Annotated in this window: 66 protein-coding genes, 3 riboswitches and 2 other annotated features (2 of these 71 only partly in view); of the genes, 50 read left to right on the forward strand and 16 right to left on the reverse strand. The window is 36.0% G+C overall.

Translation table 11 applies throughout. The annotated features are described in order from the left end of the window. Positions 1-448 carry the 5' portion of a D-alanine--poly(phosphoribitol) ligase subunit DltA gene (gene dltA, locus M1D73_RS06850; RefSeq protein ID WP_000770505.1) on the reverse strand. It extends 1,067 nt beyond the left edge of the window, so only the first 448 of its 1,515 coding nucleotides appear in the window; the start codon lies at positions 446-448; its stop codon lies beyond the left edge, outside the window. Positions 449-460: 12 nt separating this feature from the next. Then, positions 461-607, reverse strand: a complete 147-nt coding sequence (locus M1D73_RS06855; RefSeq protein WP_000440293.1) for a teichoic acid D-Ala incorporation-associated protein DltX — start codon at positions 605-607, stop codon at positions 461-463. A 337-nt stretch (positions 608-944) separates the two neighbouring features. Here M1D73_RS06855 and amaA point away from each other — a divergent pair, with 337 nt between their 5' ends. The 5 genes from amaA (at position 945) to M1D73_RS06880 (ending at position 4,099) form a co-directional block, all read left to right on the forward strand. Beyond that, positions 945-2,114, forward strand: a complete 1,170-nt coding sequence (gene amaA / locus M1D73_RS06860) for an N-acyl-aliphatic-L-amino acid amidohydrolase (protein ID WP_001082783.1) — start codon at positions 945-947, stop codon at positions 2,112-2,114. A 224-nt stretch (positions 2,115-2,338) separates the two neighbouring features. After that, positions 2,339-2,515 (forward strand): hypothetical protein, encoded by a 177-nt coding sequence (locus tag M1D73_RS06865; RefSeq protein ID WP_000929023.1) that lies wholly within the window; start codon positions 2,339-2,341, stop codon positions 2,513-2,515. Next, positions 2,508-2,954, forward strand: a complete 447-nt coding sequence (locus M1D73_RS06870; RefSeq protein WP_000041153.1) for a flavodoxin — start codon at positions 2,508-2,510, stop codon at positions 2,952-2,954. Before M1D73_RS06865 ends, M1D73_RS06870 begins: the two co-directional genes overlap by 8 nt. Before the next feature lie 24 nt (positions 2,955-2,978). Further along, positions 2,979-3,752, forward strand: a complete 774-nt coding sequence (locus M1D73_RS06875; RefSeq protein ID WP_000544574.1) for a hypothetical protein — start codon at positions 2,979-2,981, stop codon at positions 3,750-3,752. A 185-nt stretch (positions 3,753-3,937) separates the two neighbouring features. Beyond that, positions 3,938-4,099, forward strand: a complete 162-nt coding sequence (locus tag M1D73_RS06880) for a hypothetical protein (RefSeq protein WP_000651086.1) — start codon at positions 3,938-3,940, stop codon at positions 4,097-4,099. A 2-nt stretch (positions 4,100-4,101) separates the two neighbouring features. On the opposite strand, the gene M1D73_RS06885 is transcribed toward M1D73_RS06880, so the two are convergent. Then, on the reverse strand, positions 4,102-5,004 hold the full coding sequence (locus M1D73_RS06885) for an aminoglycoside phosphotransferase family protein (RefSeq protein ID WP_481158009.1): 903 nt from the start codon (positions 5,002-5,004) through the stop codon (positions 4,102-4,104). An 83-nt stretch (positions 5,005-5,087) separates the two neighbouring features. Between M1D73_RS06885 and M1D73_RS06890 the strand changes: the two genes are divergently transcribed. Continuing rightward, a complete protein-coding gene (locus M1D73_RS06890) occupies positions 5,088-5,606 on the forward strand; it encodes a biotin transporter BioY (RefSeq protein WP_121868153.1) in 519 nt (172 codons plus the stop codon). An 81-nt stretch (positions 5,607-5,687) separates the two neighbouring features. Here M1D73_RS06890 and M1D73_RS06895 read toward each other — a convergent pair whose 3' ends face one another. The 3 genes from M1D73_RS06895 to M1D73_RS06905 all read right to left on the reverse strand — a co-directional run bounded on the left by M1D73_RS06895 (position 5,688) and on the right by M1D73_RS06905 (position 7,464). Next, on the reverse strand, positions 5,688-5,837 hold the full coding sequence (locus M1D73_RS06895) for a hypothetical protein (RefSeq protein ID WP_000743742.1): 150 nt from the start codon (positions 5,835-5,837) through the stop codon (positions 5,688-5,690). 18 nt (positions 5,838-5,855) lie between these two features. Continuing rightward, entirely contained in the window at positions 5,856-6,029 is a 174-nt protein-coding gene (locus M1D73_RS06900) for a hypothetical protein (RefSeq protein WP_000341062.1), read from the reverse strand. A gap of 76 nt (positions 6,030-6,105) precedes the next feature. Then, positions 6,106-7,464, reverse strand: a complete 1,359-nt coding sequence (locus tag M1D73_RS06905; RefSeq protein WP_121868154.1) for an MATE family efflux transporter — start codon at positions 7,462-7,464, stop codon at positions 6,106-6,108. 186 nt (positions 7,465-7,650) lie between these two features. Between M1D73_RS06905 and uppP the strand changes: the two genes are divergently transcribed. Beyond that, complete coding sequence (gene uppP, locus M1D73_RS06910) at positions 7,651-8,442, forward strand: bacitracin resistance undecaprenyl-diphosphatase (protein ID WP_000796253.1); 792 nt, start codon at positions 7,651-7,653, stop codon at positions 8,440-8,442. 29 nt (positions 8,443-8,471) lie between these two features. Here the strand turns inward: uppP and M1D73_RS06915 are convergent, their stop codons facing one another. Together M1D73_RS06915 and M1D73_RS06920 are read right to left on the reverse strand one after the other, a co-directional pair. Then, positions 8,472-9,059: a thioredoxin family protein gene (locus M1D73_RS06915; protein ID WP_121868155.1), complete on the reverse strand. Its 588-nt coding sequence runs from the start codon at positions 9,057-9,059 to the stop codon at positions 8,472-8,474. A 33-nt stretch (positions 9,060-9,092) separates the two neighbouring features. Continuing rightward, positions 9,093-9,524 carry a YrvL family regulatory protein gene (locus tag M1D73_RS06920; RefSeq protein WP_121868156.1) on the reverse strand — a complete coding sequence of 144 codons (432 nt, stop codon included), beginning with the start codon at positions 9,522-9,524 and terminating at the stop codon, positions 9,093-9,095. A 161-nt stretch (positions 9,525-9,685) separates the two neighbouring features. Here M1D73_RS06920 and M1D73_RS06925 point away from each other — a divergent pair, with 161 nt between their 5' ends. Continuing rightward, positions 9,686-10,105 carry a MarR family winged helix-turn-helix transcriptional regulator gene (locus tag M1D73_RS06925; protein WP_000081432.1) on the forward strand — a complete coding sequence of 140 codons (420 nt, stop codon included), beginning with the start codon at positions 9,686-9,688 and terminating at the stop codon, positions 10,103-10,105. A gap of 155 nt (positions 10,106-10,260) precedes the next feature. Then, on the forward strand, positions 10,261-10,416 hold the full coding sequence (locus M1D73_RS06930; protein ID WP_000184928.1) for a hypothetical protein: 156 nt from the start codon (positions 10,261-10,263) through the stop codon (positions 10,414-10,416). A gap of 22 nt (positions 10,417-10,438) precedes the next feature. On the opposite strand, the gene M1D73_RS06935 is transcribed toward M1D73_RS06930, so the two are convergent. Continuing rightward, the gene (locus M1D73_RS06935) at positions 10,439-11,674 is read right to left on the reverse strand and encodes a dicarboxylate/amino acid:cation symporter (RefSeq protein ID WP_000814802.1); all 1,236 of its coding nucleotides are present in this window, start codon (positions 11,672-11,674) and stop codon (positions 10,439-10,441) included. Positions 11,675-12,859: 1,185 nt separating this feature from the next. Between M1D73_RS06935 and M1D73_RS06940 the strand changes: the two genes are divergently transcribed. Beyond that, entirely contained in the window at positions 12,860-14,203 is a 1,344-nt protein-coding gene (locus M1D73_RS06940; RefSeq protein ID WP_000383524.1) for a TrkH family potassium uptake protein, read from the forward strand. A 35-nt stretch (positions 14,204-14,238) separates the two neighbouring features. Here the strand turns inward: M1D73_RS06940 and M1D73_RS06945 are convergent, their stop codons facing one another. Beyond that, the gene (locus tag M1D73_RS06945; RefSeq protein ID WP_000136542.1) at positions 14,239-14,613 is read right to left on the reverse strand and encodes a hypothetical protein; all 375 of its coding nucleotides are present in this window, start codon (positions 14,611-14,613) and stop codon (positions 14,239-14,241) included. A 188-nt stretch (positions 14,614-14,801) separates the two neighbouring features. Here M1D73_RS06945 and ytfJ point away from each other — a divergent pair, with 188 nt between their 5' ends. Both ytfJ and M1D73_RS06955 read left to right on the forward strand, forming a co-directional pair. Further along, a complete protein-coding gene (ytfJ, locus tag M1D73_RS06950; protein WP_000204234.1) occupies positions 14,802-15,269 on the forward strand; it encodes a GerW family sporulation protein in 468 nt (155 codons plus the stop codon). Positions 15,270-15,377: 108 nt separating this feature from the next. After that, the gene (locus M1D73_RS06955) at positions 15,378-15,467 is read left to right on the forward strand and encodes a hypothetical protein (RefSeq protein WP_000608227.1); all 90 of its coding nucleotides are present in this window, start codon (positions 15,378-15,380) and stop codon (positions 15,465-15,467) included. A 352-nt stretch (positions 15,468-15,819) separates the two neighbouring features. Here the strand turns inward: M1D73_RS06955 and M1D73_RS06960 are convergent, their stop codons facing one another. Next, positions 15,820-16,059 carry a YkuS family protein gene (locus tag M1D73_RS06960; protein ID WP_000101022.1) on the reverse strand — a complete coding sequence of 80 codons (240 nt, stop codon included), beginning with the start codon at positions 16,057-16,059 and terminating at the stop codon, positions 15,820-15,822. A gap of 82 nt (positions 16,060-16,141) precedes the next feature. Then, positions 16,142-16,381: a DUF3911 family protein gene (locus M1D73_RS06965; protein WP_000752514.1), complete on the reverse strand. Its 240-nt coding sequence runs from the start codon at positions 16,379-16,381 to the stop codon at positions 16,142-16,144. Positions 16,382-16,795: 414 nt separating this feature from the next. On the opposite strand from M1D73_RS06965, the gene ilvE reads away from it, so the two are divergent. From ilvE to M1D73_RS07065, 20 genes are all read left to right on the forward strand, one after another. Next, positions 16,796-17,692, forward strand: a complete 897-nt coding sequence (gene ilvE / locus M1D73_RS06970; protein WP_001005486.1) for a branched-chain-amino-acid transaminase — start codon at positions 16,796-16,798, stop codon at positions 17,690-17,692. A gap of 15 nt (positions 17,693-17,707) precedes the next feature. Next, positions 17,708-17,935, forward strand: a binding site (T-box leader). 72 nt (positions 17,936-18,007) lie between these two features. After that, positions 18,008-19,708, forward strand: coding sequence for an acetolactate synthase large subunit (ilvB, locus tag M1D73_RS06975; RefSeq protein ID WP_000095878.1), 1,701 nt, complete (start codon positions 18,008-18,010; stop codon positions 19,706-19,708). Continuing rightward, positions 19,705-20,214, forward strand: coding sequence for an acetolactate synthase small subunit (gene ilvN, locus M1D73_RS06980; RefSeq protein ID WP_000822952.1), 510 nt, complete (start codon positions 19,705-19,707; stop codon positions 20,212-20,214). The genes ilvB and ilvN overlap by 4 nt, the downstream gene beginning before the upstream one ends. 26 nt (positions 20,215-20,240) lie before the next feature. Then, positions 20,241-21,251 carry a ketol-acid reductoisomerase gene (ilvC, locus tag M1D73_RS06985; RefSeq protein WP_001151740.1) on the forward strand — a complete coding sequence of 337 codons (1,011 nt, stop codon included), beginning with the start codon at positions 20,241-20,243 and terminating at the stop codon, positions 21,249-21,251. Position 21,252: 1 nt separating this feature from the next. Further along, a complete protein-coding gene (leuA, locus tag M1D73_RS06990; RefSeq protein WP_000809600.1) occupies positions 21,253-22,773 on the forward strand; it encodes a 2-isopropylmalate synthase in 1,521 nt (506 codons plus the stop codon). Positions 22,774-22,850: 77 nt separating this feature from the next. Next, positions 22,851-23,915 (forward strand): 3-isopropylmalate dehydrogenase, encoded by a 1,065-nt coding sequence (gene leuB / locus M1D73_RS06995; protein ID WP_000415363.1) that lies wholly within the window; start codon positions 22,851-22,853, stop codon positions 23,913-23,915. Further along, positions 23,915-25,309, forward strand: a complete 1,395-nt coding sequence (gene leuC, locus M1D73_RS07000; RefSeq protein WP_000518109.1) for a 3-isopropylmalate dehydratase large subunit — start codon at positions 23,915-23,917, stop codon at positions 25,307-25,309. Before leuB ends, leuC begins: the two co-directional genes overlap by 1 nt. Next, positions 25,287-25,868, forward strand: coding sequence for a 3-isopropylmalate dehydratase small subunit (gene leuD, locus M1D73_RS07005; protein ID WP_000433189.1), 582 nt, complete (start codon positions 25,287-25,289; stop codon positions 25,866-25,868). Before leuC ends, leuD begins: the two co-directional genes overlap by 23 nt. A 309-nt stretch (positions 25,869-26,177) precedes the next feature. Beyond that, a complete protein-coding gene (locus M1D73_RS07010; RefSeq protein WP_121868157.1) occupies positions 26,178-27,440 on the forward strand; it encodes an ATP phosphoribosyltransferase regulatory subunit in 1,263 nt (420 codons plus the stop codon). Further along, a complete protein-coding gene (gene hisG, locus M1D73_RS07015; protein WP_001244469.1) occupies positions 27,416-28,051 on the forward strand; it encodes an ATP phosphoribosyltransferase in 636 nt (211 codons plus the stop codon). Before M1D73_RS07010 ends, hisG begins: the two co-directional genes overlap by 25 nt. 11 nt (positions 28,052-28,062) lie before the next feature. After that, positions 28,063-29,352 (forward strand): histidinol dehydrogenase, encoded by a 1,290-nt coding sequence (gene hisD / locus M1D73_RS07020; protein WP_000402933.1) that lies wholly within the window; start codon positions 28,063-28,065, stop codon positions 29,350-29,352. Further along, positions 29,352-29,936, forward strand: a complete 585-nt coding sequence (gene hisB / locus M1D73_RS07025; RefSeq protein ID WP_001249949.1) for an imidazoleglycerol-phosphate dehydratase HisB — start codon at positions 29,352-29,354, stop codon at positions 29,934-29,936. Before hisD ends, hisB begins: the two co-directional genes overlap by 1 nt. Then, positions 29,937-30,566 (forward strand): imidazole glycerol phosphate synthase subunit HisH, encoded by a 630-nt coding sequence (gene hisH / locus M1D73_RS07030; protein WP_000560360.1) that lies wholly within the window; start codon positions 29,937-29,939, stop codon positions 30,564-30,566. It abuts the gene before it with no gap. Further along, the gene (hisA, locus tag M1D73_RS07035) at positions 30,539-31,258 is read left to right on the forward strand and encodes a 1-(5-phosphoribosyl)-5-[(5-phosphoribosylamino)methylideneamino]imidazole-4-carboxamide isomerase (RefSeq protein WP_000402298.1); all 720 of its coding nucleotides are present in this window, start codon (positions 30,539-30,541) and stop codon (positions 31,256-31,258) included. Before hisH ends, hisA begins: the two co-directional genes overlap by 28 nt. Next, entirely contained in the window at positions 31,252-32,010 is a 759-nt protein-coding gene (gene hisF, locus M1D73_RS07040) for an imidazole glycerol phosphate synthase subunit HisF (RefSeq protein ID WP_098212758.1), read from the forward strand. Before hisA ends, hisF begins: the two co-directional genes overlap by 7 nt. After that, positions 32,007-32,312 carry a phosphoribosyl-AMP cyclohydrolase gene (hisI, locus tag M1D73_RS07045; RefSeq protein WP_000803957.1) on the forward strand — a complete coding sequence of 102 codons (306 nt, stop codon included), beginning with the start codon at positions 32,007-32,009 and terminating at the stop codon, positions 32,310-32,312. Before hisF ends, hisI begins: the two co-directional genes overlap by 4 nt. A 10-nt stretch (positions 32,313-32,322) precedes the next feature. Continuing rightward, positions 32,323-32,646, forward strand: a complete 324-nt coding sequence (gene hisE, locus M1D73_RS07050) for a phosphoribosyl-ATP diphosphatase (RefSeq protein WP_000426358.1) — start codon at positions 32,323-32,325, stop codon at positions 32,644-32,646. Positions 32,647-32,658: 12 nt separating this feature from the next. After that, the gene (locus M1D73_RS07055; protein ID WP_000861836.1) at positions 32,659-33,675 is read left to right on the forward strand and encodes a histidinol phosphate phosphatase domain-containing protein; all 1,017 of its coding nucleotides are present in this window, start codon (positions 32,659-32,661) and stop codon (positions 33,673-33,675) included. A 68-nt stretch (positions 33,676-33,743) separates the two neighbouring features. Further along, the gene (locus tag M1D73_RS07060) at positions 33,744-33,911 is read left to right on the forward strand and encodes a YozQ family protein (RefSeq protein WP_001118878.1); all 168 of its coding nucleotides are present in this window, start codon (positions 33,744-33,746) and stop codon (positions 33,909-33,911) included. Between the two features lie 144 nt (positions 33,912-34,055). Beyond that, positions 34,056-35,027, forward strand: a complete 972-nt coding sequence (locus M1D73_RS07065; protein ID WP_001062858.1) for an NAD(P)-dependent oxidoreductase — start codon at positions 34,056-34,058, stop codon at positions 35,025-35,027. 30 nt (positions 35,028-35,057) lie between these two features. On the opposite strand, the gene pssA is transcribed toward M1D73_RS07065, so the two are convergent. Both pssA and M1D73_RS07075 read right to left on the reverse strand, forming a co-directional pair. Next, the gene (pssA, locus tag M1D73_RS07070; RefSeq protein WP_000285417.1) at positions 35,058-35,759 is read right to left on the reverse strand and encodes a CDP-diacylglycerol--serine O-phosphatidyltransferase; all 702 of its coding nucleotides are present in this window, start codon (positions 35,757-35,759) and stop codon (positions 35,058-35,060) included. Positions 35,760-35,947: 188 nt separating this feature from the next. Continuing rightward, on the reverse strand, positions 35,948-37,834 hold the full coding sequence (locus tag M1D73_RS07075) for an LTA synthase family protein (RefSeq protein ID WP_100655215.1): 1,887 nt from the start codon (positions 37,832-37,834) through the stop codon (positions 35,948-35,950). Positions 37,835-38,088: 254 nt separating this feature from the next. Here M1D73_RS07075 and M1D73_RS07080 point away from each other — a divergent pair, with 254 nt between their 5' ends. The 12 genes from M1D73_RS07080 (at position 38,089) to M1D73_RS07135 (ending at position 49,098) form a co-directional block, all read left to right on the forward strand. After that, complete coding sequence (locus M1D73_RS07080) at positions 38,089-38,484, forward strand: DUF3888 domain-containing protein (protein WP_001228822.1); 396 nt, start codon at positions 38,089-38,091, stop codon at positions 38,482-38,484. Between the two features lie 89 nt (positions 38,485-38,573). Further along, positions 38,574-38,755, forward strand: a riboswitch (Lysine riboswitch). A gap of 180 nt (positions 38,756-38,935) precedes the next feature. Then, positions 38,936-40,252, forward strand: coding sequence for a diaminopimelate decarboxylase (gene lysA / locus M1D73_RS07085; protein ID WP_000280648.1), 1,317 nt, complete (start codon positions 38,936-38,938; stop codon positions 40,250-40,252). A gap of 115 nt (positions 40,253-40,367) precedes the next feature. Then, a riboswitch (SAM riboswitch) is annotated at positions 40,368-40,476 on the forward strand. Positions 40,477-40,548: 72 nt separating this feature from the next. Continuing rightward, complete coding sequence (locus M1D73_RS07090; RefSeq protein ID WP_000116158.1) at positions 40,549-40,692, forward strand: YezD family protein; 144 nt, start codon at positions 40,549-40,551, stop codon at positions 40,690-40,692. 87 nt (positions 40,693-40,779) lie between these two features. After that, entirely contained in the window at positions 40,780-41,484 is a 705-nt protein-coding gene (locus M1D73_RS07095) for a phosphoadenylyl-sulfate reductase (RefSeq protein ID WP_000959020.1), read from the forward strand. A 39-nt stretch (positions 41,485-41,523) separates the two neighbouring features. Then, the gene (gene sat, locus M1D73_RS07100) at positions 41,524-42,660 is read left to right on the forward strand and encodes a sulfate adenylyltransferase (protein ID WP_000029491.1); all 1,137 of its coding nucleotides are present in this window, start codon (positions 41,524-41,526) and stop codon (positions 42,658-42,660) included. Between the two features lie 12 nt (positions 42,661-42,672). After that, positions 42,673-43,266: an adenylyl-sulfate kinase gene (gene cysC / locus M1D73_RS07105; RefSeq protein WP_000380499.1), complete on the forward strand. Its 594-nt coding sequence runs from the start codon at positions 42,673-42,675 to the stop codon at positions 43,264-43,266. An 11-nt stretch (positions 43,267-43,277) separates the two neighbouring features. Continuing rightward, positions 43,278-44,900: a nitrite/sulfite reductase gene (locus M1D73_RS07110; RefSeq protein WP_000119620.1), complete on the forward strand. Its 1,623-nt coding sequence runs from the start codon at positions 43,278-43,280 to the stop codon at positions 44,898-44,900. A 10-nt stretch (positions 44,901-44,910) separates the two neighbouring features. Beyond that, positions 44,911-45,111: a DUF3906 family protein gene (locus tag M1D73_RS07115; RefSeq protein ID WP_000366918.1), complete on the forward strand. Its 201-nt coding sequence runs from the start codon at positions 44,911-44,913 to the stop codon at positions 45,109-45,111. Between the two features lie 84 nt (positions 45,112-45,195). Beyond that, positions 45,196-45,972: a uroporphyrinogen-III C-methyltransferase gene (gene cobA / locus M1D73_RS07120; RefSeq protein ID WP_000521257.1), complete on the forward strand. Its 777-nt coding sequence runs from the start codon at positions 45,196-45,198 to the stop codon at positions 45,970-45,972. 1 nt (position 45,973) lies between these two features. Next, positions 45,974-46,729 (forward strand): sirohydrochlorin chelatase, encoded by a 756-nt coding sequence (locus M1D73_RS07125; RefSeq protein WP_000648892.1) that lies wholly within the window; start codon positions 45,974-45,976, stop codon positions 46,727-46,729. After that, positions 46,704-47,318: an NAD(P)-binding protein gene (locus M1D73_RS07130; protein ID WP_000283356.1), complete on the forward strand. Its 615-nt coding sequence runs from the start codon at positions 46,704-46,706 to the stop codon at positions 47,316-47,318. The genes M1D73_RS07125 and M1D73_RS07130 overlap by 26 nt, the downstream gene beginning before the upstream one ends. 64 nt (positions 47,319-47,382) lie before the next feature. Beyond that, positions 47,383-47,631, forward strand: a binding site (T-box leader). Positions 47,632-47,742: 111 nt separating this feature from the next. Beyond that, positions 47,743-49,098: a sodium-dependent transporter gene (locus M1D73_RS07135; RefSeq protein ID WP_121868158.1), complete on the forward strand. Its 1,356-nt coding sequence runs from the start codon at positions 47,743-47,745 to the stop codon at positions 49,096-49,098. Between the two features lie 27 nt (positions 49,099-49,125). On the opposite strand, the gene M1D73_RS07140 is transcribed toward M1D73_RS07135, so the two are convergent. Next, positions 49,126-49,284, reverse strand: coding sequence for a hypothetical protein (locus tag M1D73_RS07140; protein ID WP_001096001.1), 159 nt, complete (start codon positions 49,282-49,284; stop codon positions 49,126-49,128). Between the two features lie 101 nt (positions 49,285-49,385). Further along, positions 49,386-50,651 (reverse strand): murein hydrolase activator EnvC family protein, encoded by a 1,266-nt coding sequence (locus M1D73_RS07145; protein ID WP_121868159.1) that lies wholly within the window; start codon positions 50,649-50,651, stop codon positions 49,386-49,388. Between the two features lie 495 nt (positions 50,652-51,146). Between M1D73_RS07145 and gltP the strand changes: the two genes are divergently transcribed. From gltP to liaF, 6 genes are all read left to right on the forward strand, one after another. After that, entirely contained in the window at positions 51,147-52,421 is a 1,275-nt protein-coding gene (gene gltP / locus M1D73_RS07150; RefSeq protein ID WP_000821134.1) for a glutamate/aspartate:proton symporter GltP, read from the forward strand. A 68-nt stretch (positions 52,422-52,489) separates the two neighbouring features. Then, positions 52,490-53,008: a ribonuclease FAU-1 family protein gene (locus M1D73_RS07155; RefSeq protein WP_000824664.1), complete on the forward strand. Its 519-nt coding sequence runs from the start codon at positions 52,490-52,492 to the stop codon at positions 53,006-53,008. Positions 53,009-53,128: 120 nt separating this feature from the next. Then, a riboswitch (SAM riboswitch) is annotated at positions 53,129-53,234 on the forward strand. A gap of 94 nt (positions 53,235-53,328) precedes the next feature. Continuing rightward, the gene (locus M1D73_RS07160; RefSeq protein WP_100655218.1) at positions 53,329-54,645 is read left to right on the forward strand and encodes a Na+/H+ antiporter NhaC family protein; all 1,317 of its coding nucleotides are present in this window, start codon (positions 53,329-53,331) and stop codon (positions 54,643-54,645) included. A gap of 181 nt (positions 54,646-54,826) precedes the next feature. Continuing rightward, a complete protein-coding gene (locus M1D73_RS07165) occupies positions 54,827-55,183 on the forward strand; it encodes a lmo0954 family membrane protein (protein WP_000808640.1) in 357 nt (118 codons plus the stop codon). A 47-nt stretch (positions 55,184-55,230) separates the two neighbouring features. Further along, positions 55,231-55,893, forward strand: a complete 663-nt coding sequence (locus tag M1D73_RS07170) for a PspA/IM30 family protein (protein WP_000814124.1) — start codon at positions 55,231-55,233, stop codon at positions 55,891-55,893. Between the two features lie 106 nt (positions 55,894-55,999). Further along, a protein-coding gene (gene liaF, locus M1D73_RS07175; protein WP_000716095.1) for a cell wall-active antibiotics response protein LiaF crosses the window boundary here: on the forward strand, positions 56,000-56,354 show its beginning. Its footprint extends 386 nt past the window's final position; 355 of the gene's 741 nt are visible here — the first part of the coding sequence; its start codon is at positions 56,000-56,002; its stop codon lies beyond the right edge, outside the window.

Here is a 56,354-nt window from a genome sequence, read left to right on the forward strand (position 1 = left end):
TAATGTAGAAATTCTCATCACCTTTTACCGCATGTTCAGGATTTGGAGTGTTCCCTTTATGAGTAAAGAAAATATCTTTTAAGTTGTCTTCACTTACGATGCGAACTGGTAAATCAGTTACAGTTACTGCTGTTGCCGATAAAAGTAATTTCGCACCAGAATTTTCAGCAATACGTTGTACACGATCAGCTGGGATAGATAAATCTACAGGAATGTAAGCATGTCCAGCTTTTACACATCCTAAAAAGTTAATAATCATTTCAGGTTGCATATGGCCATACACCATAATTGGTGAACGATCGTCTGGATACTCAGAAGAAATCCAATGTGCTAACGCATCAGAATCTTCCTTTAATTGTTTGTACGTAATTTTCGCATCTCGCCAAACAAAAGCGGTTTGATCAGGCGTTTCTGCAGCCCACTTTTCAATTTGTTCTAATAACTTCATAACGTTCCCACCCTAGAATTCATTGTAAATAAATGTACTTGTGTTTGTATCATGGAATCCATACAACCAAAGTAATGCAAATAAAATTGCAAGATAATAAACCGTCTTTGCAACCCATTGTGTGAGTGGTCGAGACCATATCTCTTTTAATCTTTCCATGTCTTTCCCTCTCTTAATGAAATAATAGCTCTTTGTAGGTATCATGTCCTACATTATTGTGAAAAAAACAAAATCCCACATTTTAGGTAAAAATAAGTCAAAAGGCTCTTTTCTGATATTAGCACTAAATACTAAAAAAGAAAATCCCTAACTTAGCAATTATATTACATTCAGCATGAATTTGTAATGGGTTTGACATGTAAATAGAAAGTGGATTGTGTGAATACATAAAAGTGGACTATAAGAATACGTAAAAATACAGTGTTTGTTTTTATTAATCATTTAAGACGGAGTAAACTTTTAAATTTCTAGTTCTTTTGAAAAGGAGGAAATTATCATGAATAGAGTGTGGAAGAATCTAATTTCGGAAGAAAATATCGTGAAATGGAGAAGGCATTTCCATAAGTATCCGGAATTATCATTTCATGAAAAAGAAACTTCGCAATTTATATATGATACATTATGCTCATTTTCTTCTTTTGAAGTAACGAGACCGACGAAATATAGTGTACTAGCAATTAAAAGAGGTGTGAAGCAAGGGAAAGTAATTGCGATTCGAGCTGATATAGACGCTTTGCCAATTCAAGAGGAGACAAGTAAATCTTATACATCTGTGAATAAAGGAATGATGCATGCATGTGGGCACGATGCTCACGCAGCTATTTTATTAAGTACAGCAGAGGTGTTATCAAATATAAAGGAAGATTTTGCAGGTGAGATTCGTCTATTCTTTCAGCACGCAGAAGAGGTGTATCCAGGCGGGGGACAAGAAATGGTTGAGGCAGGTGTAATGGACGGTGTTGATTATGTAATAGGTTTACATGTTATGTCAGGACTTGAGAGTGGAAAGATAGGAATTGCATATGGACCGATGATGGCAGCTCCAGACGTATTTACAGTTGAGATTCAAGGCAAAGGAGGACATGCGGCGCGACCAGAAGAAACGATAGATCCTATTGCTATCGGAGCACAGATTATTACAAATCTACAACATATCGTATCAAGAAATACAAGTGCTTTTATGCAAAGGGTTGTTTCAGTTACACAATTTCATGGGGGAACGGCTGACAATATTATTCCTAGTACAGCAACTTTAATGGGAACTGTTCGTTCATTTAATCAAGCATTGAGGGTGGAAGCAGAAGGGAAAATCGAGAAAATTGTGAAAGGAATTACAGAAGCACATGGAGGATCGTATACATATACGTATCGATATGGATATGATCCGGTTATTAATGATGAATATATTACGAAAATAGTAGAAGAAAGTGCACTACATTTGTTTGGGAATGAGCGTGTTGTGAAGCTTGAACCTTCTATGGGTGGAGAAGATTTTTCAGCATATTTAAGAAAAGCACCTGGTTGTTTCATTAAATTAGGAACAGGTAATGAAAATATATATACTTGTTATCCACATCATCATCCGAAATTTGACTTGGATGAATCAGCATTAATTTGTGGAGTGGAGCTATTTTTAGAGACGACTATAAGATTACTAAAATCATAGAAAAACAAAAAAAGGCAACTGCACTCTATTGCAGTTGCTTTTATTTCTTTCCGTCAGAGAGGGCTGAGAAAGAACTATGCTCATTCATAGTATATGAATAGCTAACGGACAAGCTTGTACATTTTAATCATTTTTTTAAAAATAGTTATTGACATTGATAATCAATGTCAATTAATCTAAATATAGTTGGAATTGATAATTATTATCAATAGGATGGATGCGACATGTTAATGAGAAAGAATTTTCACCTTCTGCGGAGGGGATTAAAAGATAAAAATAAAGATGTTGATCAGCATATGGAATGGCAAAGAAATGTAATTCGGTCTGAATATGTAGATGAGAAGAAGAGCATTCAAACAGAAAAAGAGATACAAAGTAAAGGGAGAGGTTCAGTTGAGTAAGTTAGTAATGATTTTTGCAAGTATGAGTGGAAATACAGAGGAAATGGCTGACCATATTGCCGGCGTAATTCGTGAAACAGAAAATGAAATTGAAGTTATTGATATTATGGATTCACCAGAAGCTTCTATATTAGAACAGTATGATGGAATTATTTTAGGTGCATACACTTGGGGAGATGGCGATCTTCCTGATGATTTCTTAGATTTTTATGATGCAATGGATTCTATTGATTTAACTGGGAAAAAAGCGGCAGTATTCGGATCATGTGATTCGGCTTATCCGAAATACGGAGTGGCAGTTGACATTTTAATAGAAAAGCTACAAGAGCGCGGGGCAGCAGTTGTGTTAGAAGGACTAAAAGTAGAATTAACGCCAGAAGATGAAGATGTAGAAAAATGTTTACAGTTTGGAGCTGAATTTGTAAAACACCTTTCTTAATGGCAGAAGGGAGATGAAGAGCAAGTGCATGAGAAAATCTCAATCAAAACGATGACAGATTATCATTTGTATGATTTTATGCGTTGTCCGCATAAATTTTATTTTCGTCACATAAAAAGAAGAGAACCTTCTTCATTTGAATGGCAACAAATAGCACAAATGATTGTCAATCAAATTATTAACGAGTATTACACGCTACCTGCGGGTCAACAAACGAAAATTGTACTTTTAATATTAATAGAAAAGTATTGGAAAAAAGTAAGGATTAATATGTTTGCTTCGAAGACGGAGTACTATATTGTATTAGCGAAGCTAACGGATCACTTATTACAGTTCGTTGAAAAGGATGATAGTCAGACACCACCATTGTTTTTATACGAGAAGTTTCAAACATATATGGAAGAGTTAGGTGTCCACATGTCATTGACATTTGAAGTTGGTGAGTGGAGTGCTGAGTCGTTTGTAATTAAAAAGTATGTTGTCGATGCAGATGAGGAAATGCTTGCTCTTTGTCAGAAGCTAATGACAGTATTCAGTTATAAAGCTTTCGGAGTTCTTCCAGGAAAAATTGAAGTTATTAATTTAATAGAAGGAACTAAGTATGAGTACATTCCGAAACAGGAAGATATTATAACTGGAATGGCTGATTTATCTAGAATGAAAGAAATGTTAGAGCAACCTGAGCATTATACAGAGCGTCATTTTCGTTCTGAGTGTATAAGTTGCGCGTTTCGTAGTGAATGCCAAGGGGAAGAAGTAAAGACAGAAGCGAAACAGAAGAAAAATATAGTTCATTAAAGGATGCAACTTTGCATCCTTTTTTGTTATTGACATGAAAAGCTTTTCATCATTTACGGTATATTTGTAGCAGATTTTAATAAAGTGAAACTTTAATCAGTGGGGGTTTTGTCAATCACCCACTGATTATCAGCCCTCATTAATCGGGCTACCCACAAATAGCAGAATAAAGGGAGGAATAATCAATGAAAGATGAAACAAAAGTATTTCAATGGTTAAAAGAACAAAATGCTCCTTTTGAAATTCAACTGCAAATTTTACAGGCGTTTCAATTGTATAAAGTTATTGTTGAAATGGATAAAAAGTTAATGATGTATGAGGAGAGAGTATATAGGGAGAGAATGTAATCTCATCCCTGTAATATCGTTTTTAGCTGTTCTGTGCCTGTAATGAATTCGAGTTCATTCTCTGACTCAAAGTTATAAATAATATTATGTAGTAAAGGACTGTATTGATAAAAGGTAGTAATACGATGAATGAGTAATGGATCATGATGAGAAATAAGTGTACTGTACTGTTCATATACAGATGTAGTAAACTCATCTCCGAAATCATAATATAGTCCTGCAAAATCAAAAGCAGGATCGCCAATTTGCGCATCACCAAAATCGATAACACCTGAAATGCTTTTGTTATGCTTGTTAAATAAAATGTGATGATGAGTAAAATCAGCGTGAATGATTGTGTTTTGAAAAGTGGATGTAGCTAAACATGCAAAGAAATTTTCAAATAAGCGATTTAAGGCTAGTTTCTGTAATGAAGTAAGGCTAGTAGTGAGATATTGGTTTAATTTTGTTTGTAGCTCTTTCCAGTAGGTACATGTTTTTTCAATAGGGAAACATAGCGTTGTAACTTGGTGTAAAGGAATACTATGTAGTACCGCAAGGAAAGTAGCTAATTGTGTAATAATTGCTTTCAGCTCTGTATCCTCCAGCGTGGCAACTGTTTCTGTTTTTAATGGTTCACCATGAATGAGAGTATAGTAACTACAAAGAGGAACCTCATCAGATTCGTTTTTATAAATTAGGTGATATTGTGGAACTTCGATTTCTTGTAGTGATTGAGTGAGAATTGCGCATAGTTCTTTTTCTAACGGAATTCGCATCGCATATTCCTGTTTTCGCGGGAAACGAAACAGTAGCTCATCATTTACTATAACTGCTACATTATCCCATCCTTCTTCATTTTGTTTATATGAATGTATAGAAAGATTAGGCAAAGCTTCTTTTATATAATATTTGTAAGAGTCCATAATTGTTCCTCGTTTCTGAGTTAAGTTATTCTATTTTATTATATCAGAATTTTCTTTCTATATGTTAAAATATATCTATTATTATGAAGAAGGGCGGGAGTATTACGAAAAAAAGACTGTTAATCATTTCTCTATGTATCGCTTTTGTATTGTTTTGGTCATATAAAGAGGAGGTTTTTGCTACCTTTAAACCGATTGATCAGTACGAGTTAAATAAGGAGTTAAAGAACAAAAGTATAGAAAATTTAACTCATAATGAAATGAAAAAGGTAGGAGAGCATTTTGTGACTGAACAACTATCAGTGTTTGAGTTTAATAATAAAGAAGATGTGAAACGAAAAGGTGAAGAAATATTTTTAAATAGAGGGTATGAACCATTAATGGAAAATTATTATCCAAATCGTTTTCAAGATTTAGAGTATAAATTTACAAGCGAGGAGATACGTGAAGAGACCGATGAGAGTTTTCTTTATCAAGCTGTAGCGTACGTTGCGGGTACTGAAAATGGTAAGAGAAGCGAAATGAAATTGAATTATGAAGTGAAAATTGTAAAGGTTAATAATATATTTATGGTGCTAGAACAAAAGCAGCGCGTACAATAAAGGAAATTCATTGCTCAATAGAACATTTGAGGGTGTATTACTTAATGCGGAATAAAAAGGCCCTCAAGGAATAAAGGGCCTTTAAAGATTTTCATTTTGTTGACCAAGTTCTTTTTGAGCAATATATAAATTCCCTTGCTCGACTTGTTTAAGAGTATGAACAGAATCTCCTGCATATCCTTTTTGTGTTTTAACAGTTCTTTTTGAACGATTGGAATCTTGTTTCTTCATATAATAGGCCACCTTTCATCAAAAATAAACGAAAATGATAAGTATGAGTAATACAGCAGCGAAAATGGTAATGCCCATTAAAAACGAAGTGTTTTTATATTTAGGTGGCTTATGTACATCTTGCCGATATCCAGGTGAAATTTCAGGGGCAAATTCTTCATCGAATGATTGCTTTTTTTCTTTGTCGTCCATATGTACCCACCTTTCTTTTTCATTATATTATACGTTACAAGAAAAAATATGCATAAAGAAAACAGCCGCTTTATTATTAGCGGCTGTTTTGTGTTGTATATTTTCGTTGTACTTGAAAGAGACGGATAAGTAGGAAGGCAGCGCCAAATGCTAGACCGATAATAAGACCGATCCAATAGCCTTTCGCGGCCCATTCTGTATACGTCGCTAATATGTAACCTAGTGGTAGACCTATTATCCAATAAGCAATTAAAGTCATAATTAGAGCAACATTTACATCTTTATAACCACGCAAAGCTCCTTGTACAGGGGTTGCAATTGCATCTGAAATTTGAAATAAAATTGCAAAGATAAGAAATTCTTTTGCTAAATGATGAACTTTTGCATCTGTCGTATAAATAGAAGCAATTTGATCATCAAAGAAGTAGAGAAGAATCGAATATAATAAAGCAAAGGCAAGGGCTAATCCAATTCCAATCAATCCGTATTGTTTTGCATTATCGTAACGTTTTGCTCCAACTTCGAATCCGACCGCAATAGTCATTGCCATTGCTAAACTTAGCGGAGTCATATATAACAAGGAAGCAAAGTTCATAGCTGCTTGGTGAGCTGCAATAGTTGTCGTACTAAAATTACTCATCATGAGCGTTACCGCAGCGAAAATACTCGTTTCAAAAAAGATAGCAAATCCGATAGGGACGCCAAGTTTTAAGAATGCTTTCCAACTCGAAAGAGAAGGTCGGTATAATTGTTTGAAAATGTTGAAAGAGGCAAAAGGCTCTTTCGTCTGAATAATAATGACTGTAATAATTAAAATGCACCAATATGTTGCAGTGGAAGCAATTGCTGCTCCGACACCACCAAGCTTTGGGAAACCGAAGTTACCAAAAATTAATAGGTAATTTAATATTACGTTAATTGGTAATGATAATAATGTAATAATCATCGTTGTTCGAGTTTTTCCTAATGCATCAATAAATCCACGTAAAACAGTGTAAGTGAATAAAGGTATAATTCCTATTGCGATAATACTTAAAAATTGCTCTGCAATACGTTCCACAGGTTCTTCTAAGCGCATGCCATTTAAAATAGGTGAAACGACGAAAAAACCGATGAGGATAACAACGAAGCTAGCACAAATTGCTAAATAAACTGCTTGTATGACAACGTGGGGAACGTCCTCTTTTTTCTTGGATCCAACGAGCTGTGCAACAATGGGAGTAGTAGCCATTAAAATTCCTGTTAACCCCGTACTAACTGGAATCCATATACTTGTTCCAATTGCAACACCTGCTAAATCAGTTGGACTTGCATGTCCTGACATTGTTGTATCAAAAAAACTCATCGCAAATAATGACATTTGCGTTACGAAAATCGGAAAAAATAGTAATACAAATTGCTTTAACTTTTGTGAGAATGAAGTAGTTTCTTTCATAAAATCCCCTTTCCGTATAAAAAAACAAACTCTTACTATCATACAATTTAATCAAAGATTAGAAAAGAAATACGCGCCTATAACATATGAAGCCAATAAAAAAAGGATGCACTTTGAAAAGGGATAAGGTATTATGATAAGGTGTGAAAAAATTACATATTATTTGTTATTAAGGAGGCACTACTTGTGGCTGATTGGTTAATTGGTTTAATCATGGGTGCTGTTGAAGGGTTAACAGAGTTTCTACCAGTATCATCAACAGGACATATGATTTTAACAGGACATTTAATTGGATTTGACGATGAGAGAGCGAAAGTTTTTGAAGTTGTTATCCAATTGGGATCGATTTTAGCAGTTGTTGTTATATTTTGGAAGCGTCTATGGTCGTTAGTTGGAATAGGTAAAGTAACAGACGGACCATCGTTAAATTTATTACATATTATTATCGGGATGATTCCTGCTGGGATACTTGGCGTGTTATTCCATAGCACTATTAAAGAGGTTTTATTTGGTCCAGGACCAGTTGTTATTAGCTTAGTAGCCGGTGGTATTTTAATGATTGTTGCTGAGAAGTTTTCGAAACCAAGTACAGCAAGAACGTTAGATGAAATCACATATAAACAGGCATTTACAATTGGAATGTTTCAATGTTTGGCTCTTTGGCCAGGATTTTCTCGTTCTGGTTCTACAATCAGTGGTGGTTTATTAGCTCGCGTGTCGCATACAGCGGCAGCTGAATATACGTTCATTTTAGCGGTACCGATGATGGTAGCTGCAAGTGGATTAGATTTAATTAAAAGCTGGGATGTATTAAGCTCAGCAGATATAACGCTATTTGTAACAGGATTTGTAACTGCATTCGTTGTTGCGATGCTTGCAATTGTTTCATTCTTGAAATTATTATCTCGTGTGAAACTAACACCGTTCGCTTATTATCGTTTCATTTTAGCTGCGGTATTCTATTTCTTCATTATGTAATAAAAAAACCTGCCGAGCTCGGCAGGTTTTTATTTTACTATTTTTTCCACCATATTTTCCATTACATGCTCCCAAAGAGAAGTATCATCAGCTAATGTAGCACGGAAATTAGCATACATTTCTTTTTGTTTTTCTTGGAATCTTGGATCTTCTTTTTCGGGTAATGTAGCGCGCATTGAAGTTACTAATTCTTGTACTTTTGGAGCGCGTGGTCCAAAGACGGCTTGTTCATTTCCATCTTTATCAATGAAAATAAAGATTGGAATCGCACGTGCTGTTCCATTTGTTAAATATTGATCCATTAATTCTAAGTTTTCGTCGCGAATTAATAAACTCATTTCAATATTTGCAACTTCAGAAATTCGTTTCATAACAGGTACGCATAAAAGAGCATCGCCACACCAATCAGCAGTTAATACGATAACACGCCAGCCGTCATTTTGACGTTCTTCTAATACAGGAAGTAATTCATTTGGAATTAAAAAGTTATTGTAAATGTGTAGTAGCTCGTATTGGTTTACTTGCATTTCATTCACATATGTATCAAAGGACATACCTTTATCAGCCCATTGTTGTAAGTTCATAATTAACACCTCTTTAGTAAGATTTGCTTTCATTGTACCAATTTTTATATAGAAAAGCTTGTATTCTTACTCTTTCTCGTCACTTAATAATTTATTTAAGAGGAAAAAGAATAGTACGACACATAATTCAGCTATGTTGGACATTTGTACGCTTTCTATCCAATCATCAGCAGTATGAATGACGAACCAATCTAGTGTAATTTCAATGAATGAGAAAAGAGTAATAGAAATCCAATTTGGCATGTTTTGTGTCAGTGGATATAGCAGCGCTTTGAAGAAACTGAAGATGAAAAATGTAATACTGTCTAAGAAAGTGATTAATAAAAAAAAGAGAAGTAACGCAATACGTGAACTATACTCTATACCTGTAATTTGAAAGATTCCTACATATACAAAAAATATAAATGCAAAAATTATAATGAGAAAAAGAGCAATAATACTAATGATAATCGTTTTATCTTTTAGGCTGAGATTTGAGAATCTCTCCTCCTCATGCATTAAGATACCCCTTTTTTCTGGAAGTTAACTTCATTTTATCATGAAATACATATTAAAAAACTACGAATTATGGGAAAATAAGGTGACAAAAAGTAAGATTTCATGTAAAATTATTAATAAGGTTTTTATTTAACTAAATGAAATAAAAGGAGCTGTCAAAGTTGTCTCAAAATCGAGAGCAATTAATGGAAGAACTATCGACAAATGTGTTTGCTATGTTTCGCACATTGCGTAATGATATCGGAAAAATATTTGGTGGTTACATACCGTGGAATGAATTCATCGTCCTGAGAATATTAAATCGTACGAATAAAGAAATGGTATCGCGTGTAGCAAATGAATTAAATGTGTCGAATAGTCATATTACAGCTGTTACAGAAAAATTAATTAATAAAGGTTTTGTAACTCGTTCACGTTCTACATCAGATCGCCGAGTTGTGTATTTAGAGATTACAGAACAAGGGAAAGATTTAGTTGCGAAAATGGAAGATGCGAAAAAACAATATTTACAAGAAAGATTCTCTGCACTTTCAGAAGATGAAATGAATGTAATGATTTCAATTTCCAAAAAACTTATTTAAGTGATTATAAACAAGAAAACGCTTACGTGATGAAATAGAAGATCTTCCTTATATATGGGAGGTCTTCTTTCATGTGTAATAGATGTTAAAAAATAAAATGTGTATGAAAAAAGATAGAGCGCCATACTACTAATACAAGGAAGGGAGGGAGAAATATGACGAATCGTAACGGTAGTAAAGGGAGCGGTAATCAAGGATCACCAAAGTCTGGCCAGTTTAATCAGGAATTTAGCACTGAATTTGAAACTGGTAATGATAATAAAGGGAAAGAATATCGTTCTAAAAAAGGGAGTAAATCAAAAAAGGAGTGAAATTCATCACTCCTTTTTTGATTTAAGATGCTGCCGATTGATCCGTATTATATTTTTCTTCTGATTTTGCGACAATCATTGCGCAAATTGCATCACCAGAAATGTTTACAGCTGTTCTAGACATATCTAAAATACGGTCAATACCGATAATTAAAGCGATACCTTCTACTGGTAGATTTACTTGATTTAAAACCATTGTAAGCATTACAAGTCCAACACCAGGTACACCAGCAGTACCGATACTAGCTAGTACAGCAGTTAATACGACCATAGCTAATTGCGGTAATGTAAGTTCAACTCCGTATACTTGAGCGATAAATACAGTGGCTACCCCTTGCATAATGGCAGTACCATCCATATTAATAGTTGCCCCTAGTGGTTGTACAAATGAGCTTATCGCTTTTGGAACGCCAAGCTTATCTTGTGCTGTTTTCATTGCAAATGGAAGCGATGCATTAGAGCTAGATGTACTAAATCCAATTGCCATTACTGGTCCGAAATGTTTAAAGAAACGAACAATACTTTCTTTTGCTAATACCTTTAATAAGCCGCCATATACAAAGACCCCGTGAATAATGAGTACTAACATAACGACAATCATATACTTGAACATCGCAGCGACGCCTGCAAGCCCCATTTTACCAACGGATGAAGCGAGCAAACCGAATGTTCCAATTGGGGCTAATTTCATAACGAGATTAACAAGATACATCATTAATTCGTTGCCCTGTTCAAGTAATGAATGGATACCTTGAACTCGTTTTCCTAAAATAGCTATACCGAGTCCAATCAATACGGCAAAGGCAATGATTTGTAACATGTTTCCGTCAGCCATCGCTTTTGCTGGGTTATCTGGTACGATATTTAGCAATGTGTCGACGAAAGATGTTTCAGTTTTTGCACCTTCATACTTAAGACCTTCTGTTTTAAAATTACCGCCAGCTCCTGGTTTTATAATAAGTGCAAATGTAACCGCTATAGAGATGGCAACCGCAGTTGTTACGAGAAAGAATGAAATTGATTTTAAACCGATTCTTCCAAGTTGTTTCGGATCTCCAAGGCCGGCAGCACCAAGTACGATAGAAATGAACACAACAGGAACAACTAGCATTTTAATAAGTCGAATAAACAATTGACCAATTGGGTTGAACACAAATTGATTTAGTGGCTCAAAGATAGATGGAGCAGCTAAATTTAGAGTGAGTCCAACAACTAGACCTAGAAATAATGCGATTAAGATTGCTTTTGTTTGTTTCAATAAAATCCCCCCTTTTGTTTTTGCGAAATTTCTTTCTAAAGTAATTATACCGAAAAAATACCTGATTTGACAATATTTTCTGAATTTTTCGTTTTTGTTTAAGTGTAGATAGACTGATTTTGTGTTTGGAAAATAAAATAGACCATCACATAGGATGGTCTAGGGAAGGGGACATTTTATGTCAATTTAATTAGGGATGGAAGTTGCTTTAAGACACTGGGGAATGTCTTATAAATTAGGGAGGAACAACTTCTATACATATACTATAAAAGGTAGGTGTGACTCTCATGTGAACATAGGGTGAAAGAGAGGGGGAGTTTTAAATAAAAGATAGAAAGACAAAAAATAAGACCATCATATATAAGATGGTCAAGGAAGGGGACAATTTATGTCAATTTAATTAGGGATGGAAGTTGCTTTAAGACACTGGGGAATGTCTTATAAATTAGGGAGGAACAACTTCGATACATATACTATAAAAGGTAGATGTGACCTCTGTGTGAACATAGAGTGAAAGAGAGAGGGAGTTTTAAATAAAAGATAGAAAGACAAAAAAATAAGACCATCATATATAAGATGGTCAAGGAAGGGGACAATTTATGTCAATTTAATTAGGGATGGAAGCTGCTTTAAGACACTGGGGAATGTCTTATAAATTAGGGAGGAACAACTTCGATACATATACTATAAAAGGTAGATGTGACCTCTGTGTGAATATAGAGTGAAAGAGAGAGGGAGTTTTAAATAAAAGATAGAAAGACAAAAAAATAAGACCATCATATATAAGATGGTCAAGGAAGGGGACAATTTATGTCAATTTAATTAGGGATGGAAGCTATTCAAAGACACTGGGGAATGTCTTATAAATTAGGGAGGAACAGCTTCGATACATATACTATAAAAGGTGGATGTGACCTCTATGTGAACATAGAGTGAAAGATATGGGGATTTGAAAAATAGTACATATGAAATTGTTATTGCTAGCAATATTGAGTTAGGATATAGAGTTTTCCGGCATAAAACGAAAAGGAATCTGAATATAAATAAAAGTTGTAATCTATGAAAAAAAGGATTATGCTCAACTATATTATGAGAATATAAGGTTTGTCCCAATTATTTAAGGGCTTTTAAAAAGCTTTTTATTGTATGAGGGGAAAGTTTCACTTTAATAAGGGAGTTAGTGATATGGACGTAACAAAAAAACAAGGGCTGTATAATCGTCTTATACGATTAAACCCACCACAAATATTAGCATTAGGCTTTTTCTGCTTAATTGTGGTTGGCGGTTTGTTATTAAAATTACCATTCGCAACGAAAGTACATATTAGTTGGGTAGATGCTTTCTTTACAGCAACGTCAGCAGCGACCGTAACTGGTTTGGGAGTAGTGGATACAGCAAGTACATTTACGATGTTTGGCGAAATTGTTATTATGTTTTTAATTCAAACAGGTGGTCTAGGCCTTATGACAATTGCCATTTTAATTGTTTGGGTACTAGGTAAAAAAATCGGATTACGCCATCGTTTATTAATTGGAGAAGCATTTAATCAAACAAATATAGGGGGTCTTGTAAAATTAGTAAAGCGTGTCTTTATATTTTCGATTTGTATTGAACTTATTGGGGTCATCTTTTTATCGTTTCGCTTTATTCCAGAGTTTGGTTTTGGAAAAGGTTTATACTATAGTATTTTTCATGTAATTGCATCTTATAATAATGCAGGATTTGCTTTATGGCCAGATAATTTAACAAGATATGTAGGGGATCCCATTATTAATATTGGGATTTGCTCTTTAATTGTAATTGGGGGACTCGGTTTTACCGTATTAATTGATATATGGTATAGCCGCAGTTTTCGAAAATTATCACTTCACTCAAAAATAATGATTATTGGAACAGTAGTGCTAAATATTATAGCAATGATTGTGATTTTTGTATTGGAATATAATAATGTGAAGACGTTAGGGAATTTATCTTTAAATGAAAAACTATGGGCTTCCTTCTTTCAAGGTATTACTCCGCGGACAGCTGGATTTAATACGGTTGACTATGGAGGTATGGAAGAATCATCTATATTATTTACGATGATTTTGATGTTTATTGGTGCAGGAAGTGTATCGACAGGTGGAGGAATTAAATTAACGACGTTTGTTATCTTAATTACATCTGTCCTTTCTTTCTTTAGAAAAAAGGAGGAAATTGTTTTATTTCAGCGTACAATTAAAATGTCGACAGTAACGAGGGCCTTAGCGATTGCTGTTGCCAGTCAAATACTTATTTTAGCAGCGGTATTCATATTAATGCTTACAGAAAACTTCAGCTTTATTCAATTATTATTTGAGACAATATCAGCGTTTGGCACAGTCGGATTAACGATGGGAATTACTGCAAAGCTATCGGCATTCGGAAAATGTATTATTATGTTTGTTATGTTCTGCGGATTAATTGGACCATTAACACTTGTGTTCTCTTTAGCGCGACCAGCAAAACAAAAAATAAAATATCCATCGGAAGATGTGTTTACAGGGTAAGGTATCCCGCGTTAAGCGAGATACCTTTTTCTTTTTTAGAACAGGGAGAACAATAGACCAATAAGTGCTACTCGGAATAAAATTGCGATAAGTGCAGCAATTCCACCGACAACTGCAGCGATACCGCCAGTTACAGTAGCTCCGCGATTATAAGCGTAAATACCGAGTAAAACAGAAACAAGACCAAATAGTGTTGGAAATGTAAACAGCGATAAGATAGATAGCGCAAGAGCAATAAAACCAGCAGTTGATCCAGCAGCGGACGATTTTACAACATCTTTATCGTCTTTATCATTGTAATCATAATCAATGCGTTGTGGTGCAACCTCAGCGGCGTACTCTTCTTTATAGTCACTATAATCACTATCTATTCTATCTTTTCTTTTATAATCATCAAATTTCTCAGTCAAAGTCATGACTCCTTTCATAACAAGGTTCAATAGTAGTATGTATCTCTTTTTCTTTTTTATCCCGCTATTTGTGAGAGTCGAGCTACGTACACATCCCACTGATTAAAGTTTCACTATACCGGAGCATGTACAGGGAGTAGTATCTTTTAAAAGGAGGAAAATGTTTTCTTGAAATAGGAAAAGTTAGTATGACTTCCTCTATTTTGGAAAATATAAAAAGGAATAATGAGGAAAGGGTGCAATACATAATGGAACATCCAATTGAAAATTTAATGAAAACGGCAATGACAAATTTAAAAGAAATGGTAGATGTAAATACAATTGTTGGGAGCCCGGTTTCAACAGCTGACGGAAATGTAGTATTAACAGTATCTCAAGTGGCTTTTGGTTTTGGAGCTGGTGGAAGTGATTTTAAAGGGGATTTCATTACTGAAAAACATAACGGTGGGCAAAATCAGCATAAAGAGAACAAACAAGGGCATCCATTTGGAGGAGGAAGCGGGGCTGGGGTTTCCATTAGTCCAGTAGCTTTTTTAGTAGTTGGTTCTAATGGAGTGCAAGTATTACATCTCAACAGCAGTACACATTTAATTGAAAAGGCTTTAAATACTGTACCAAGCACTGTAGATAAATTTGTGAATGGTCGTCAAAAGTGAACTTGCATTTTTTAGGAATTATGATATATTAGAAAAAGTGCGCTTTAGGATGATCGGAATAATTGAAATGTAAATATATATGATGTGTGGAATAAGGGAGAGGAATTTATGATTAATATCAAAAACTTAGTAGTTGGCTTATTTATGTTAGTAAGCGGCTTTGTTGTATATGTAATAAAAGAAAAAGCTCCATTCTAAAACAGACAAACCGTTAATGTCTGTTTTTAATTTGCGGAAAAATATTGACAAGTTATTGTATTGGTGTTAGAATTTTAATTCGTGTCTCGGTTACAGCTAGTGTAAAGTAAATATCTCTTATGAATGCAATACGAAAAGTTTGCGAAAGATCGGGTAATTTTATCAACAACTTTTGTGAACAAACCCTATAAATTGTATTTGTAAGCTATATATGTATACTAGTGAATCAAGGAGCGGTCAGTGGAACCGTAATGATGAGAGAGAGGTAGGGCTTTCATCCAGTATATGTTACTTTCCCGTTAGGTGAATATAAAAAAGAGGACTCCTTTTAAAAGGAGTCCTCTTTCATTTTTTAAGTGCGACTTTCAACTTGTTGACAAATTTCATCCGTTGTTAAACCGTGAGCTGTAATGACTGATCCTTTAATTGATGTATCTGCAATGCCCATCACATTAGAATCTTGCCCAGTTACAACGCAACAATCACAACCTTGTGCATCCTGTTCTGAGTTAAGTGTAACAACTTCATGACCTTGTTGCTGAAGAGCTTGTTGAACGTCTGTTAATGAGTTTTCAACGCCAATTCTAGCCATAATTCTCACCTCCTACCATCTAATTGCTAGTATGCTCAAGTTCACTGCATTTATGAAAAGACGGTAGGAAGTAAATCTTTGTTTAGTCGTTATATACGCCAGTAAGCATTTGACTAACGAATTGATCGTTTAATGTATCTTGGGCAGAAGAAGTATTTGAATGGATGTCGATTGAAGCAATAAAATGATTATGTTCTTGCGTATTTGGTTCTACCTCTACGTAATTATCGAATTTACAAAAACCTTTCGTATCCATTAGATCAAATAATTGCAGCATTTCTACTACCTCTTGTCTCGTTCCTTTAATTTGTACACACGCCATATTTATTTCCTCCTTCATTTTGACAAATTGTTTTTTAAAAATAGGATTATGATTACGAAATGAAAAATATGAATGTTATTTTTAGACAGCGCTATTTTTGTTATTTTCCCCCTTTTTCAGCAAAAGTCGTTATATATTCCCGGATTTATAAAATCGGACGTCCGTTTATTGAATACAATAGATTCGCATCAATTGATGAAAATCCTTCTTTTAAACAAATATTTTTTTAGTGGAAATTGGCGAAAAAAATTTTTTGACTTTTTGTAAACGTTAACAATGTTGTTAAATCAATATAAGTAAAGAAGTACGTACGATTAAAAATTATAAATTTTCTAAAAATTCACTTGATTTATTTAGAAAGGAGAGTAAACTAGGAAACAATAAAAAATTCATAGAACATAGGAGGCGCTTCTAGTGAATGAGCAATGGATTTTCTTAAATGGAGAATTTGTTCCAAAAGATGAGGCAAAAGTTTCAGTATATGATCATGGCTATTTATATGGCGATGGAGTGTTTGAAGGAATTAGAGTTTATAGCGGTAATGTTTTCCGTTTGAGAGAGCACCTTGTCCGGTTGTATGAATCAGCAAAATCAATCCTTTTAGAAATTCCATATTCATTAGATGAAGTAACAAATATTGTTGTTGAGACGATTCGACAAAATAAATTATCTAATGGATACATTCGCCTTGTTGTATCAAGAGGAGCAGGAAATCTTGGATTGGATCCCGATTCATGTAAGAAGCCGAATGTAGTAGTAATTGCAGAACAATTATCTTTATTCCCACAAGAATATTATGAGAAAGGGATTCCAGTTGTAACAGTTGCAACGCGCCGAAATCGTCCCGATGTTTTATCCCCTCAAGTAAAATCTTTAAATTACTTAAACAATATTTTAGTTCGTATTGAAGCGAAATTAGCTGGAGTACAAGAAGCACTTATGTTAAATGATCAAGGATATGTAGCTGAAGGCTCAGGAGATAACGTGTTTATTGTTAAAGGAAATAAATTAATTACACCACCAAGTTCTGCTGGAGCGTTAGAAGGTATTACACGAAACGCCATTTTAGAAATCGGCGAAAAACTTGGATATGACGTAAGAGAAGAGTTATTTACAAGACATGATGTATATGTAGCTGATGAAGTGTTTTTAACAGGAACAGCTGCTGAAGTTATTGCTGTTACGACAGTAGATGGTAGAACGATTGGCTTAGGGCAAACAGGTCCACATACGAACCGTTTATTAGAAGAGTTTCGTAAGTTAGTTGTAGAAGATGGAGAGAAAATTTACGAAGAAAATAAAGTTGGATAACAACTTTTTTAACATAAGAAAGCGTTGATAGGGAGGAGTAGTTGATTGTGAAGCCTCACAGAGAGTCGGTGGTTGCTGAAAACCGATGGTTCACGTCGACGAACATCGCCCTTGAGTGCTAAGCTAAAGCATTTGTCTAGGCTTAGACGGTAGCTCCGTTATTAGCTAGATCCATTTATGGATCACTGAGGCAAGAGTATTCTTGCAAAGAAGGGTGGTACCGCGAAATCTTTCGTCCCTTCAGCACATAGCTGGAGTGTGGACGTAGGATTTTTTTATTGTATAAAAGTTTGAAAAAGGGGGCTTATAAGAACAATGTCTTCAAAAACGGAAGAGAAACTGGAAACTGGTGCACAGCTATTGTTAGAAGCGCTAGAAAAGGAAGGCGTAGAAGTGATTTTCGGTTATCCGGGTGGTGCCGTTTTACCTCTCTATGATGCATTGTATGATTGTGAAATTCCGCATATTTTAACAAGGCATGAGCAAGGGGCAATTCACGCTGCTGAAGGGTATGCCAGAATTACAGGGAATCCAGGGGTTGTAATTGCAACGAGTGGACCAGGTGCTACAAATGTAATTACGGGTCTAGCTGATGCGATGATTGATTCATTGCCACTTGTAGTATTTACAGGCCAAGTAGCAACAACGTTAATTGGGAGCGATGCTTTTCAAGAGGCAGATATTATGGGACTTACGATGCCAGTGACAAAACATAACTATCAAGTGCGAAAGGCCTCAGATTTACCTCGAATTATTAAAGAAGCATTTCATATTGCTAAAACAGGAAGACCAGGACCAGTCGTTATTGACCTTCCGAAAGATATGGTAGTCGAGAAAGGTGAGCGATGTAGCAATGTACAAATGGATTTACCAGGATATAACCCTAATTATGAACCGAATCTACTTCAAATAAACAAATTACTACAAGTAATTGAAACCGCAAAAAAACCGTTAATTTTAGCTGGAGCGGGTATATTGCATGCGAAAGCTTCGAAAGAATTGACAAGTTTTGCTCGTAAATATGAAATCCCTGTTGTGCATACATTACTTGGACTTGGTGGTTTTCCACCAGATGATGAACTATTTCTAGGGATGGGGGGAATGCACGGTTCTTATACAGCCAATATGGCGTTATATGAATGCGACTTACTCATTAATATAGGCGCGAGATTTGATGATCGTCTTACTGGAAATTTAGCTTTTTTTGCTAAAGGGGCGACTGTTGCACATATCGATATTGATCCAGCAGAAATCGGGAAAAATGTGCCAACAGAGATTCCTATTGTTGCAAGTGCTAAGCAGGCGTTAGAAGTATTGCTTCAATCAGAAGGAAAGAAAGAAAATCATCATGAATGGCTATTTTTATTAAAGAATAGAAAAGAAAAATATCCATTCTCTTATAAAAGAAATTCTGAAAGTATTAAACCTCAATATGCGATTGATATGCTATATGAAATTACGAAAGGAGAAGCGATTGTAACAACAGACGTTGGGCAACATCAAATGTGGGCAGCACAATACTATCCGTTGAAAAATCCAGATAAATGGGTAACTTCTGGCGGATTAGGAACGATGGGGTTCGGATTTCCAGCAGCAATCGGTGCGCAAATTGCAAAGAGAGATGAACTAGTTATTGCAATTGTTGGTGATGCTGGGTTTCAAATGACTCTGCAAGAATTAAGTGTATTAAAAGAACACGCTTTACCCGTTAAAGTATTTATTTTAAATAATGAAGCTTTAGGAATGGTAAGACAATGGCAAGATGAATTTTACAATCAAAGATATTCACATTCTTTATTGCCATGCCAACCAGATTTCGTCGCTCTTGCGAATGCGTATGGTATAAAAGGTGTTCGTATTGACGATCCACTTCTTGCAAAGAAGCAAATCCAGCATGCGATCGAATTACAAGAGCCAGTCGTAATCGATTGTCGTGTACTTCAATCAGAGAAGGTTATGCCGATGGTTGCACCAGGAAAAGGTGTTCACCAAATGGAGGGAGTGGAAAAAGGGTGAAGAGAATTGTTACAGCGACAGTTCGAAATCAAAGTGGTGTGTTAAACCGAATTACAGGGGTTATGACACGAAGACATTTTAATATTGAAAGTATTTCAGTAGGTCATACAGAATCATCAGATATATCGCGAATGACGATTGTTGTACACGTTGAAAGTGAACAGCAAGTTGAGCAGTTAATTAAACAACTTCATAAGCAAATCGATGTTCTGAAAGTATCAGATATTACAGAAGAAGCAATGATTGCTAGAGAGCTTGCTCTTATTAAAGTAGCAACTTCTGTAGCGAGGGCAGAATTATATAGTTTAATTGAACCATTTCGAGCCGCTGTAATAGATGTTGGGAAGGATTCCATAGTTGTGCAAGTAACAGGTACGCAAGATAAAGTAGAAGCGTTAATTGAATTACTTCGTCCATACGGTTTAAAAGAAATTGCTAGAACAGGTGTAACAGCATTTACACGTAGTATGAAAAAACAAGATAAGCAAGTTATGTTAATTCAATAATCATTTAAATATAGGGGGAAATGAAAATGGCAAAAGTTTATTATGAGAAAGATGTAACAGTAAATGTATTAAAGGAAAAGAAAGTAGCAATCATCGGATATGGCTCGCAAGGTCATGCGCATGCGCAAAATTTACGTGATAACGGATTTGATGTAGTAGTAGGTTTAAGAAAAGGTAAGTCTTGGGATAAAGCGAATGAAGATGGGTTTTCTGTATATACAGTAGCAGAAGCAGCGGAAAAAGCTGATGTAGTAATGATTCTATTACCTGATGAATTACAACCAGAAGTATATGAAGCTGAAATTGCACCAAATTTACAGGCTGGAAACTCTCTCGTGTTCGCACATGGATTTAATGTTCACTTTGATCAAGTAAAACCACCAGCGAATGTAGATGTATTTCTAGTAGCGCCAAAAGGACCGGGGCATCTCGTACGCCGTACGTTCGCCGAGGGAGGGGCTGTTCCTGCATTATTTGCAGTATATCAAGATGCAACAGGAGTTGCGACTGAAAAAGCACTTTCTTATGCTGACGGAATTGGAGCAACGAGAGCTGGTGTATTAGAAACGACGTTTAAAGAAGAAACAGAAACAGATTTATTTGGAGAGCAAGCTGTACTCTGCGGCGGAGTGACTGCACTTGTAAAAGCAGGATTTGAAACGTTAGTTGATGCGGGATACCAGCCTGAACTTGCATATTTTGAATGTTTACATGAACTGAAGCTAATCGTTGACCTTATGTATGAAGGTGGACTTGAAAATATGAGATATTCAGTTTCAGATACAGCGCAGTGGGGAGACTTCGTATCAGGACCACGCGTTGTTACTGAAGATACGAAGAAAGCGATGGGGGCAGTATTAGCAGAAATTCAAGATGGTACATTTGCAAGAGGCTGGATTGCAGAGCATAAAGCAGGAAGACCAAATTTCCACGCGACAAATGAGAAAGAGAATGAACATGAAATCGAAGTAGTAGGACGTAAATTACGTGAAATGATGCCTTTCGTACAGCCGCGAGTAAAGGTAGGGATTAAATAATATGAAGCAGATTTTGTTCATGGATACAACGCTTCGTGATGGCGAACAATCACCAGGAGTAAATTTAAATGAACAAGAGAAGTTACAAATTGCTAGGCAATTAGAGAGGCTTGGTATTCATGTAATGGAAGCTGGATTCGCGGCAGCTTCCGAAGGTGACTTCCAATCGGTAAAACGCATCGCGAATACAATTCAAAACGCTACGGTTATGAGTTTAGCTAGAGCGAAAGAAAGTGACATTCGAAGAGCATATGAAGCTGTGAGAGGCGCTGTATCTCCTCGTCTACACGTATTTCTAGCTACGAGTGATATTCATATGAAATATAAACTTTGTATGTCAAAAGAAGATGTGTTAAATAGTATTCATCGCTCGGTTACGCTCGGAAAATCATTATTTCCGACAGTACAATTTTCTGCAGAAGATGCGACAAGAACATCGAGAGCATTTTTAGCTGAAGCAGTAGAAATTGCGATTCGAGCAGGAGCGAATGTAATTAATATTCCGGATACAGTTGGATATACAAATCCGGAAGAGTATTATTCTCTTTTTAAATACTTACAAGAATCCGTTCCATCATATGAAAAAGCGATTTTTTCTTGTCATTGTCACGATGATCTTGGTATGGCAGTAGCAAATTCGTTAGCTGCGGTTGAAGGGGGAGCAGTGCAAGTAGAAGGAACGATTAATGGCATTGGAGAAAGAGCAGGGAATGCAGCGTTAGAAGAAGTTGCAGTAGCTCTTCATATTAGAAAAGATTTTTATAAAGCAGAACCTTCGATGACTTTAAAAGAAATTAAGGCGACGAGTACATTAGTAAGCAGGTTAACGGGTATGGTTGTACCGAAAAATAAAGCAATCGTTGGAGCGAATGCATTTGCTCATGAATCAGGCATCCACCAAGATGGGGTTTTAAAAGAAGTAACAACTTATGAAATTATCGAACCAGCGCTTATAGGAGAATCTCAAAATCTCTTTGTACTTGGGAAACATTCTGGCCGTCATGCGTTTACGGAAAAAATGAAAGAGCTTGGTTATGAATTTACAAATGAAGAGCGAGATGCGGCATTCGAAGCATTTAAAAAATTGGCGGATCGTAAAAAGGAAATTACTGAGGAAGATTTACGCGCAATTATGCTTGGTGAAGCAGCATTTGCAGCCCAGCAATATAACATTACGCAATTACAAGTGCATTTCGTATCAAATAGTACACAATGCGCAACAGTTGTGCTGAAGGATGAGGAAGGAAATGTATATGAAGATGCAGCCACTGGTTCTGGTAGTATTGAAGCGATATACAATGCGATTCAAAGAATTTTAGGATTAGAATGTGAATTGGCAGATTATCGCATACAATCTATTACACAAGGTCAAGATGCACTTGCTCACGTTCATGTTGAATTAAAAGAAGGTAGTCACCAAATATCAGGTTTCGGAGTTGCGCAAGACGTATTGGAAGCGTCGGCGAGGGCTTATGTCCATGCAGCAGGGAAATTAAAATCTCTTATAGCGCTTGTGAAATAAATAATTGATAGGTGAGAGAAGCTTTCCTCACCTATCAAATTAAAGTTCTGAAAATTCAGTTAAAAGGAGTGTTAAAAATGGAAAAACGTATCGTTTGTTTAGCTGGTGATGGTGTCGGTCCAGAAGTAATGGAGAGTGCGAAGGAAGTATTGCATATGGTAGAAAGGCTATATGGACATCATTTTCATTTGCAAGATGAGTACTTTGGTGGTATTGCTATCGATTTAACTGGGCAACCATTACCACAGCGAACACTTGCCGCCTGTTTAGCGAGTGATGCGGTTTTACTTGGCGCAGTAGGTGGACCAAGGTGGGATAGTGCGAAAGAAAGGCCTGAGAAAGGATTATTAGCATTAAGAAAAGGACTCGGTGTATTTGCGAATGTTCGCCCTGTAACGGTAGAAAGTGCAACTGCACATTTATCACCATTAAAAAACGCTGATGAAATTGATTTCGTTGTCGTTCGTGAATTAACAGGCGGAATTTATTTTTCTTATCCGAAAGAGCGAACGGAAGAAGTGGCGACAGATACACTTACGTATCATCGCCATGAAATTGAACGTATCGTTTCGTATGCTTTTCAATTAGCAAATAAGCGGAAGAAAAAAGTAACATCTATTGATAAAGCGAATGTTTTAGAGTCTAGTAAATTATGGAGAACTGTGACAGAAGAAGTAGCACTTCGCTACCCAAATGTGGAAGTAGAACACATTTTAGTAGATGCAGCAGCTATGGAATTAATTCGGAATCCAGGAAGATTTGACGTTATTGTAACGGAAAATTTATTTGGTGATATTTTAAGTGATGAGGCTTCAGTATTAGCTGGATCATTAGGAATGCTTCCATCAGCAAGTCACGCTGAAAAGGGACCTTCATTATATGAGCCTATTCACGGATCAGCACCGGATATTGCGGGGAAAAATAAGGCGAATCCAATTGCGATGATGCGTTCTGTTGCAATGATGCTTGGGCAATCGTTCGGATTAACGAGAGAAGGAGATGCAATTGAAGAAGCAGTTTCTGCAGTCCTTAAATCAGGGAAATGTACAGCAGATATCGGGGGGACTGAAACGACAACTTCATTTACAAAGGCAGTTATTCAAGAAATGGAAGAGCAAGCGTTAGTAGGGAGAGGAAGATAATGGGAAAAAGGTTGCTAGATAAGCTTTGGGAAAGACATGTAGTTGCGACTAATGAAAATGGATTGGATTTATTATATATCGATCTACATCTTGTTCATGAAGTAACGTCACCGCAAGCCTTTGAAGGCTTGCGGCTTACAAATCGAACAGTCCGCAGACCAGATTTAACATTTGCAACGATGGATCATAATATTCCAACGAAAGATGTTTGGAATATTACCGACCGCATTGCGAAGCAGCAACTAGATACACTTCGGCAAAACTGTAAACAATTTCAGGTGCCATTAGCGGATATCGGAGATGAAGAGCAAGGGATCGTTCATGTAATAGGACCAGAACTTGGACTCACACAACCAGGAAAAACGATTGTTTGTGGTGATAGTCATACAGCAACACACGGTGCTTTTGGCGCACTAGCGTTTGGTATTGGTACGAGTGAAGTGGAACATGTATTGGCAACGCAAACGTTATGGCAACGAAAGCCGAAAGCGATGGGCATTGAGTTAAAAGGAAAGTTACCGCAAGGTGTCTATGCGAAAGATATTATTTTACACCTTCTTTCAAAGTACGGAGTAGCAGTTGGAACAGGTTACGTAATGGAATTTTACGGAGAGGCCATTCATGCTATGGATATGGAAGAGAGGATGACGCTTTGCAATATGGCAATTGAAGGGGGAGCAAAGGCTGGCATTATTGCACCAGATGAAAAAACGTTTGCTTACGTAAAAGGGCGTAAATATGCACCGAAAGACTATGAATCTATTAAGGAAAAATGGTCAGAACTTTATACAGATTTAGATGCAGTTTATGATTTACATATTCTAGTAGATGTTACGGATTTAGCGCCGTACGTTACGTGGGGAACAAATCCTAGTATGGGTGTTCGGATCGATGAGAAATTGCCAGAAAAGCATGATGCAAATGATGAAAGAGCGTTTTCTTATATGGGATTGAGTCCCGGACAAAGTACGTATGACATTCCAGTTCAACATGTTTTCATTGGATCTTGTACAAATTCCAGGCTTTCTGACTTAGAAATTGCTGCATCTGTCGTGAAAGGTAAAAAAGTAAAAGAAGGTGTGCGAGCACTTGTTGTACCTGGATCTCAAAGGGTAAGAGAAGCAGCGATGCATAAAGGATTACATCGCATATTTGAAGAAGCTGGATTTGAATGGAGAGAGCCCGGATGCTCAATGTGTCTAGGTATGAATCCAGATCAAGTGCCTGAAGGAGAACATTGTGCCTCTACGTCCAATCGCAATTTTGAAGGAAGACAAGGAAAGGGAGCACGAACGCATTTAGTTAGCCCGGCAATGGCGGCAGCGGCTGCGTTATATGGTCATTTTGTTGATATTAGAAAGGAGAGTTATGATGGAGCCATTTCGTATTCATAAAGGTACTGCCGCAGTACTGATGAATGATAACATTGATACAGATCAAATTATTCCGAAGCAATATTTAAAGAGAATTGAAAGAACTGGGTTTGGGAAGTTTTTATTTGATGAGTGGCGATATGATAATAATCGCCAAGAAAACCCTAATTTCCCGCTTAATGCACAAGAAAGAAAAGGAGCCAGCATATTAATCACAGGTGATAATTTTGGATGTGGCTCGTCAAGAGAACATGCTCCATGGGCACTTGCTGATTATGGTTTCCGCGTTATTATCGCTGGAGGATTTGCCGATATCTTTTATATGAATTGTATGAAGAATGGCATGTTACCGATTGTAATGGATAAAGATATGCGTGAACAACTTGCTAAAACAGATGCGAGGGAACAAATTACAGTTGATTTAGAAAATGAAATAATGACAACGAATACGCATAGATTCCATTTTACGATCGAGAAAATGTGGAAAGAGAAGTTATTAAATGGTTTAGATGAAATTAGTATTACAATGCAATATGAACAAGAAATAAAAGAGTATGAAAGAAAAGTGGCTTTACATTAAAAAAATGACGGAATATTAAAAATGTATTTACATTCAAAATTAACTGTTATATACTATGTGAAAATCAGAGGAGAAAGGGAGTAAGTATTATGAATACAATAAAATCTATTACAATGCTTACACAACTACATCATCATACATGAAGCCCTTGAACCTAGCGTGAAAACGTGTAGGTACAAGGGTTATTCCCGTTGTACCTACACTCTACTGAAGAGCCTTGTAGGTATTTTGTCTACAAGGCTCTTTTTATTTTCGGCTTAGGGGAATGAAATAGGCATACATTAGAAGGGGAAAGGTGTGAAAATTTAGATGACAAAATGGAAACGAGCAAACCCGAATGGAACGAGAGATTATTTATTCGAAGAATGTACGTTAATTGAAGAAGTAGAACAAAAATTAAGGCTTACTTTTTTAGAGAGAGGTTATGAGGAAATAAGAACACCTACAATTGAATTTTATGATGTTTTTGCATTTCAAAATAGACCGATAGATGAAGAGAAGATGTATAAATTTTTTGATGAAAAGGGAAGGATTATCGTTTTACGTCCAGATATGACAATTCCTTTAGCGAGAGTTATTGGAACACAGAGATGGGATACGCCACTTAAAGTGACGTATAGCGGGAATGTATTTCGAGCGAATGAATCCCATTCTGGAAAATATAATGAAATCGTACAAAGTGGTATTGAAGTTATCGGGATTGATAATGTAAGAGCTGAAATTGAATGTGTAATAAGTGTCATTCAAGCACTTCAAAAGTTGAAGGTGCAATCTTTTACAATTGAGATTGGGCAAGTACAGTTATATAAATGTATTGTAAAAAAACTCTCCATCCAGGATGAAGAAGAAAGGGTACTTAGAACGTATATAGAAAGTAAAAATTATGCAGCCCTCTCAAATTTTATCGGAGAAAAGAAATTAGATCGATGCGATGAGACAGTAAGATTACTTGAGAAATTGCCAAGGCTATTTGGAAATTTAGAAGTTATTGAGGAAGCAGAAAAGCTTGCTTCAAGTAATGAAATGAAAATGGCAATTGCAAGAGTAAATGAAATGTATGAAACAATTGAAACGTTAGGATATGGTTCTTACATATCAATTGATTTGGGCATGATTCAACACTTAGATTACTATACAGGTGTTATTTTCAAAGGATATATATATGAAATTGGAGAAGAAATCGTTAGTGGCGGAAGATACGATGAGCTAATTGGGAATTTTGGAGAAATGCTGCCAGCTGTTGGACTCGCGGTACAAGTAAATCAAATTGTGAAGGCGCTGCAAGAGCAGCAAGAACCATATGAACGAAATCAAATTGATATTGTGATTCATTATGAGTTAAATAGATTAGCGGAAGCAGAAAGGTTACGAAATTTACTTCGAAAGGATGGGAAAAATGCTTGGTTATCTCTATTCTCTAATTTAAGCGATACCTTTCAATTTGCAAGAAAAAATAAAATAGGAACGGTCGTTGAGGCAAAGAATGAATACTTAGTGGAATATGTATGGAATGAGAAATGGGTAGTCCAGAAAGAAGGAGAGGCTTCATGCGTAACATTCAAATTGCGTTAACGAAAGGAAGATTAGAAAAACATGTCATTCCACTTTTTGAGCAGATTGGAATTGATTGTTCCGAGCTCAAAAATAAAGGTCGGAAGCTTGTATTTCAAAGTGAAAATACAAATGTTTCATTTATTTTAGTAAAAGCGGTTGATGTTGCTACTTATGTAGAACATGGGGTAGCTGATATTGGCATCGTTGGAAAAGATATTTTAATGGAAAACGAGAAAGATATTTATGAAATGCTGGATTTAGGAGTGGGGATTTGTAAGTTTTGTGTTGCTTCTATTCCTACGTATAATCCGAAGAGTTACCGGAAGAAAAGAATCGCTACGAAATACCCCCATATTACTTCTACTTATTTTCATGATAAGGGAGAGGATGTAGAAATTATTAAGATAGAAGGTTCTGTAGAAATCGCTCCTCTTCTTGGATTGGCAGATGCGATTGTAGATATTGTTGAAACAGGAAAAACATTACAAGAGAATGGACTCATTGTATTTGAGGAAATGTACTTTATATCGGCTCGGATGATTGTAAATAAGGCAGCCTTAAAAACTAAAAAAGACGAAATATTCAGCATTATAAATATGATGGAGCAAGAAATCTTATCAGGGAAATAGGAGGATTTAAAATGGAAATCATTTATGAAGAATTTAAGGAGGCATTATCTAAAATAAAAGTGCTGAGAGAAAACGCCAATATAATAGAAGAAACTGTTCAAAGAAGTGTAAGAGAAATCATTAGACATGTAAGGGAAGGGAAAGATGAGGCTTTATCTTTCTATACAAAAAAGTTTGATGGTGTAGAGATGAAAAATTTTCGTGTAAGTGAAGAAGAAATACAGCAAGCGAGTATGTTTGTAGAGAATTCATTTTTAGAAGCTTTAAAAGAGGCGAAGAAAAACGTTGTTTCGTATCACGAAAAGCAAAAGAAGCACTCAATATTCGATTGTGAAAGTAAAGGGATAATTAGAGGGCAACTCATTCGGCCGTTAGAAAATGTAGGTGTATATGTACCGGGTGGGACAGCCTCATATCCTTCTTCAGTATTAATGAATGTATTGCCGGCGAAACTCGCAGGTGTGAAAAAGATTGTAATGGTAACACCGCCGAGGAAAGGAGGAATTGATCCACATATATTAGCTGCTGCAGATCTTGCGGGAGTAGATGAAATTTATACGATAGGTGGCGCACAAGCAATTGCTGCTTTAGCATACGGGACGGAATCGATTCCGAAAGTGGATAAAATAGTTGGACCGGGAAATTTGTACGTCGCTCTAGCGAAACGAGAAGTATACGGAATAGTAAATATCGATATGATTGCTGGTCCATCAGAAATTGTAGTTGTCGCGGATGAAACAGGTAATGCAAAATATATCGCAGCGGATTTATTATCGCAAGCAGAGCATGATGAGAGAGCAACGGCGATTTGTATTACAACGAATATGGAACTAGCTAAAGAAGTAGAAAAAGAGGTAGAAAGACAGTTAGAAACGTTACCAAGAAGTGAAATTGCACGTGAATCAATAAATAGAAATGGAGCCATCTTTATCGTTCCTTCTTTAGAGGAGGCGCTAAAGTTATCAAATGAAATTGCTCCAGAACATTTAGAGTTACATATAAAAGAACCAATGAATGCTCTAGATTATGTGAAACATGCAGGCTCTATTTTCCTTGGGCCATATTCACCTGAACCGCTCGGGGATTATTTAGCGGGACCGAATCATGTATTACCAACGAGCGGAACGGCAAGATTCTTTTCTCCGTTATCAGTCGATGATTTCGTGAAAAAATCAAGTTTTATTTCTTATACGGAGGAAGCATTAAAAAATGTACAGCATCATATTGTAGAGCTTGCAAATAAAGAAGGGTTACATGCACATGCGAGAGCAATCCAAATAAGGTTTGAGGAGGAAAAATAATGCGTCAGTCCAGTCAAGCACGTGAGACGACAGAAACAAAAATTAAATTAAATTTGCAGCTTGATGAAAGTACAAATGTATCTATTCAAACAGGGGTTGGTTTTTTCGATCATATGCTTACTTTATTTGCTAGACATGGAAGATTTGGATTGCAGGTTGAAGCAGAAGGTGATGTATTTGTCGATGCACATCACACCGTTGAAGATGTTGGAATTGTACTCGGAAATTGCTTGAAAGAAGCATTGCAAAACAAAGAGGGAATTAATCGTTACGGTTCTGCGTATGTACCGATGGATGAATCTTTAGGATTTGTGGCAATTGATATAAGTGGACGCTCATATTGTGTATTTCAAGGGGAATTAACAAATCCGAAGCTCGGGGATTTTGATACAGAATTGACGGAAGAATTTTTTAGAGCAGTTGCACATGCTGCCAATATTACATTACATGCGCGCGTTCTATACGGAAGTAATACACATCACAAAATTGAAGCATTATTTAAAGCTTTTGGTAGAGCGCTTAGAGAAGCGGTCGAAAAAAATGCTAACATTACTGGTGTAAATTCAACGAAAGGAATGTTGTAATTGATTGCCATTATAGATTATGGAATGGGGAATATTCGCAGTGTAGAGCAAGCATTAAAATATATTGGCGCAGAGTACATTGTAACGAGTGATAAAAAAGAGATATTGAGAAGCGATGGCGTGATTTTACCGGGAGTAGGTGCATTTCCGAAAGCGATGGACGTATTAGAAGAAAGAGATTTAGTGTGTGTACTAAAAGAGGTTTGTGATATAGGAAAACCACTCCTCGGTATATGTTTGGGCATGCAGCTTTTATTTGAACGAAGTGAGGAACTAAAAGATTGTAGCGGGTTAGGTTTACTACCAGGGGAAATTCGTAAGTTAAAAGTTTCGTATAAAATTCCTCATATGGGATGGAATGAATTAAGGAAGGAAAGAGAATTTCCGCTTTGGAATGGATTAGTGGATGGTTCTTTCGTGTATTATGTTCACTCATATTACGCGGATTGTCCAGATGAAATTGTATGCGGAGTAAGTGATTATGGAATGCAAGTACCAGGGTTTGTCGCGAAAGGAAATGTATTTGGTGCACAGTTTCATCCAGAAAAAAGTGGCGAAATTGGCATGCAAATATTAAAAAATTTTCAAGGGGTGGTAGAAGCATGGAAATCTTCCCAGCTATCGATTTAAAAGAAGGACGATGCGTTAGACTTTATCAAGGAGAGTTTAGTAAAGAAACGGTGATGAATGAAGATCCAGTAGCGCAGGCGATCATATTTGAAAAGCTTGGAGCGGAAATACTACACATTGTTGATTTAGACGGTGCAATTGCTGGCGAGTCTTTAAATTTGCCCGTCATTGAAAAAATCTGCAAGGCGGTACGTATTCCTGTGCAAGTGGGAGGAGGAATTCGTTCACTTGTAACGGTGGAGAAGTTATTGTCAGCAGGTGTAGAAAAAGTGATTTTAGGAACAGCAGCTCTTTATGATAAGTCATTTTTAGAGGAAGCAGTTCGTCTATATAAAGAGAAAATCATTGTTGGAATTGATGCGAAAAATGGTTTCGTAGCAACGAGAGGTTGGCTTGATCTATCTGAAATTTCTTACGTTAGTTTAGCGAAACAAATGGAAAGTTTAGGTGTTCAAACGATTGTGTTTACAGACATTTCGAAAGACGGGACGCTTGCAGGTCCAAATTTTGAACAATTAGCGATACTTCAAAAAAGTGTGGGCATTCGTCTCATCGCCTCTGGAGGAGTGGCATCTATTCAAGATGTGAAAAAGTTAAATGATATGAATATATATGGTGTCATAATTGGAAAGGCGCTTTACGAGAAAACGATTGATTTAGAAGAAGTATTACAGGTAACGAAGTTATGTTAGCGAAACGAATTATTCCATGTCTAGATGTGAAAGAAGGGCGAGTCGTAAAGGGTGTAAATTTTATAGGATTACAAGATGTCGGTGATCCGGTTGAAATAGCTGAAGCATATAACGAGGCAGGGGCAGATGAAATCGTATTTTTAGATATTACGGCGACTCATGAAGGAAGAAAAACGATTATAGATGTTGTAGAAAAAACAGCAGCAAAAGTATTTATTCCTCTTACGGTTGGCGGGGGGATATCAAGTGTGAAAGATATGTACAATTTACTAAGAGTTGGGGCAGACAAAGTTTCACTAAACTCAGCGGCAGTGCGAAACCCGAAGTTAATAGAAGAAGGGGCAGAACACTTTGGATCACAATGTATTGTCGTGGCAATTGATGCTAGAAAAGTAGCAGAAGATAAATGGAACGTATATGTCAACGGTGGAAGAGTTGACACAGGAATGGATGCCATAGAATGGGCGAAGCGTGTTGTTAAACTTGGGGCAGGTGAAATTTTGTTAACGAGTATGGATGCAGATGGAACGAAAAGCGGATATGACCTTCGTTTAATAGAAGAAATTTCAAAAAGTGTTTCTATTCCAGTCATCGCATCAGGAGGCTGTGGTCATACGGATCATATTATAGAAGTTTTTCAAAAGACAACGGTTGATGCAGCGTTAGCGGCATCCATCTTTCATTATGGTGAGGCGACAGTGCAGAGTGTAAAGCGAAAATTAAGAGATGCAAATATTGAGGTGCGGTTATGAAACCTAATTTTTCAAAAGGATTAATACCGGCAATTGTCATCGAAGAAGGTACGAAAGACGTTTTAATGCTAGCTTATATGAATGAAGAAGCATATAAAAAAACGTTAGAGACGAAAAGAACATGGTTTTATTCTCGTTCGAGGCAGTCGTTATGGAATAAGGGGGAAACATCAGGGAATGTTCAATATGTGCAATCTTTATATTTAGATTGTGATCAAGATTCAATTGTTGTGAATGTGAAACAAGTAGGACCTGCTTGTCATACGGGAGAGAAGACATGTTTTTACTATCAAATTATATAGGGGGATACATATGGAAAATGCCTTTAAGTTGCTGTATAAAACAATTGAAGAACGAAAGGGAAGCCCACTTCCTGAATCGTATACAAATTATTTATTTTCAAAAGGAGAAGATAAAATTTTAAAGAAGATTGGTGAAGAGTGTGCTGAAGTAATTATCGCATGTAAAAATAATGATAAAGAAGAAGTAGTGAAAGAAATGGTTGATGTATTTTATCACTGTTTCGTTTTATTAGCTGAAAAAAATATTGCATTGGAAGATGTGATGCGAGAGGTGAAAGAACGAAATGGAAAGCTTTCGAGAGTTGGGGATAGAAGGGAAATAGATACATTATAAGGGGGAATGTATATGAAAGTAGATTATCATCTTCACTTAGAAGAAGGACCGTATTCAATAGGATGGCTTGCTAAAATAAATGAAGCGTTGGAATGTTATGAACCGCTTCAAGAAAGACATTCTATTGATTGGCTTATGAAAACACAAGAGCGTTTGCAAAAGCGTGTGAAGGAAGGGCCATTTACAACAGAATGGATAGATCTATATTTAGAAGAAGCTGTGCGAAAAGGAATAAAAGAAGTGGGAATTGTTGATCATCTATATCGTTTTCATGAAGCAAAAGGATATTATGAAAAATATGTAGATATTAGTGATTCTAAGCTCGGTCGTATACAGAAAGAATGGTTAGATCAAGTAAGGGTAGTTTCACTGTATGATTTTACAAAGGCAATTGAAGAGGCGAAAGAACGATGGGGGAAAAGAGGTGTCACACTTAAACTTGGAATTGAAGCGGATTATTTTATTGGTTGTGAAGGAGAGTTAAAAGAATTATTAGCGCTAGGAGACTTTGATTATGTAATTGGTTCCGTTCATTTTCTAAATGGCTGGGGATTTGATAATCCAGATACGAAAGAATATTTTGAGGTGCATGACCTACGCGCATTATATGATATGTTTTTTAAAACAGTTGAGAGTGCGATTCGTACCGAGTTATTTGATATTATCGCTCATCTTGATAATATAAAGGTATTTAATTATCGATTGGATGAGAATGAACAGCTTTCTTATTATGAGGAAATTGCCTGTGCATTAGTAGAAACGAATACGGCAACAGAAATAAATGCAGGATTATACTATCGTTATCCTGTTCGTGAAATGTGCCCAAGTCCACTATATTTACAAGTATTAGCTAAGTATGGTGTTCCAATTACGATTTCTTCGGATGCCCATTACCCAAATGATTTAGGGAATTATGTACAAGAAAATATACAAACATTACGAGCTCACGGTGTTACTCAGGTTGCAACATTTACGAAGCGAGCAAGAGTAATGAGGTCGCTTGAAGAAGAAGTAACAAATTCAAAATGAAACGCAATTTTTTGATGAAAACTGTCCTTTTTGTTCAAAATAAGAAAGAATGAAAAGGAGGGTAAGAAATGGCGAAACAACAAAACAAACAAAATGTACAAGGTGCACAGCAACAAGCTTATACTTCTGAAACGAATGCTGCATCTCAATCGGTTATTGAGGAGCAAATTAGCGATACGGTTGCAGAAGGAACTATTGATGTGAAGCTTGGAAAAGAATCGCAGGAAAAAGCGTAAGAAGAGGGGAGAGTTGCATCTCCTCTTTTTTCATGGAAAAGTGTCGATTTTCAAAACTATAATCAAATTCCTTGGTTTTTATATGTGGATTTCTTACAATGAAATATAAGAGATGTCTTATTTTCTATAGAAGAGGTGTTAGTAGTGGCAAAAATATTAGTAGCGGGAAAAATTCCGGAAATTGGATTAGAACTATTAAAAGATCATAATGTAGAAATGTACAATAAAGAGGAGTTAATTTCTATAGATGAATTAACAGAGCGTGTAAAAGATAAAGATGCATTGTTAAGTTTACTTTCGACAAAGGTGCCAAAAGAAGTTATTGATGCAGCGCCTCATTTAAAGATTGTTGCAAACTATGGTGCTGGTTACGACAATATTGATTACACGTATGCGGGCGAAAAAGGAATTGCAGTTACGAATACACCGAAAGTATCAACGGAAGCGACTGCAGAATTAACATTTGCACTTCTTTTAGCAGCGGCGCGTAGAATTCCTGAAGGGGATACGTTATGTCGTACGACTGGATTTAACGGATGGGCACCGTTATTTTTCTTAGGACGAGAAGTCCATGGTAAGACAATCGGAATTATAGGTCTTGGAGAAATCGGGAAGGCTGTTGCAAAACGTGCGAAAGCATTTGGAATGGATGTTTTATATACAGGGCCAAATCGTAAGCTTGAAGCTGAAAGTGAACTGGGAGCAACGTATGTGACGTTGGAAGAATTATTACAAACAGCAGACTTTATTACAATTAACTGTGCTTATAATCCGAAATTACATCATATGATTGATGAAGAGCAGTTTAAAATGATGAAGAAAACAGCGTATATTGTAAATGCTTCACGTGGACCAATTATGAATGAAGCAGCACTTGCTCATGCATTAAAAACGAATGAAATTGAAGGAGCAGCTCTTGACGTGTTTGAATTTGAACCGAAAATTACAGAAGAGCTAAAAGAATTAAAGAATGTAGTACTTGCTCCACACGTAGGGAATGCAACATTTGAAACTCGTGATGCGATGGCTGAAATGGCTGTCAGAAATATTTTAGCTGTATTAAACGGCGAAGAGCCAGTAACACCTGTAAATCAAAAGGTATTAGTTACAAAATAAAAAGAAACCTTCCGGACTCGGAAGGTTTTCTTATTTTTCTTTATTGGCTTTTTTAGACGGTCTTTGTCTAATGAATTGAGATAACATGTACAAAATATATAGTGGAATGGCAATGAATAAGAAAACAGAAAAATTTCCAAATCCTGTTTGATACATTGTAATAATGATTCCAACTAAAAATAGTGTAATAATGATGCTATATCGTGGAATTGGTACATCTTTTAAACTTGGGATACGAATGCGGCTCACCATTAAAAATGCGAACGTTACAAATACGGTAATAAGAACGATTTTTGGAATGGTATGTGAAAATAATGTTAAGAAAGCAACAAGCCCTCCCGCTGCTGTAATCGGTACTCCAGTGAAATATTTCATTGAAGTAGAAGATGGTGTTACATTAAATCGTGCTAAACGATATGCTCCGAAAAGAGGGAATAATCCCGCTATGTATAATCCGATGATTCCGTAGTTTGAGAAAGATGTGTAATACATTAAAACAGCTGGTGCTGCACCAAATGTTACGACATCTGCAAGCGAGTCGAGCTCTTTTCCCATTTGTGAATCAACACGTAATAAACGAGCAACACGACCATCAAGACTATCTAACATCATCCCGATAAGTACTAAAATAGCAGCTGATTTATAATATCCTAAAGATGCATAGCCGATTGATAAAAATCCGCTATATAAATTTCCGAGCGTAAATAAGTTTGGAATAGCTGCTCTATACAAAATCTGATCCCTTGCTTTCTGTAATAAATTCTTAATTAGTGTATGAAAGTTTACTTATTTTATCATACCATAAATTTATTCCTCATACGAAAGAAATTACCAATTTGTGAAAGATTTCATAGAAGGATGGTTCCAAAATTAAGTGAAAATAAAAAGAGGAAGCAACTTGTATGAAGTTGCTTCCTTTACTATTCAAATTTCGTTGTCATCGTTCCGGTTTTATATCGATTATTAGGATCGAAGCGTAATAAATCTCCATAAATTAATTTATCGGAGAGTTTTAATTCTGTTTTTGCTTTTTCAATATACGGCTGACATAACGTCATGTCAGCTTCTTCACCCGTACTTCTTTTGTAGCACATATTTTTTGTATAAACATACTCTTCAGAAACAAAGCTACCATCACGCATTACCATAAGCGGGTCTTTCTCTTTAATAAATAAGTCAGTTCCAAATTCAACGGATTTATTTGTTTTAATACCAAGTAAATGAAGGAGCGTTGGCTTAATATCAATTTGACCGGATACTTTAGAAACAACTTTTCCTTCTTGGCCAGGCACATGAATAATAAGAGGGACTCGTTGTAATTGCATAGAATCGAATGGTGTAATAGTATCTTTTCCTAGGAACTGTGCCATAGCTGCGTTATGGTTTTCGGAAATACCGTAATGATCACCATAAATGACAATAACGGAATTATCATATAATCCTTCTTCTTTTAATTGTTGAATAAATAATTTAAGAGCTTCATCTGTGTAACGAACAGTTGGGAAGTAGCGGTTTACAACACCACTTTCCGAGTTGAATTCATCAACATATTGATCTTCCGGATTTAGAAGAAACGGAAAATGATTTGTTAATGTAATAAATTTTGTATAGAACGGTTGCGGTAAAGATTTTAACTTTGGAATAGATTGTTCAAAGAACTCTTTATCTTTTAATCCCCAACCGACAGACATTTGCTCCGTTCCTGCGTAATCATTTAAATTAAAATAACGATCATATCCAAGCGCAGGATACATTACATCCCGATTCCAAAACGTTTTATCGTTTGAATGGAAGACGGCAGAAGAATATCCGTATTTCTTTAATTGTTCTGGTGTCGCTGTGTATTCATTTGTTGCATGAGTAAAGAATACAGAACCACGATCTAGCGGATAAAGTGAGTTTTCAACGATAAATTCAGCATCAGAAGTTTTGCCTTGTCCAGTTTGATGATAGAAGTTATCGAAATAGAAACTATCCTTAATAAATTCATTTAAAAATGGTGTAATTTCTTTTCCATTTATTTTTTTATTAATAACAAAGTTTTGTGTAGATTCCATTGAAATTAAAATTACATTTTTACCTTTTGCAGCTCCAAATAAGTTTTTATCAACTTGTTTGTCTTTTGAGTCTGTATAGTTTTTAATTTCAGAAAACCCATCCCCACTTGCAAATACACGCTCAGCTGAAGACTTGGATTGAAGCGTAATATCAAATAGATGGTATGTGTATAAACCTAAATTCTTCACGACAGTTTGACGGTCAAATGAGCGCGAGAACATTTGTGGTTTATAAATAACTGATACAACAATTTGTAGTGCTAATAAAGCTGTTACACCGCTAAAGAAAGTTCGCTTCTCTGAGCGGGAAAGTGGTGTTTTGTCGCCAAATGATGGGAATTTACGTGAAATAAACATTAAAATAATTGCATCTGCAAATAAAAGTAATGTTTTGTACGTAAAGAGTTCTTTTATACTTGTCCCTAAATCAGCCATATTGTTTGTTTGGAATAAAACCGGGAAAGTAACGAAATCGTTATAGAACCCATAAAACATTGCGTTTCCAAATAAAATAAATGACAGTATAAAACTGATTCCAATTGTAATTCGGTTTCGGTGCTTAGATGCAAGTAAAGCTAAGCCGAAAAATAAAAGTAACGCAGCTAGTGGATTGATAAAAAGCATGAATTCTTCAAAGAAATTATCAATTTTAATATCAAATGCTAGCTTGTACACAATATATGTTTTAATCCATAGTAAAACGACTGCAACGAGTGCAAATCGCAGTTTTGGAAACAGATGTTGTAGCATAATATACTCCTCTCCTAAAAAGCATGACAGTTCTTGTGAGTCAGTTTGCTTAACGACTCATTTTATATATACGAACAGTCCTTTGTTATTATGATTATTATACTATGAGTATCATTATACGAAAATAAAAGAAGGTTGTGGGCTTTTTTATAATAATCGAGTAGAAAAAGAGTGGTGGGAGACAATAAAACAGAATTTCTATGTATGATAATTATCGTACGCAGAAAGAATCGCGTGATAATACGGAGGTTATAATGCGAAAATTATTATATTTTATAGCATGCAGTAGTGTTATACTTTTTACTTCACCGAGTGTGTCGGTAGCCCAATATGATGCACCTCTTATGGAAGATGCACTTTATTCTGTTTTATTTCCAAAAATAAATAAAGCAATTGAAAAACAATATGGAAGTTTGAAACCTTATCAATGTCCTAAAATTATTAGTTTAAAAAAAGTGTATAGCGGTACATATTTATTTCAAGCAAGTATTGAAGTGACAAAGTATGAACGTGTTGCTGGGAAAATTGCTCCACCATTTGAGAAGGTAACGATTACATTTAATAACGAAGAAGGCGAATGGGAAGTGACAAAGATTTCAGTAAAGCGCTTACCAAATGATACGAAACTAAACTGTGAAAAAACAATATAAAAAATTGTTTGACAAATAAAATGGTCCTTTGGTATTGTTAATAGCAACAATTAGATGTTTGAAAATTAAATAGACTTACCTCATCTACTCTCAAAGGTAGAGGCCGCGATAGGAAAGAGTAAGCTATGGGAGATTTAATGGAATCTGTGATCATAGGTTGAAAGGGACTATTGCCGAAATATAAGAATAACCATCTTATTCATATATTGGGACTGCATTGAATAAATGTAGTACTGTCATAAGATTTATTTTATGGAGAGCTATTTGGAGATGTTGATGCGGTTTCTTATTTTGAGGAGATAACAACTCGTTTATTTTTTCAATATATATTTTTCCTAATAAGAAACGCGTGTGAACATTGTTCCGCGCGTTTTTTGTCTATCTAAAAGCGTGCTGCAATGAATAGAAGATTGGGGTTATGAGTTTTAGAGGAAATAAGGGAGGAATTTAAATGTATTTACACGGCACAAGCCGAATTAATGGGCAAGGACACTTAGAAATTGGAGGGTGCGATACGACGCAGCTAGCAAAGCAATACGGAACACCACTTTATGTATACGATGAAGAGTCTATTCGAGGAAAATGCCGAGCATTTCATCGTGCTTTTAAAGAAAGTGGTTTCTCTTATCAAGTAGCATATGCAAGCAAGGCGTTCTTGTGCATGGAGATGTGCCGAGTAGCTCGTGAAGAGAATATGTCATTAGACGTTGTTTCTGGGGGAGAATTATATACTGCGCTCCAAGCAGGATTTCCGGCATCACGTATTCATTTTCATGGAAATAATAAAACAGAAGAAGAAATAGTGATGGCTCTTCAGGCGAATATCGGTTGTTTTGTCGTAGATAATTTCTTTGAATTAGAAGTTTTACACGATTTAGCGATGCAACATGGGAAATTTGTGAACATATTAATTCGTGTAACGCCTGGAGTAGAGGCGCACACACATGAATATATTACAACAGGTCAGGATGATTCGAAATTTGGATTTGGTGTTTCAAATGGTCAAGCAATGCAGGCAATTGGATTGGCTTTACAAAAATCCAATTATAATGTGCTAGGGATCCATTCACATATTGGGTCGCAAATATTTGAAACAGCTGGTTTTGTTCGAGCAATTGAAGTTCTTCGCCAATTTTTAGAAGAAGTGAGAGAGCAAACAAACTATGTAGTAAAAGTGTTAAATGTAGGCGGGGGATTTGGAATACGTTACACAGAGTCAGATACACCATTAACTCTTGAGACATATGTGCGAGCTGTAACAAGTGCAGTGAGAGAACAATTTACTGTATGTGAATATCCATTGCCAGAAATATGGATTGAGCCAGGCCGTAGCATTGTAGGTGATGCTGGGACAACAATTTATACAGTTGGATCTGTGAAAGATATTCCTGGTATTCGGAAATATGTATCAGTCGATGGTGGAATGACAGATAATTTAAGACCTGCTTTATATAATGCGCGTTATGAAGCGATGTTAGCGAATCGAGCGAATGATGAGAATGAGGAACTCGTTTCGATTGCCGGGAAATGCTGTGAGAGTGGAGACATGTTGATTTGGGATATTCATTTACCGAAAGTCGCTGCTTCTGATTTACTAGCAGTTTCCTGTACAGGAGCATACGGGTACTCGATGGCGAATAATTACAATCGGATTCGAAGACCAGCCGTTGTCTTTGCAAAAGGCGGAACATCGCAAGTAGTTGTGGAACGCGAAACATATGAAAATATTATTGGGAACGATCGTATACGTATTAAAGAGCTTGTCTAAATAGGAAAAGGAGTTGTTCGAATGGGCAATTCCTTTTTTATAAAATAAAATAATTAAAATATATCGGAAAACTAGGATTGAAAAAAATCAGAATTGTGATAAAATACAAATACAAAGCTTATCAAGAGAAGCGGAGGGAACTGGCCCGAAGAAGCTCGGCAACCTGCTTATAGAAAGCAAGGTGCTAAATCCAGCAAAATGGGATCCATTTTGAAAGATAAGGTAAAATATATTACCGAACAGTCTTTTCGAAATGGGAAAGATTTTTTTTATGAATAAAAAGGGGGGCTGTTTGCGTGAGTGTACGGGAACATTTTGATGAAGTATCCGAGAAGATTGAAGCGATGCTTGCTGATATGAAATATGGTTCAATTACAATTGTTGTGCAAGATGGAAAAGTAATTCAGTTAGAGAAAAGTGAAAAAGTACGTTTAAAGTGAAAAGCGCTGACTAGAAAAACTAGAGGCGGTTTTAACCTATTTTTATTAGGTTAAAACCGTCTTTTTGCTTTTACAGGGGGAAAAAACATGTTGACGTATGAAACGTGGGAAGAAAATGTTGTTTCGTTTTCGGAAGAAGATGAAACAAAAGGTGCGTTATCAGTATTAAATTGGGCTTATAAAGAATATAAAGATGAGGTTGTCTACGCATGTAGCTTTGGGGTGGAAGGTATGGTATTGCTGCACATTATAAACCAAGTAAATCCATCTGCTAAAGTTGTATTTTTGGATACAAATGTTCATTTTCAAGAAACGTATGAATTAATTCAAAAAGTGCGGGAACGATTTCCTTCATTGAATATTATAGAAAAACAGCCAGAACTTACACTTGATGAACAGGCGAAGTTGCATGGTGAAAAACTGTGGGAGAGCAATCCGAATCTTTGTTGTAAGATTAGAAAAATTTTACCTTTAGAAAAATCATTAGTCGTGGAAAAAGCATGGATATCGGGCTTAAGAAGGGAACAATCAGAAACACGTAAGCATACAAAGTTTATAAATCAAGATCATCGTTTTCAATCTATTAAAGTTTGTCCACTCATTCATTGGACGTGGAAAGAAGTTTGGCGATATGTATACAAACATAGCTTGCCGTATAACCCGTTGCATGATGTTGGCTATCCAAGTATTGGGTGTGAGAAATGTACGTTACCTGTAGGGGATGGTGGCGATTCAAGAGATGGTAGATGGGCTGGAAAAGTGAAAACTGAATGTGGTCTTCATTACCAATAAGATGAATCTTGAAATAAAGCTAAGAGAGGATATAGAAAAATGAGCATAGTAAACGAATTAGTAAACCGTATAGATGAGACATATGACGTATCACAAATTGAAAAAGAAATTAAATTAGACAATATTGCGTTAAGTGATTTAGAACTATTGGCGACAGGTGGATATAGCCCCCTTACTGGTTTTTTAGGGAAGGAAGATTATGATTCTGTTGTAGAAACGCTTCGTTTAGCAAATGGTAGTGTGTGGAGTATACCAATTACATTACCGGTAACAGAAAAAGTCGCAGAAAGCCTGAAGGCTGGAGAGGAAGTAAAGCTTGTCAACAATGGAAATATATACGGTGTCATTCAAATAGAAGATATTTTTGTACCAGATAAAGAAAAAGAAGCGTTACTTGTATATAAAACAACGGATGAGGCTCATCCAGGAGTGAAAAAATTATATGAACGACCAAACGTTTACGTTGGAGGAACTATTATTCTAACAAAACGCTTTGAAAATAATCAATTTCCTTCTTATCATTTAGACCCAATTGAAACGAGGGAAGCATTTAAAAAACGTGGGTGGAAAACAGTGGTCGGATTTCAAACGAGAAACCCGGTACATCGTGCCCATGAGTATATTCAAAAATCTGCTCTTGAAATTGTAGATGGTCTCTTTTTAAATCCGCTCGTTGGAGAAACGAAATCGGATGATATTCCTGCTGATGTAAGAATGGAAAGCTATGAAGTACTTCTTCAAAACTATTATCCGAAAAATCGTGTCTTTTTAAGTGTATTTCCTGCTGCCATGCGTTACGCAGGACCAAGGGAAGCGATATTTCATGCGTTAGTAAGAAAGAATTTTGGATGTACCCACTTTATAGTAGGGCGTGATCATGCTGGGGTAGGAGATTATTACGGAACGTATGAAGCGCAAGAAATCTTCACAAATTTTACGATAGAAGAGTTAGGAATTACACCACTATTCTTTGAGCATAGTTTTTACTGCACGAAATGTGAAGCGATGGCTTCAACGAAAACATGTCCGCACGGAAAAGAAGATCATGTTATTTTATCGGGTACGAAAGTAAGAGAATTATTAAGAAACGGTGAGATTCCGCCAAGTACATTTAGTCGTAAAGAAGTAGTGGAAGTGCTAATTAAAGGCTTGAAAAAAGAAGTAGTAACAGAATAGGGAGAGAACGAGATGGATACGAATATTACTTGGCATACAGCTTCGGTTTCAAAAGATGAGAGAAGAGTGAAGAATGGACATCATAGTTTTGTAATTTGGTTTACTGGTTTATCAGCTTCGGGTAAATCTACAGTAGCGAATGCGGTCGCCCGTAAACTGTTTGAAAAGAATATTGGAAATTATGTGCTGGATGGGGATAACATTCGCCACGGTTTAAATAAAGACTTAGGATTTTCTGAAAGTGATCGCATGGAAAATATAAGACGTATTGGCGAAGTGGCAAAGTTATTTGTAGACCAAGGAGCAGTTGTCCTTACAGCATTTATTTCACCATTTCGAGTAGACCGCAAACAAGTAAGAGATTTATTAGCGGCAGATGAATTTATTGAAATTTTTGTGAAGTGTCCGATTGAAGAGTGTGAGAAACGTGATCCGAAAGGACTTTATAAAAAGGCAAGAAAAGGTGATATTAAGGATTTCACAGGTATTGATTCGCCTTATGAAGAGCCAGAGCAAGCGGAATTAATTGTAGAAACGCACAAATATTCTATTGAAGAATGTGCAGAACAAATCGTGAAGTATTTACAAGAGCGTAGTTTTATATAGGGGGATAAACAATGAGTTATGAAAAAGTATGGGCTAACAATGAAAAATTAAATCAGACCGAGAAAAATAAATTAGAAAAAGATGGCTTAGAAATTTTTAATGATATTCCTTACTATGCGGAAAATGGTTTCGAATCTATTCCGAAAGAAGAGTGGGATGCCTTTAAATGGGCAGGCTTGTATTTACAAAGACCGAAAGAAGCTGGTTATTTTATGATGCGGGTAAATATTCCGTCAGGGATTATTACAAATGCACAGGCAGAAGTACTTGCTTCTATCGCTGAAGATTATGGACGTAATGTAATAGATATTACGACGAGACAGGCGATTCAGTTTCACTGGTTAGAAATTCAGCAAATTCCAGATATTTTTAAAAGATTAGCAAGAGTTGGGTTATCTTCAGCGGGGGCTTGTGGTGATATAACGCGGAATATTACAGGTAATCCGCTTGCTGGCATTGATGCAAATGAACTATTCGATACAACGCATATTGTAAAAGAAGTATATGATTACTTCCAACATAATGAAGAGTTTTCTAACTTGCCACGTAAATTTAAAATGTCTATTAGTTCTAATATTTATAATTCAGCAAACGCAGAAATTAACTGTGTTGCATTTACGCCTGCAACGAAAGAAATAGATGGTGAGAAAAAAGTTGGTTTTCATATAAAAGTAGGTGGAGGATTATCAGCTCGACCGTATTTAGCTGATGAATTAGATGTATTCGTTTTACCAGAAGAAGTGAAGGCGGTGGCGATTGCGATTGCTACTATATTCCGTGATTTTGGATATCGTGAAAAACGTCATTTAGCTCGGTTGAAATTTCTTGTTGCGGACTGGGGAGCAGAGAAATTTAAAGAGAAACTAATAGAGTATACAGGGCCTTTACAAAGTAAAGGGGAAAGTGCACTCAAAGGATGGAATGCAGGCTATTTTTATGGTGTTCAAGACCAAAAACAAAAGGGATTAAAATATGTAGGTTTTAATGTACCGGTAGGTCGTTTACATGCAGAAGAAATGTTTGAGATTGCAAGAATCGCAAAGCAATATGGAAATGGACAAATTCGTACATGTAACTCGCAAAACTTCATTATTCCGAACGTTCCTCCAGAAAATGTAAAAGGATTACTTAGTGAACCGCTGTTTGAAGCGATATCTGCTAGCCCGAAATCATTTATTGGTCATGCGGTTTCATGTACCGGTATTGAATATTGTAATCTTGCACTAGTAGAAACGAAAGAAAGATTACGAAAAATTGCAGAATACTTAGATACACAAATTGCACTCGATGTTCCAGTTCGAATTCATATGGTAGGCTGCCCGAATTCATGTGGTCAACGTCAAATTGCTGACATTGGGCTACAAGGGGTGAAAATGAAAACGAAGGAAAAAGGTATTGTTGAAGCGTTTGAAATATACGTAGGTGGAACATTGTTAGATGGCGGTGCCTACAATCAAAAGTTAAAAGGAAAAATAGATGGCGAGGATCTACCTGATGTACTCGCATCATTTATAAGTTATTTCAAAGAGAATAAATTACCAGCCGAAACATTTTATGATTTTGTAGGTCGTGTTGGTGTAGACATATTACAAATAGCGTTAAATAACGTGTTAGAAGAAGTAATAGCGTCTTAGGAGGGACGATATGGATTTATATCGATTTGAAGCTGTATTAGTGAGTGATATTGTTCCGATTGTTGTTGTTGCTCAAAGTGAAGAACAGGCATTTAAGCTTGCGGAGATTGAGCTTGAAAAACATTTTTTACCGTTGCCAGAGGTAAAAGAGATTTCTTTGTTTGAAAAAAAGAAGATTCGAAAAGGTGCAGCATTTGTTATTCATGAGTAGAGATTAGTAATACGAAAAAATAAAAACTTCCATTCTTATATACGAATGGAAGTTTCATTTTAATAGTAGAAATGAGGAGAGATGATGGGGAAGGTTTATATTGTTGGAGCGGGTCCTGGCGATCCAGATTTAATTACTGTTAAAGGGTTGAAATGTATTGAGAAGGCAGATGTTATTTTATACGATCGCCTTGTGAATAAAGAGCTGCTTTCACACGCAAAGCCTGACGCGGATTTAATTTATTGCGGGAAACTCCCGAATTATCACACGATGAAGCAAGAAACAATTAATACATTTCTTATTAAGTATGCGAAAAAAGGGAAAGTTGTAACGAGGCTTAAGGGCGGCGATCCATTTGTATTTGGTAGAGGGGGAGAAGAAGCGGAAGCATTAGCAAAGCAAGGTGTACCATTTGAAATCGTCCCAGGTATTTCATCTGGAATAGCTGCACCTGCTTATGCTGGTATTCCAGTGACGCACCGTGATGCAAGTGCAAGTTTTGCTATTGTGACTGGGCATAGGAAAGAAGGTGCTGAAGAAGAAGTGAAATGGAAAAGTTTAGCGAAAGGTGTAGAGACTTTAGCGGTATATATGGGGGTTAGTAATTTGCCCTACATATGTGAGCAACTTATGAAGCATGGAAAAGATAAAAGTACGCCAGCTGCTATTATTGAGCAGGGGACGACGTCTATGCAACGCACAGTTGTTGGAACGTTAGGGACAATTGTAGATGTTGCGAAAAAAGAGCAAATTCAAAATCCGAGTATGATTGTAATTGGAGAGGTTGTCCGTTTTAGAGAAAAAATTCATTGGTTTGAGAAGCAGACAGAAAATGCTTATCAAGTAAGTGGAGTGTTGTAAAATGAAAGCCGTCTTATATATATGTCATGGAAGTCGTTTGAAGACAGCGAAAGAAGAGGCGATTCAATTTATTACATCGTGCATGAGCCGTATAGAAGCGACTATTCAAGAAGTTTGTTTTTTAGAGTTAGCGAATCCTTCTATTGAAGATAGTTTTCGTACATGTGTGAAGCGTGGGGCCACTGAGATTATTGCTATCCCTGTTTTTTTATTAGCGGCAGGTCATGTAAAAAAAGATATCCCTTTTGAATTGGAAAAGTTAACCAATCAATTTTCGGATGTTAAAGTGACCTATGGTAATCCGTTTGGTGTATCAGAAACACTTGTTAAATCGGTGTATAGCGGAAGTGGTATCGAACAGGAAGATAAAAATGAAGTGACGTTACTTCTTGTTGCAAGAGGGAGCAGTGATCCTGAAGTATTAAGAGATATAAACTGGATTGCTTCTTTATTTCAAACAAAAGAGAAGGTTAAAAAAGTAGAAGTTTGTTATTTAGCGGCTGCAGAGCCAAAATTTGAGGAGAAGTTAAAGGAAGTTGTAGAACGAAAAGAAAAGAACATCGTTGTACTGCCTTACTTGTTATTTACAGGTTTACTTATGAAACATATTGAGAAAGAAGTGCGCCAATATGAAGTGGAAGAGATAAAAATTAGTCCATATTTAGGGAAGAATGAAGCGTTTCAAGATATGTTAATTCAGAAAACGACGGAGTTATTGAAAGGAGATCAGTATGTATCCACTTACAGTGCGAGTTAATGAGAAACGCGTTGTTGTTATTGGCGGGGGAAAAGTTGCAGGATTTAAAATTATTCCTTTACTCAAACAGGGTGCGGATATAGTTGTGATAAGTCCAGAATTAGATGCGAATTTAGTAAAACTTGTGGAAGAAAAGAAAATTCGTTGGTATCAAAGAGAATATGAAAAAAGTGATATTAAAAGTGCTTTTTTAGTTGTTGCAGCGAGTAGTGATTCAATATTAAATGAACAAGTTGCTGAAGATGCCGCTGAGAATCAATTAGTAAATGTTATTACAAATCCGGAAAGTGGTAATGTTCATTTTCCGGCAGCGATTCATCGTGGTTTACTTAATATAGCAGTTTCTACTGGGGGAGCGAGCCCGAAGCTCGCAAAAAAAATTCGAGATGATATTGCAAATAAATATGATGAGACATATGAATCGTATTTAGATTTTTTATATGAAGTAAGGTTGAAGTTAAAAGATTTACAGTTAGAAAAGAGGGAACGAAATATATTGCTCCAAGAAGTGTTGAAATCAGTATATGTGCAAAATGAGGGGAAAAGAGAAAGTTTTTTACGTGAGTTAGAGGAAAAGGTTTTAAAATAATAAAAGATAAAGTGCGCTTTACAAATATAAAAATATAATTTATAATCACAAGTAACTTCAATAGATGAAATCGATGAGCAAGAAGAGTACGTATATTTGATGCGTTCAGAGAGCTGGGGTTAGGTGGGAGCCCGGTACGATAAAATATACAGAATGGGCTTGCGAGAGGTATGTTGAACATTGTAGTAGGCAACCCGGGTTCCGCCGTTAAAAGGATAGAGTATCGGAATTATTCCTGTACTTGAACAAGTGGGATTTATCAATCCAATTGAGGTGGTACCACGGTATTTACATTACATATATCGTCCTCTACATGCATATTTGCGTGTAGGGGACTTTTTTATTTTCTAAAGGAGGTGTGCGAGTATGAAATGAAAGTGTATAATTAACAAAAGTTTAAATATTCAGAAAAGGAGAAATTATGATGAAAGAAACACAGCAATGGACGTCGAAAATAGGCTTTGTACTCGCAGCAGCCGGAGCCGCAGTAGGTCTTGGTGCGATATGGAAATTTCCATATGTTGCAGGTAATGGCGGGGGAGGCGCATTCTTCCTTGTATTTTTACTATTAACTTTATTTATAGGTATGCCTCTTCTAATAGCGGAGTTTGTTATTGGACGTAGCACGCAAAAAGAGGCGGTTACAGCTTATAAAGTACTAGTGCCAAATCGCAAATTATATCCTTGGATTGGTCGTATGGGAGTTGTTACTTGTTTTAGTGTACTATCTTTTTATAGTGTTGTAGGTGGATGGATTTTACTTTATTTATATTATAGTGTGACAGGAAGTTTCTGGAATGGTGCAGCTGATTATGGACAATTGTTCGGTGAAACGATTTCAAATCCATTAAGTGCGATTGGAGCACAATTTATCTTTATGCTTTGTACGATTTTTGTTGTAAGTAAAGGTGTAGAGAAAGGTATAGAAAAGGCAAGTAAGTACATGATGCCGCTATTATTTATTTTATTTATTGCGATTATTGTTCGTGCGTTAACACTCGATGGTGCTTTTGCTGGAGTAGAGTTCTTCTTAAAACCAGATTTTTCAAAGCTTACAGCAGATACAATTTTATATGCGATGGGACAATCTTTCTTCTCGCTAACTGTAGGTGCCTCGGTAATGGTAACGTATAGTTCGTATTTAAAGAAAGAGGAACATTTAGCGAAATCGGCAACATCTATTGTAAGTTTAACTGTTTTTGTTACAGTACTTGCAGGATTAGCAATTTTCCCAGCGATTTTCGCATTAGGAGTTAAACCGACTGAAGGACCGGGATTACTGTTTATCGTCCTTCCAGCAGTATTTGCAAAAATACCATTTGGTCAATTTTTCTTTATTATGTTTTTAATTTTATTCTTCTTTGCGACTTTAACATCAGCAATTTCAATGCTTGAAATTGTAGTAGCATCTGTTGCGAAAGGTAATGAGAAGAAGCGTCCGTCAGCATCATTATTAATTGGTATTCTTATTTTTGCAGTCGGTATTCCATCAGCGTTATCATTTGGGATTATGAGTGACGTGAAAATATTTGGGAAAACATTCTTTGATTTAGTCGACTTTTCGGTAAGTAACGTATTGCTGCCGTTAGGAGTACTAGCTATTTCATTATTTGTACCAAATAAAATGAGTAAAGAGTTGTTGATGAAAGAATTAGAAGTGACGGAAACGAAAGGGAAAACGTTATTTAACATTTGGTTCTTCTTACTTCGTTATGTTATTCCGGTAACTGTAATAATTGTATTTTTAAATGCGATAGGTGTATTTAAAATGTTTGCATAAAAAAAGGCGGGGATCTCCCGTCTTTTTTTATGTTGATGAATGTAATAGACGATTATACGCTTTATAGGCTGTGGTGACTGCGAGGAATGAACCGATTAAAAATAAAACTGAGCCGCCAAATGTAAATATCCGGCCAATATACGTTTCTCTAGCTTCTTCTATTTTTTGTTGTAATTGCGTATTCATATGGATCACCTCGTAAACTATAGGCATTTAGTTATAGTCTATGTAGAATGCCTATATTGTGTGAAGTGTAAATGAAAAACCTCGGTAGGCACCGAGGTTTTTTATAATCCGATATAAGGAGATGGGTCAACTGCGTTTGTCTTGCCGACATTCCATTCTCCAAGATGAAGTTCGAAGTGTAAATGTTGTCCGTATGATTGGCCCGTATTCCCCATAAATCCAAGCTGATCGCCTTGTTTTACAGTTTGTCCATTCGATACAGAACGACTATTCATATGAGCATATACTGTCGTATATGTTTTTCCGTTTATACGGTGAGATAAATACACTACGTTTCCGTAACTAGATGATAATTCTGAGCGAATAACAACGCCATCTGCAGCAGCGATAATTGGAACCGTTCCCGAAGCAGCGATGTCAATTCCTTTATGGTTATCTAAAGAACGTACACCAAATCCGGAAGTTTTTGATCCAGCTGCTGGTTTGATAAAACCACCGATATTTGTATCATGTGGTGTTGGGGCCGCTTGAGCAGATTTAGTAGCTTGTTGTTTGCGAGCCTCTTCTGCCTGTCGGGCTTCTTCCGCTTTACGAGCTTCTTCCGCCCGTTTTTCTTCTTCAATTGCTTTTTGAACAGCTTGACGTTGATTTTCTAAAATGCCCTTGGATTCTTCTAATCCTTCAATCTCTGAATCTACTTTTGCTACTTTCGTATGTAGATCGTTAATAAGAGTTTGTTGCTGCTGTTGGTTATTTTGTAATTCTTGTTGTTTTTGTTCTAGTTTTTGTTCAGAGTCTTTCAGTTGTTGTTCTTTTTTCTCAACAGCCTCTTTTTCTGTCGTTACAGCATTTTGATCAGATGTTTGTTTTTTTACAATATCTGTATCGTTGTTTAATATTAAACTTACGGAGTACATATTATCAACAAGATCAGCAATGTTTGTAGAGTTTGTTAATACTTCTGTAATGATATTTGTACGCGGTTTTTCTTGCATAGATTGTAATCGTTGTTTAATAACTTCCTGACGTGTATCTATGTTTGTTTGTAATTGTTCTATATGTTTCTTTTTGTCAGTAATTACTTGTTGTGTTTTGCTAATTTCTTTTTTTGTATCGTTTAATTCAGTCTCATTTTTATTAATGGAAGTAGTTAATTCATCAATTTTCTTCTGTAATTCTTGAATTTCTTTTTCTATTTGTTCTTTCTCGACTGTTTTATTTTGTAAGTCACTTTGTTTGCCTTCTAATTCAGATTGAATGTTAGATAATTTATCTTGATTCGTTTCAGCGTATACGGGTGAAAGTAACGGGGAAGCAAAAATCGTTCCTGCTGCTAAAACACTAAACGCTGCAAATTTCTTTTTCATTGTTGTCTGACTCCTTTCCCTATGAATGTTATATATCATAAGAAGAAGGGTGTCTATCGTTGTAATCATAATGTAAAGAAAATTTTATAAAATTGCTAAGTTTTGTCGGAATTTATCATTTTTCAACTGTAATTGTCATAGTGCTTACATTTTATTCATATGTGTAACAAAGGTATATTTTGGAATTTTCCTGTAAAATGAAGGAGGAAAGTAATCGTTTTTATGAGGTGAAATATTACTTGGAAAGCTAATAAAACACTAGTGAGGAATCGTTCTCATGTGAGGTTTTCTGACATGGGTCTACTTTTTGTCAAGAAAATTATTTGCGTTCGGGCAAAGTTATTTTGTTGTCAGATTTAAATTTTTGATTTATGATTTTTAACAGGGACAAAATGTAGTGAATTGTCGAATAATATGTAATACTCTTAATTTCTTAGTTTTATAGAGATAGAATGAGAGATAGAGTGACACATCGAAGAGGGGGTTACAACAAATATGAAAAGAATAGGACTAGCATGGCAAATATTAATAGGACTTGCGCTTGGTATTGCGGTTGGGGCGATTTTCTTTGGCAATCCAGCAGTGGTGAGTTATTTACAACCAATTGGTGATATTTTCATCCGATTAATTAAAATGATCGTTGTGCCAATTGTTGTAGCAAGTATTGTTGTTGGGGTTGCTGGTGTTGGCGATGTTAAAAAACTAGGTCGACTAGGCGGAAAAACAATTATTTACTTTGAAATCATTACAACAATTGCAATTATTGTCGGTCTATTAATAGCGAATATTTTCCAACCAGGAAAAGGCGTAAATATGGAGCAGTTAACAAAGACAGATATTTCGAAATATACACATACGACAGAGCAAGTACAAAGTCATTCATTTGCAGATACATTTGTAAATATTGTTCCAACGAACATTATGAAGTCGTTAGCTGACGGAGATATGCTAGCTATTATCTTCTTCTCTGTACTATTTGGTTTAGGTGTAGCAGCAATTGGTGAAAGAGGAAGACCAGTTCTTCAATTTTTCCAAGGTGTGGCTGACGCAATGTTTTACGTAACAAACCAAGTTATGAAATTTGCACCATTTGGTGTATTTGCACTAATTGGTGTTACAGTTTCTACATTTGGTCTTGCTTCATTAATTCCATTAGGGAAATTACTAATTGTCGTATATGGAGCAATGATCTTCTTCGTCGTAGTTGTCTTAGGACTTACAGCGAAAATATTTGGAATTAACATTTTCCAATTCTTTAAGATTTTAAAAGACGAGCTGATTTTAGCGTATTCTACAGCAAGCTCAGAAACAGTTTTACCAAAAATCATGGAGAAAATGGAGAAATTCGGTTGTCCGAAAGCAATTACATCTTTCGTTATTCCGACAGGTTATTCATTTAACTTAGATGGATCAACTTTATATCAAGCAATTGCGGCTATTTTCTTAGCGCAAATGTACGGTATTGATTTATCTATTACACAACAAATTACATTGTTGCTTGTATTAATGGTTACATCAAAAGGGATCGCAGGTGTACCGGGCGTATCATTCGTTGTATTATTAGCGACACTTGGTACAGTAGGTATTCCACCTGAAGGCTTAGCGTTCATTGCTGGTATTGACCGTATTTTAGATATGGCTCGTACAGCAGTTAACGTTGTAGGAAACTCTTTAGCAGCTGTAGTTATGTCTAAGTGGGAAGGTCAATATGACGCTGAAAAAGGACAAGCTTATTTAAAAGAGATTTCTGAAAAGGGTCAAGCGGCTTAATTATAATATGAACAAGCTCTCACATAATATGTGGGAGCTTTTCTGTATATAGAAGAGGAGCAGACATAATGAAACGAAAATATGGTGACGGTTCTTCGTGGAAGAGACTAATAGAAAAGAGTTATACGGTTAAGCAAGTGGAAGAGGGAATGCTCGGAATACTGGATATAAAAAAGGTGAGAGAGCCTAGTTGTAAAGAATATGATGGTGAAGAACTTTGTATTGCAGCAGATCAGTATACGTGGATTCAATATTTCATAGACGGGAAAAACTTTGCGATTACCGCTATGTTAGATGATCAGAAAAAATTAGTGCAATATTATATCGATGTGGCGAAAGAATATAAAATAGACGATCGTGGTTTACCGTATTTTGATGATTTATATTTAGATGTAGTATTATTATCTAGCGGTAAGGTGTATGTATTAGATGAAGAGGAGCTAGAGGATGCTTATAAAAGTGGTGATGTCACGAAGGAAGAGTATGAGCTAGCTTGGCACACTACGAAATGGATATTAGCAACAATAAAAAATAGTGAATTTTATTGGATTTCAATATTGGAAGAAGAAATCGAAAAGTTAAAATGATTGTTGTATTCAAATTTTTGTATAATTACCAAAAAAATCTATACAAAAAATAATTGACTTTTGTTTTGTAAGCGAGTAAAGTTAGGGAAGAAATTATTATTAAAAAATAAATATGAAACCTTCTTATAAAGAGAGGCGGAGGGACTGGCCCTACGATGCCTCGGCAGCGGACTCGATTTCAGAGTGCTGTGCCAAATCCAGCAAGCGTGTGCTTGAAAGATGAGAAGAGTGTTTCTTATAGATGTATAAGACCTCTTCTCATCGGAAGAGGTCTTTTGTTATTTATTAGAAAAAGGTTGAAACTAGGGAGAGATGGTACTTTGAAAGAAACGAGAGGAAATGGTTTAGCTTTATTACCACTTGGGATATTTTTGGCGCTATTTATTGGTTCTGGAATTATTACAGGTGATTTCTATAAATTGCCGATACTTGTAGCGATTTCAATTGCTGTAGGGGTCGCTTTAGTGATGAATCGTAAAGAAAGTTTTAATGTGAAAGTAGAGCGGTTCGCTAAAGGTGCAGGAAATCCGGATATTATGATTATGGTATTAATTTTTGTGCTTGCAGGTGCGTTTTCTGAAACTGCTAAAGGAATGGGCGGAGTAGACTCAACTGTTAATTTAGCGTTAACTATTTTACCGCCAGGATTTATCGTAGCTGGAATCTTTGTTATTGGTGCATTTATTTCATTAGCGATGGGAACTTCAATGGGAACAATTGCAGCATTAGCGCCGATTGCTGTAGGTATTAGTGGTCAAACTGATATCTCAATTGCGCTTGCAATGGCTACTGTTGTTGGCGGAGCGATGTTTGGTGATAATTTATCATTTATTTCAGATACAACAATCGCAGCTGTTCGTTCACAAGGAACAGAAATGAAAGATAAGTTTAAAACGAACTTTTTAATTGTGTTACCAGCGGCTATTATTACAATTGTACTATTAGTAATAGTTACTTCAGGAAGTGACACGCAGATTAAAGCACATAGCTTTGATTGGATAAAGATTTTACCGTACGCAGGAGTACTTATTACAGCGCTACTTGGCTGGAATGTACTTATTGTATTAACTGGTGGAACTTTACTATCTGGTGTTATCGGCCTTATAGATGGAAGTTACACGTTAGAAAGTTTCTTTAAAAGTGTAACGACTGGAATGGGCGGTATGATGGAGTTAGTATTACTTGCTATATTAATTGGCGGTATGGTTGAATTAATCCAATATAATGGTGGTATTCAATATTTAATGAATGTATTAACACGTAATATTCGTTCGAAAAAAGGAGCGGAATTTGGTATTGCTGGTTTAGTGAGTATGACGAATATGTGTACAGCGAATAATACGATTTCAATTATCTTTACAGGCCCGCTTGCAAAAAATATTGCAGATCAATATGAAATAGACCCTCGTAAATCAGCGAGTGTATTAGATCTTTTCTCATGTTGTGTGCAAGGATTAATTCCGTACGGTGCCCAAATGTTAACGGCAGCAGGATTTGCAGCGTTATCTCCGGTTGAATTGTTGCCATATGCATTTTATCCAATCTTAGTTGGAGTATGTGGTATTGTTTCTATTTTAATTGGGTTTCCAAGGTTTTCGAAAGTAGCTGAGAAAAAAGAGTATCATAAAACAGCTTAATTTAATATGAATGTTAGTAATTAAAAAACGTGCAGAGAATAGACTCTGCACGTTTTTTTGCGTAAAGGGCTGAATATGACTCGGTCTTAAGTCTGAGTTAAAAACGGTTCTTAAGCTCGTTATGGAAAGATGAAAAAATAGTTAAGATAAGAGTATCAAATCGAAGGGAGGCAAGCACAAGATGAAACAATTTCTAGCGTTTATCGCAGCCGGTATTTTGGCTTTAATTGCTCTTGGTAGTCTTGCTGGTATTGTAGGATTCGCAATCGGAGCAGGAGTTGTATATTGGAGCTATAAATCATTTGTGCGAGCTAAATCATTTTTTGGAAAGTTAGCTTGGGGTATTGTTGGTTTAATCGGTTTATCCATTGCGCTTTCTCATTCGCCAGCATTAATCGGTATCGCTGCTTTAGTGGTTTTATACTACGGATACCGTGAGTGGAAAAAAGAAAAAGATGTAGTTGTTGAATCTGCTCCAGAAAGTTCTAAACCATATAGTAACTTTGAAGATGAGTGGAACAAATTAATGAAAAACTAAAACAATAAATCAAATTATAAATAAAGTAGAAGAGAGGAAGATTTATAATGAAACAATCTTTATTCGGACGTGTACGCGATGCAATTTTAGCTGATTTTCATAACGTGTTAGATGAGAAGGAAAGAAAAAATCCAATTGCGATGTTAAACCAATATTTACGTGATAGTGAGCGTGAAATAACAAAAATTGAGAAGTTAATTGAGCGTCATAAAACATTAAAATCTAATTTTGCTCGTGAGCTTGAGCAAGCACGTTATTTCGTTAATAAAAGATCAAAGCAAGCTATCATTGCTCAAGAAGCAGACGAATTACAATTGCACGAACGTGCGTTAGAAGAGGTAGCTTATTATGAAGGGCAAGTAACTCGATTAGAAGAAATGTATGCAGGTGTTGTAGAGCAAATTGATGAGTTAGAGCGTCGTCTTTCTGAAATGAAAAATAAATTAAAAGAAATGCACGCAAAGCGCATGGAACTAATGGCACGTGAAAATATGGCACATGCAAATCGTCGTATGAATACTGCGATGCATAAAATGGATGAAAATAATCCGTTCTTACGATTTGAAGAGATTGAAGATCATATTCGTGACTTAGAAACTCGTATGAATGAAGAGCATGAGCGTGACACGTTTGATATGAAAATTGCAAAACTTGAGCGTGAAATGAAAGAAAAGAATGATGTATCGTTAACGAAAGAGTTAACAAAATAATAGTAGTATATTATAAAACAGGCTTATGATATAGTGATAGGAGAAAAGGTGTTGGAAAGCAATGCCTTTTCTTCTATGTATATGTGACAAGAAGGGGGGAGCTGAAATGAAGAAACATTTTTCAAAGACACAATTAATGGGGATGCTCCTCATCATATTTGGATTCGGTCTTTTTCTTGATATGATACTTGGACATTTTGAACCAGGTGGTCTCATTTTTGCATTTATTATGCTTATGTTTGGAAGGCATTATCGTAAAAAGAATCGTTATGTACGGGGAAATGTATTTTTATTTGTTGGTGGTATCGTATTTTTATTTTTCTTATTTTCATCAGCAGCATTTGTTCTTGTCGTATTTGCTTGTTTAGCTTTAATTGGTTATCAATTGATTCAACAAGGGCATCAGCAAAAAGCAATGAAGGTTGAAATTAAAGAAAAAGGGATTATAGACGAAGAGAAGC

The sequence above is a fragment of the Bacillus sp. PK3-067 genome (genome assembly GCF_056738645.1).

Excerpts from the sequence above, each read along its gene's own strand:
- M1D73_RS06855 (WP_000440293.1), bottom strand. The coding sequence starts at position 607 with ATGGAAAGATTAAAAGAGATATGGTCTCGACCACTCACACAATGGGTT.
- amaA (WP_001082783.1), top strand. The coding sequence starts at position 945 with ATGAATAGAGTGTGGAAGAATCTAATTTCGGAAGAAAATATCGTGAAA.
- M1D73_RS06865 (WP_000929023.1), top strand. The coding sequence starts at position 2,339 with ATGTTAATGAGAAAGAATTTTCACCTTCTGCGGAGGGGATTAAAAGAT.
- M1D73_RS06880 (WP_000651086.1), top strand. The coding sequence starts at position 3,938 with ATGAAAGATGAAACAAAAGTATTTCAATGGTTAAAAGAACAAAATGCT.
- M1D73_RS06885 (WP_481158009.1), bottom strand. The coding sequence starts at position 5,004 with ATGGACTCTTACAAATATTATATAAAAGAAGCTTTGCCTAATCTTTCT.
- M1D73_RS06890 (WP_121868153.1), top strand. The coding sequence starts at position 5,088 with ATGAAGAAGGGCGGGAGTATTACGAAAAAAAGACTGTTAATCATTTCT.
- M1D73_RS06895 (WP_000743742.1), bottom strand. The coding sequence starts at position 5,837 with ATGAAGAAACAAGATTCCAATCGTTCAAAAAGAACTGTTAAAACACAA.
- M1D73_RS06900 (WP_000341062.1), bottom strand. The coding sequence starts at position 6,029 with ATGGACGACAAAGAAAAAAAGCAATCATTCGATGAAGAATTTGCCCCT.
- M1D73_RS06905 (WP_121868154.1), bottom strand. The coding sequence starts at position 7,464 with ATGAAAGAAACTACTTCATTCTCACAAAAGTTAAAGCAATTTGTATTA.
- M1D73_RS06915 (WP_121868155.1), bottom strand. The coding sequence starts at position 9,059 with ATGAAAGCAAATCTTACTAAAGAGGTGTTAATTATGAACTTACAACAA.
- M1D73_RS06920 (WP_121868156.1), bottom strand. The coding sequence starts at position 9,524 with ATGCATGAGGAGGAGAGATTCTCAAATCTCAGCCTAAAAGATAAAACG.
- M1D73_RS06930 (WP_000184928.1), top strand. The coding sequence starts at position 10,261 with ATGACGAATCGTAACGGTAGTAAAGGGAGCGGTAATCAAGGATCACCA.
- M1D73_RS06940 (WP_000383524.1), top strand. The coding sequence starts at position 12,860 with ATGGACGTAACAAAAAAACAAGGGCTGTATAATCGTCTTATACGATTA.
- ytfJ (WP_000204234.1), top strand. The coding sequence starts at position 14,802 with ATGACTTCCTCTATTTTGGAAAATATAAAAAGGAATAATGAGGAAAGG.
- M1D73_RS06955 (WP_000608227.1), top strand. The coding sequence starts at position 15,378 with ATGATTAATATCAAAAACTTAGTAGTTGGCTTATTTATGTTAGTAAGC.
- M1D73_RS06960 (WP_000101022.1), bottom strand. The coding sequence starts at position 16,059 with ATGGCTAGAATTGGCGTTGAAAACTCATTAACAGACGTTCAACAAGCT.
- M1D73_RS06965 (WP_000752514.1), bottom strand. The coding sequence starts at position 16,381 with ATGGCGTGTGTACAAATTAAAGGAACGAGACAAGAGGTAGTAGAAATG.
- ilvB (WP_000095878.1), top strand. The coding sequence starts at position 18,008 with ATGTCTTCAAAAACGGAAGAGAAACTGGAAACTGGTGCACAGCTATTG.
- ilvC (WP_001151740.1), top strand. The coding sequence starts at position 20,241 with ATGGCAAAAGTTTATTATGAGAAAGATGTAACAGTAAATGTATTAAAG.
- leuA (WP_000809600.1), top strand. The coding sequence starts at position 21,253 with ATGAAGCAGATTTTGTTCATGGATACAACGCTTCGTGATGGCGAACAA.
- leuB (WP_000415363.1), top strand. The coding sequence starts at position 22,851 with ATGGAAAAACGTATCGTTTGTTTAGCTGGTGATGGTGTCGGTCCAGAA.
- leuC (WP_000518109.1), top strand. The coding sequence starts at position 23,915 with ATGGGAAAAAGGTTGCTAGATAAGCTTTGGGAAAGACATGTAGTTGCG.
- leuD (WP_000433189.1), top strand. The coding sequence starts at position 25,287 with ATGGAGCCATTTCGTATTCATAAAGGTACTGCCGCAGTACTGATGAAT.
- M1D73_RS07010 (WP_121868157.1), top strand. The coding sequence starts at position 26,178 with ATGACAAAATGGAAACGAGCAAACCCGAATGGAACGAGAGATTATTTA.
- hisG (WP_001244469.1), top strand. The coding sequence starts at position 27,416 with ATGCGTAACATTCAAATTGCGTTAACGAAAGGAAGATTAGAAAAACAT.
- hisD (WP_000402933.1), top strand. The coding sequence starts at position 28,063 with ATGGAAATCATTTATGAAGAATTTAAGGAGGCATTATCTAAAATAAAA.
- hisB (WP_001249949.1), top strand. The coding sequence starts at position 29,352 with ATGCGTCAGTCCAGTCAAGCACGTGAGACGACAGAAACAAAAATTAAA.
- hisA (WP_000402298.1), top strand. The coding sequence starts at position 30,539 with ATGGAAATCTTCCCAGCTATCGATTTAAAAGAAGGACGATGCGTTAGA.
- hisF (WP_098212758.1), top strand. The coding sequence starts at position 31,252 with ATGTTAGCGAAACGAATTATTCCATGTCTAGATGTGAAAGAAGGGCGA.
- hisI (WP_000803957.1), top strand. The coding sequence starts at position 32,007 with ATGAAACCTAATTTTTCAAAAGGATTAATACCGGCAATTGTCATCGAA.
- hisE (WP_000426358.1), top strand. The coding sequence starts at position 32,323 with ATGGAAAATGCCTTTAAGTTGCTGTATAAAACAATTGAAGAACGAAAG.
- M1D73_RS07055 (WP_000861836.1), top strand. The coding sequence starts at position 32,659 with ATGAAAGTAGATTATCATCTTCACTTAGAAGAAGGACCGTATTCAATA.
- M1D73_RS07060 (WP_001118878.1), top strand. The coding sequence starts at position 33,744 with ATGGCGAAACAACAAAACAAACAAAATGTACAAGGTGCACAGCAACAA.
- M1D73_RS07075 (WP_100655215.1), bottom strand. The coding sequence starts at position 37,834 with ATGCTACAACATCTGTTTCCAAAACTGCGATTTGCACTCGTTGCAGTC.
- M1D73_RS07080 (WP_001228822.1), top strand. The coding sequence starts at position 38,089 with ATGCGAAAATTATTATATTTTATAGCATGCAGTAGTGTTATACTTTTT.
- lysA (WP_000280648.1), top strand. The coding sequence starts at position 38,936 with ATGTATTTACACGGCACAAGCCGAATTAATGGGCAAGGACACTTAGAA.
- M1D73_RS07095 (WP_000959020.1), top strand. The coding sequence starts at position 40,780 with ATGTTGACGTATGAAACGTGGGAAGAAAATGTTGTTTCGTTTTCGGAA.
- sat (WP_000029491.1), top strand. The coding sequence starts at position 41,524 with ATGAGCATAGTAAACGAATTAGTAAACCGTATAGATGAGACATATGAC.
- cysC (WP_000380499.1), top strand. The coding sequence starts at position 42,673 with ATGGATACGAATATTACTTGGCATACAGCTTCGGTTTCAAAAGATGAG.
- M1D73_RS07110 (WP_000119620.1), top strand. The coding sequence starts at position 43,278 with ATGAGTTATGAAAAAGTATGGGCTAACAATGAAAAATTAAATCAGACC.
- M1D73_RS07115 (WP_000366918.1), top strand. The coding sequence starts at position 44,911 with ATGGATTTATATCGATTTGAAGCTGTATTAGTGAGTGATATTGTTCCG.
- cobA (WP_000521257.1), top strand. The coding sequence starts at position 45,196 with ATGGGGAAGGTTTATATTGTTGGAGCGGGTCCTGGCGATCCAGATTTA.
- M1D73_RS07125 (WP_000648892.1), top strand. The coding sequence starts at position 45,974 with ATGAAAGCCGTCTTATATATATGTCATGGAAGTCGTTTGAAGACAGCG.
- M1D73_RS07130 (WP_000283356.1), top strand. The coding sequence starts at position 46,704 with ATGTATCCACTTACAGTGCGAGTTAATGAGAAACGCGTTGTTGTTATT.
- M1D73_RS07135 (WP_121868158.1), top strand. The coding sequence starts at position 47,743 with ATGAAAGAAACACAGCAATGGACGTCGAAAATAGGCTTTGTACTCGCA.
- M1D73_RS07140 (WP_001096001.1), bottom strand. The coding sequence starts at position 49,284 with ATGAATACGCAATTACAACAAAAAATAGAAGAAGCTAGAGAAACGTAT.
- M1D73_RS07145 (WP_121868159.1), bottom strand. The coding sequence starts at position 50,651 with ATGAAAAAGAAATTTGCAGCGTTTAGTGTTTTAGCAGCAGGAACGATT.
- gltP (WP_000821134.1), top strand. The coding sequence starts at position 51,147 with ATGAAAAGAATAGGACTAGCATGGCAAATATTAATAGGACTTGCGCTT.
- M1D73_RS07155 (WP_000824664.1), top strand. The coding sequence starts at position 52,490 with ATGAAACGAAAATATGGTGACGGTTCTTCGTGGAAGAGACTAATAGAA.
- M1D73_RS07165 (WP_000808640.1), top strand. The coding sequence starts at position 54,827 with ATGAAACAATTTCTAGCGTTTATCGCAGCCGGTATTTTGGCTTTAATT.
- M1D73_RS07170 (WP_000814124.1), top strand. The coding sequence starts at position 55,231 with ATGAAACAATCTTTATTCGGACGTGTACGCGATGCAATTTTAGCTGAT.